General features: G+C 72.5%; 54 protein-coding genes, 1 tRNA gene, 4 pseudogenes and 1 riboswitch (1 of these 60 cut by a window edge). Of the genes and pseudogenes, 31 read left to right on the top strand and 28 right to left on the bottom strand.

From position 1 onward, the window contains the following. Positions 1-215, top strand: the 3' portion of a protein-coding gene (locus B1L11_RS16645; RefSeq protein ID WP_079315317.1) for a PLP-dependent cysteine synthase family protein. 733 nt of this gene lie to the left of the window's left edge; 215 of the gene's 948 nt are visible here — the last part of the coding sequence; its start codon lies off the left edge, out of view; it ends in the stop codon at positions 213-215. Between the two features lie 104 nt (positions 216-319). On the opposite strand, the gene B1L11_RS16640 is transcribed toward B1L11_RS16645, so the two are convergent. Continuing rightward, entirely contained in the window at positions 320-1,777 is a 1,458-nt protein-coding gene (locus B1L11_RS16640; protein ID WP_218671166.1) for a DUF3352 domain-containing protein, read from the bottom strand. A 330-nt stretch (positions 1,778-2,107) separates the two neighbouring features. Here B1L11_RS16640 and B1L11_RS16635 point away from each other — a divergent pair, with 330 nt between their 5' ends. From B1L11_RS16635 to B1L11_RS51010, 8 genes are all read left to right on the top strand, one after another. Further along, the gene (locus B1L11_RS16635; RefSeq protein ID WP_079315315.1) at positions 2,108-2,902 is read left to right on the top strand and encodes a thioesterase family protein; all 795 of its coding nucleotides are present in this window, start codon (positions 2,108-2,110) and stop codon (positions 2,900-2,902) included. An 80-nt stretch (positions 2,903-2,982) separates the two neighbouring features. Continuing rightward, positions 2,983-3,819, top strand: coding sequence for a glutamate racemase (murI, locus tag B1L11_RS16630; protein WP_372974684.1), 837 nt, complete (start codon positions 2,983-2,985; stop codon positions 3,817-3,819). After that, positions 3,816-4,568 carry an MBL fold metallo-hydrolase gene (locus B1L11_RS16625; RefSeq protein WP_079315313.1) on the top strand — a complete coding sequence of 251 codons (753 nt, stop codon included), beginning with the start codon at positions 3,816-3,818 and terminating at the stop codon, positions 4,566-4,568. The genes murI and B1L11_RS16625 overlap by 4 nt, the downstream gene beginning before the upstream one ends. Positions 4,569-4,573: 5 nt before the next feature. After that, a complete protein-coding gene (gene rph / locus B1L11_RS16620; protein ID WP_079315312.1) occupies positions 4,574-5,290 on the top strand; it encodes a ribonuclease PH in 717 nt (238 codons plus the stop codon). Between the two features lie 29 nt (positions 5,291-5,319). Next, positions 5,320-5,922 carry an RdgB/HAM1 family non-canonical purine NTP pyrophosphatase gene (gene rdgB / locus B1L11_RS16615; RefSeq protein ID WP_079315351.1) on the top strand — a complete coding sequence of 201 codons (603 nt, stop codon included), beginning with the start codon at positions 5,320-5,322 and terminating at the stop codon, positions 5,920-5,922. A 47-nt stretch (positions 5,923-5,969) separates the two neighbouring features. Next, entirely contained in the window at positions 5,970-6,464 is a 495-nt protein-coding gene (locus B1L11_RS54040) for a hypothetical protein (protein ID WP_306291667.1), read from the top strand. Between the two features lie 146 nt (positions 6,465-6,610). Further along, entirely contained in the window at positions 6,611-7,708 is a 1,098-nt protein-coding gene (locus tag B1L11_RS54035; protein WP_306291666.1) for a molybdopterin-dependent oxidoreductase, read from the top strand. 510 nt (positions 7,709-8,218) lie between these two features. Further along, on the top strand, positions 8,219-9,517 hold the full coding sequence (locus tag B1L11_RS51010) for a toxin glutamine deamidase domain-containing protein (protein WP_256862610.1): 1,299 nt from the start codon (positions 8,219-8,221) through the stop codon (positions 9,515-9,517). 153 nt (positions 9,518-9,670) lie between these two features. Here B1L11_RS51010 and B1L11_RS16595 read toward each other — a convergent pair whose 3' ends face one another. From B1L11_RS16595 to B1L11_RS16580, 4 genes are all read right to left on the bottom strand, one after another. Then, complete coding sequence (locus tag B1L11_RS16595) at positions 9,671-12,160, bottom strand: ABC transporter permease (protein WP_079315309.1); 2,490 nt, start codon at positions 12,158-12,160, stop codon at positions 9,671-9,673. Positions 12,161-12,163: 3 nt separating this feature from the next. Then, positions 12,164-12,907 (bottom strand): ABC transporter ATP-binding protein, encoded by a 744-nt coding sequence (locus tag B1L11_RS16590; protein WP_079315308.1) that lies wholly within the window; start codon positions 12,905-12,907, stop codon positions 12,164-12,166. Positions 12,908-13,020: 113 nt separating this feature from the next. Continuing rightward, entirely contained in the window at positions 13,021-13,686 is a 666-nt protein-coding gene (locus B1L11_RS16585; protein WP_218671165.1) for a response regulator transcription factor, read from the bottom strand. 95 nt (positions 13,687-13,781) lie between these two features. After that, positions 13,782-14,963: a sensor histidine kinase gene (locus B1L11_RS16580; RefSeq protein WP_256862609.1), complete on the bottom strand. Its 1,182-nt coding sequence runs from the start codon at positions 14,961-14,963 to the stop codon at positions 13,782-13,784. Between the two features lie 166 nt (positions 14,964-15,129). Between B1L11_RS16580 and B1L11_RS46880 the strand changes: the two genes are divergently transcribed. Together B1L11_RS46880 and B1L11_RS16575 are read left to right on the top strand one after the other, a co-directional pair. After that, positions 15,130-15,282 carry a hypothetical protein gene (locus B1L11_RS46880; protein WP_179155184.1) on the top strand — a complete coding sequence of 51 codons (153 nt, stop codon included), beginning with the start codon at positions 15,130-15,132 and terminating at the stop codon, positions 15,280-15,282. A 269-nt stretch (positions 15,283-15,551) separates the two neighbouring features. Next, positions 15,552-16,022 carry a hypothetical protein gene (locus tag B1L11_RS16575; RefSeq protein ID WP_079315305.1) on the top strand — a complete coding sequence of 157 codons (471 nt, stop codon included), beginning with the start codon at positions 15,552-15,554 and terminating at the stop codon, positions 16,020-16,022. Positions 16,023-16,146: 124 nt separating this feature from the next. On the opposite strand, the gene B1L11_RS16570 is transcribed toward B1L11_RS16575, so the two are convergent. The 4 genes from B1L11_RS16570 to bcp form a co-directional block, all read right to left on the bottom strand. After that, a complete protein-coding gene (locus B1L11_RS16570; protein WP_079315349.1) occupies positions 16,147-17,355 on the bottom strand; it encodes an esterase-like activity of phytase family protein in 1,209 nt (402 codons plus the stop codon). A gap of 101 nt (positions 17,356-17,456) precedes the next feature. Continuing rightward, a complete protein-coding gene (locus B1L11_RS48365) occupies positions 17,457-17,579 on the bottom strand; it encodes a ribbon-helix-helix domain-containing protein (RefSeq protein ID WP_218671171.1) in 123 nt (40 codons plus the stop codon). Positions 17,580-17,673: 94 nt separating this feature from the next. Beyond that, positions 17,674-17,747: transfer RNA gene (locus B1L11_RS16565), tRNA-Leu, on the bottom strand. Between the two features lie 528 nt (positions 17,748-18,275). After that, a complete protein-coding gene (gene bcp, locus B1L11_RS16555; RefSeq protein WP_079315304.1) occupies positions 18,276-18,743 on the bottom strand; it encodes a thioredoxin-dependent thiol peroxidase in 468 nt (155 codons plus the stop codon). Positions 18,744-18,877: 134 nt separating this feature from the next. Between bcp and B1L11_RS16550 the strand changes: the two genes are divergently transcribed. Further along, a complete protein-coding gene (locus B1L11_RS16550) occupies positions 18,878-19,204 on the top strand; it encodes a DUF3618 domain-containing protein (RefSeq protein WP_079315303.1) in 327 nt (108 codons plus the stop codon). Positions 19,205-19,288: 84 nt separating this feature from the next. On the opposite strand, the gene B1L11_RS16545 is transcribed toward B1L11_RS16550, so the two are convergent. Then, positions 19,289-20,464, bottom strand: a complete 1,176-nt coding sequence (locus tag B1L11_RS16545) for an amino acid deaminase/aldolase (protein WP_079315302.1) — start codon at positions 20,462-20,464, stop codon at positions 19,289-19,291. 413 nt (positions 20,465-20,877) lie between these two features. Here B1L11_RS16545 and B1L11_RS46875 point away from each other — a divergent pair, with 413 nt between their 5' ends. Together B1L11_RS46875 and B1L11_RS16535 are read left to right on the top strand one after the other, a co-directional pair. Then, positions 20,878-21,402, top strand: coding sequence for a DUF6286 domain-containing protein (locus tag B1L11_RS46875; protein WP_079315301.1), 525 nt, complete (start codon positions 20,878-20,880; stop codon positions 21,400-21,402). Position 21,403: 1 nt separating this feature from the next. Next, on the top strand, positions 21,404-21,880 hold the full coding sequence (locus B1L11_RS16535; RefSeq protein WP_079315300.1) for a hypothetical protein: 477 nt from the start codon (positions 21,404-21,406) through the stop codon (positions 21,878-21,880). Here the strand turns inward: B1L11_RS16535 and B1L11_RS16530 are convergent. From B1L11_RS16530 to B1L11_RS16510, 5 genes are all read right to left on the bottom strand, one after another. Further along, a complete protein-coding gene (locus tag B1L11_RS16530) occupies positions 21,809-23,236 on the bottom strand; it encodes a hypothetical protein (RefSeq protein ID WP_079315299.1) in 1,428 nt (475 codons plus the stop codon). The two genes, B1L11_RS16535 and B1L11_RS16530, sit on opposite strands and share 72 nt — an antisense overlap. Before the next feature lie 92 nt (positions 23,237-23,328). Then, positions 23,329-24,702, bottom strand: a complete 1,374-nt coding sequence (locus tag B1L11_RS16525; RefSeq protein ID WP_079315298.1) for an L-serine ammonia-lyase — start codon at positions 24,700-24,702, stop codon at positions 23,329-23,331. Between the two features lie 33 nt (positions 24,703-24,735). Next, complete coding sequence (gcvH, locus tag B1L11_RS16520; protein ID WP_079315297.1) at positions 24,736-25,128, bottom strand: glycine cleavage system protein GcvH; 393 nt, start codon at positions 25,126-25,128, stop codon at positions 24,736-24,738. Continuing rightward, positions 25,125-26,216, bottom strand: coding sequence for a glycine cleavage system aminomethyltransferase GcvT (gene gcvT, locus B1L11_RS16515; RefSeq protein ID WP_079315348.1), 1,092 nt, complete (start codon positions 26,214-26,216; stop codon positions 25,125-25,127). Before gcvT ends, gcvH begins: the two co-directional genes overlap by 4 nt. Before the next feature lie 138 nt (positions 26,217-26,354). Further along, positions 26,355-26,452, bottom strand: a riboswitch (glycine riboswitch). 176 nt (positions 26,453-26,628) lie between these two features. Next, positions 26,629-27,399, bottom strand: coding sequence for an AfsR/SARP family transcriptional regulator (locus B1L11_RS16510; protein WP_256862619.1), 771 nt, complete (start codon positions 27,397-27,399; stop codon positions 26,629-26,631). Between the two features lie 298 nt (positions 27,400-27,697). Here B1L11_RS16510 and B1L11_RS16505 point away from each other — a divergent pair, with 298 nt between their 5' ends. After that, positions 27,698-28,504, top strand: a complete 807-nt coding sequence (locus B1L11_RS16505; protein ID WP_179155183.1) for a DUF4240 domain-containing protein — start codon at positions 27,698-27,700, stop codon at positions 28,502-28,504. A gap of 36 nt (positions 28,505-28,540) precedes the next feature. Here B1L11_RS16505 and B1L11_RS16500 read toward each other — a convergent pair whose 3' ends face one another. The 9 genes from B1L11_RS16500 to B1L11_RS16470 all read right to left on the bottom strand — a co-directional run bounded on the left by B1L11_RS16500 (position 28,541) and on the right by B1L11_RS16470 (position 37,656). Continuing rightward, on the bottom strand, positions 28,541-29,638 hold the full coding sequence (locus tag B1L11_RS16500; protein ID WP_079315294.1) for a TIGR04500 family putative peptide maturation system protein: 1,098 nt from the start codon (positions 29,636-29,638) through the stop codon (positions 28,541-28,543). Positions 29,639-29,687: 49 nt separating this feature from the next. Continuing rightward, positions 29,688-30,674, bottom strand: a complete 987-nt coding sequence (locus B1L11_RS16495) for an MvdC/MvdD family ATP grasp protein (protein WP_079315293.1) — start codon at positions 30,672-30,674, stop codon at positions 29,688-29,690. A 141-nt stretch (positions 30,675-30,815) separates the two neighbouring features. Further along, complete coding sequence (locus B1L11_RS46870) at positions 30,816-30,971, bottom strand: hypothetical protein (protein WP_179155182.1); 156 nt, start codon at positions 30,969-30,971, stop codon at positions 30,816-30,818. Between the two features lie 10 nt (positions 30,972-30,981). Beyond that, positions 30,982-31,131 carry a hypothetical protein gene (locus B1L11_RS46865; RefSeq protein ID WP_179155181.1) on the bottom strand — a complete coding sequence of 50 codons (150 nt, stop codon included), beginning with the start codon at positions 31,129-31,131 and terminating at the stop codon, positions 30,982-30,984. Between the two features lie 134 nt (positions 31,132-31,265). Further along, a complete protein-coding gene (locus B1L11_RS16490; protein WP_079315292.1) occupies positions 31,266-33,431 on the bottom strand; it encodes a peptidase domain-containing ABC transporter in 2,166 nt (721 codons plus the stop codon). Between the two features lie 64 nt (positions 33,432-33,495). Next, positions 33,496-34,185, bottom strand: a complete 690-nt coding sequence (locus tag B1L11_RS16485; protein WP_079315347.1) for a gamma-glutamyl-gamma-aminobutyrate hydrolase family protein — start codon at positions 34,183-34,185, stop codon at positions 33,496-33,498. A gap of 12 nt (positions 34,186-34,197) precedes the next feature. Beyond that, positions 34,198-34,962 carry a 3-oxoacyl-ACP reductase gene (locus tag B1L11_RS16480; RefSeq protein WP_079315291.1) on the bottom strand — a complete coding sequence of 255 codons (765 nt, stop codon included), beginning with the start codon at positions 34,960-34,962 and terminating at the stop codon, positions 34,198-34,200. Positions 34,963-34,966: 4 nt separating this feature from the next. Beyond that, entirely contained in the window at positions 34,967-36,274 is a 1,308-nt protein-coding gene (locus B1L11_RS16475) for an aldehyde dehydrogenase (protein ID WP_256862618.1), read from the bottom strand. 44 nt (positions 36,275-36,318) lie between these two features. Continuing rightward, a complete protein-coding gene (locus B1L11_RS16470; protein ID WP_306291665.1) occupies positions 36,319-37,656 on the bottom strand; it encodes a glutamine synthetase family protein in 1,338 nt (445 codons plus the stop codon). A 146-nt stretch (positions 37,657-37,802) separates the two neighbouring features. Between B1L11_RS16470 and B1L11_RS16465 the strand changes: the two genes are divergently transcribed. From B1L11_RS16465 to B1L11_RS50995, 8 genes are all read left to right on the top strand, one after another. After that, the gene (locus B1L11_RS16465) at positions 37,803-38,606 is read left to right on the top strand and encodes a FadR/GntR family transcriptional regulator (protein ID WP_239108237.1); all 804 of its coding nucleotides are present in this window, start codon (positions 37,803-37,805) and stop codon (positions 38,604-38,606) included. A gap of 44 nt (positions 38,607-38,650) precedes the next feature. Further along, entirely contained in the window at positions 38,651-39,511 is an 861-nt protein-coding gene (locus B1L11_RS16460; RefSeq protein ID WP_079315289.1) for a hypothetical protein, read from the top strand. Positions 39,512-39,587: 76 nt separating this feature from the next. Continuing rightward, positions 39,588-42,179, top strand: coding sequence for a WD40 repeat domain-containing serine/threonine protein kinase (locus B1L11_RS54030; RefSeq protein WP_079315288.1), 2,592 nt, complete (start codon positions 39,588-39,590; stop codon positions 42,177-42,179). A gap of 17 nt (positions 42,180-42,196) precedes the next feature. Beyond that, positions 42,197-43,120 (top strand): WD40 repeat domain-containing protein, encoded by a 924-nt coding sequence (locus tag B1L11_RS16450; RefSeq protein WP_079315287.1) that lies wholly within the window; start codon positions 42,197-42,199, stop codon positions 43,118-43,120. 79 nt (positions 43,121-43,199) lie between these two features. Then, positions 43,200-43,394, top strand: a complete 195-nt coding sequence (locus B1L11_RS16445; protein WP_079315286.1) for a hypothetical protein — start codon at positions 43,200-43,202, stop codon at positions 43,392-43,394. 38 nt (positions 43,395-43,432) lie between these two features. Then, positions 43,433-44,134, top strand: a complete 702-nt coding sequence (locus B1L11_RS16440) for a hypothetical protein (RefSeq protein ID WP_079315344.1) — start codon at positions 43,433-43,435, stop codon at positions 44,132-44,134. Between the two features lie 91 nt (positions 44,135-44,225). After that, positions 44,226-45,860 carry an ABC transporter ATP-binding protein gene (locus tag B1L11_RS16435; RefSeq protein WP_256862608.1) on the top strand — a complete coding sequence of 545 codons (1,635 nt, stop codon included), beginning with the start codon at positions 44,226-44,228 and terminating at the stop codon, positions 45,858-45,860. Beyond that, the gene (locus B1L11_RS50995; RefSeq protein WP_256862607.1) at positions 45,833-46,012 is read left to right on the top strand and encodes a hypothetical protein; all 180 of its coding nucleotides are present in this window, start codon (positions 45,833-45,835) and stop codon (positions 46,010-46,012) included. Before B1L11_RS16435 ends, B1L11_RS50995 begins: the two co-directional genes overlap by 28 nt. Before the next feature lie 251 nt (positions 46,013-46,263). Here the strand turns inward: B1L11_RS50995 and B1L11_RS16430 are convergent, their stop codons facing one another. The 3 genes and pseudogenes from B1L11_RS16430 to B1L11_RS16420 all read right to left on the bottom strand — a co-directional run bounded on the left by B1L11_RS16430 (position 46,264) and on the right by B1L11_RS16420 (position 47,690). After that, the gene (locus tag B1L11_RS16430) at positions 46,264-46,641 is read right to left on the bottom strand and encodes an ABC transporter permease (protein ID WP_079315285.1); all 378 of its coding nucleotides are present in this window, start codon (positions 46,639-46,641) and stop codon (positions 46,264-46,266) included. Further along, positions 46,605-46,865, bottom strand: coding sequence for a hypothetical protein (locus B1L11_RS16425; protein ID WP_079315284.1), 261 nt, complete (start codon positions 46,863-46,865; stop codon positions 46,605-46,607). Before B1L11_RS16425 ends, B1L11_RS16430 begins: the two co-directional genes overlap by 37 nt. 23 nt (positions 46,866-46,888) lie before the next feature. Further along, a pseudogene (locus B1L11_RS16420) lies at positions 46,889-47,690 on the bottom strand (ABC transporter ATP-binding protein). Between the two features lie 322 nt (positions 47,691-48,012). On the opposite strand from B1L11_RS16420, the pseudogene B1L11_RS16415 reads away from it, so the two are divergent. Then, a pseudogene (locus B1L11_RS16415) lies at positions 48,013-48,621 on the top strand (SDR family oxidoreductase); the annotation flags it as partial. Between the two features lie 120 nt (positions 48,622-48,741). On the opposite strand, the gene B1L11_RS54885 reads toward B1L11_RS16415, so the two are convergent. Further along, positions 48,742-48,945 carry a hypothetical protein gene (locus tag B1L11_RS54885; protein ID WP_372974683.1) on the bottom strand — a complete coding sequence of 68 codons (204 nt, stop codon included), beginning with the start codon at positions 48,943-48,945 and terminating at the stop codon, positions 48,742-48,744. Here B1L11_RS54885 and B1L11_RS54880 point away from each other — a divergent pair. The 7 genes and pseudogenes from B1L11_RS54880 to B1L11_RS16385 all read left to right on the top strand — a co-directional run. Further along, positions 48,862-49,188, top strand: a pseudogene (locus B1L11_RS54880) (amidohydrolase family protein); the annotation flags it as partial. The gene B1L11_RS54885 and the pseudogene B1L11_RS54880 sit on opposite strands and share 84 nt — an antisense overlap. A 214-nt stretch (positions 49,189-49,402) precedes the next feature. After that, on the top strand, positions 49,403-50,116 hold the full coding sequence (locus B1L11_RS54875) for an amidohydrolase family protein (protein ID WP_372974682.1): 714 nt from the start codon (positions 49,403-49,405) through the stop codon (positions 50,114-50,116). Between the two features lie 53 nt (positions 50,117-50,169). Next, positions 50,170-51,318 carry an imidazolonepropionase gene (hutI, locus tag B1L11_RS16405; protein WP_079315283.1) on the top strand — a complete coding sequence of 383 codons (1,149 nt, stop codon included), beginning with the start codon at positions 50,170-50,172 and terminating at the stop codon, positions 51,316-51,318. Positions 51,319-51,542: 224 nt separating this feature from the next. Beyond that, positions 51,543-52,412 carry an RNA polymerase sigma factor RpoD/SigA gene (locus B1L11_RS16400; RefSeq protein WP_256862606.1) on the top strand — a complete coding sequence of 290 codons (870 nt, stop codon included), beginning with the start codon at positions 51,543-51,545 and terminating at the stop codon, positions 52,410-52,412. A 335-nt stretch (positions 52,413-52,747) separates the two neighbouring features. Then, on the top strand, positions 52,748-54,064 hold the full coding sequence (locus B1L11_RS16395; protein WP_079315282.1) for an ammonium transporter: 1,317 nt from the start codon (positions 52,748-52,750) through the stop codon (positions 54,062-54,064). Next, positions 54,061-54,399 (top strand): P-II family nitrogen regulator, encoded by a 339-nt coding sequence (locus tag B1L11_RS16390; RefSeq protein ID WP_030510869.1) that lies wholly within the window; start codon positions 54,061-54,063, stop codon positions 54,397-54,399. Before B1L11_RS16395 ends, B1L11_RS16390 begins: the two co-directional genes overlap by 4 nt. Positions 54,400-54,403: 4 nt before the next feature. Then, a pseudogene (locus B1L11_RS16385) lies at positions 54,404-55,471 on the top strand (hypothetical protein); the annotation flags it as partial.

Below are 55,471 nucleotides of genomic sequence, written 5' to 3'. Positions count from 1 at the left end.
AGCTGCTGGCCGCCGAAGGCATCTTCGCGGGCATCTCGACGGGCTGCGCCCTGCACGCGGCCCTCGGCATGGCCCGCAAGGCCGTCCAGGCGGGCGAGCGGGCCGACATCGTGTTCATCGTGGCCGACGGCGGCTGGAAGTACCTGTCCACCGGCGCGTACGAGGGCACCCTCGACGAGGCGGAGGACCGGCTCGAAGGCCAGCTCTGGGCCTGATCGCCGATAAGGATCGCCGATGAAGGCCGACCGGCTCACCCCGCCCGCTCCGGCATGGGTGGGCCGGAGATCCGGTTCGGGCGGGATGAGCCGGAGTATGGGAATCAGTTGAACACGACCCGGAGGGTGAAGGTCGAGCCGTCGTCGCCGTGGGTGCCGCTCAGGCCGATCGCCCGCAGCTTCTCGGCGTCGGCGCGCTCCTGGCCGCTGAGACCGTCCAGGTAGAGCTTCTCCAGCCGGTCGAGGTCGGCGTACAGGGCGTAGGTGGCGTTCGCGGCGTCCGGGACGGCGATCTTGAATGTCTCGCTCTCGCCGAGCGTGCCGCCGCCGTTCAGCGCGTCGGCGTACTCCTGGGTGCTCGCGATCACGAACCGCCCGTCGCCTTCGGCGGTGGCGATGTCGGCGGACCTCTCCATGCCGTTCCGATGAATCTTCACCCGGTCCACCATGTCGCGCGCCTTGGCGGTGTCCGTCGTGAGCACGGCGCCGACCCGGGGCTGCGCGCCGTCGAGGTCCTGCTCGTCCAGGGCGAGCGTGAGGGTGCGGCCCAGCAGCGTCGCGAGGTCGTCCGGCAGGGACAGGCCGTACTGCGTCCGCGCCTCGTCGAGGGCCTGCCTGACCGTCTCGCCGCCCGGGCCGCCCGCCGCTCGCTCGATGGACGGCCACTGCTCGCGCAGCAGGTCGCCCAGGCCGGAGATCGATGCCGCCGCGACCGTGGAGGCGGGCAGTTCGCCGATCTTCACCGGCTCGGGCCGGATCGACGTGGCCGTCCCGCCGCGGGTGATCCCGGTCAGTTCGGCGTAGTCGCCCGAGAACCGGAGGGCGCCGGCGAACCGCATGCCCTTGATCTGCTGCAGCACGGGCGTGTCCGCGATCTCGCTCCAGCCGGCGTCGGCGACCTTCTCCACGTCCATCCAGAACGACAGCACGCCCTGCTCGCCCAGCGCGCCGAGGTCCCCGGCGAAGCGCGGCTCGCCGGACAGCGGCGCCGCCTTGACGTACTCGTCGGCCAGCTTCTGGCTGGTGGCGATGATCGCGTATCCGTCGCGGAACGCCAGGCCGCCCTTGCCGTCGCCGAGGCCCATCTTGGCGATGCCGGTCCGGGCCGCCGCCTCGTCCTTCACCTGTACGGCGAGCGCGCCGACGGGGTCGCCGCCGCCGTCCGCGGGCAGCACGGCGAGGCCGACGCGGTCGCCGAGCCAGGGTTCGACGTCCCTGGCGAAGTCGACCTTCGAGAGGTCCGGGTCGTCCTTCTGCAGCGCGGTGACGAGCGCCTTGCGCGGATCGTCCCCGCCGAAGGAGTCGCGGGTGGCCGAGAACTTGCGGGCGATGCCGAACAGCGCGAGCTTCTGCCCGGCCGACGGGTCGAGGTCGAGCCGGACGTAGGCCAGCGCGTTCGCGGGCAGCACGTCCTGCGGTTGCGCGCCGCCGCCGCTGAGCTTCGAGGCGGCCCACACGCCGCCGCCGCCGACCACGCCGACGAGCACGGCGGCCACCAGCGCCAGGATCCAGCCGCGCCCCCGCCGGCCCCTGCCCTCAGGCGGCGCCGGCGGGCCGGGCACGGTGGCGGAGCCGATCTCCTCAGGCTCCGTCCACGACGGCAGCCGGACGGTGTGCGCCTCGTTCGCGGCGGGGCGGGGAACGCGATAGGCGACGGTTCGGTCGAAGTCGGATTCGTCACCAGGCCGCCAGGGGCTCGGATTGCGAGGGGAGGTGTCGGGGGGACATGGGGCTCACTCACATACGTCGTCGTCTGGTACGCCGCGACGCTAGGCCCGGCCGGTAGCGGCGCGCTTGCAACCCGCTTGACCTGGAGACCCCGGGGGCGCTCCGCCGGAGTGCCACGCTAGAGTAATGAGCAGAACAATATTCGGTAGAGCGGCGAGGGGCGCATGACCAAGTTCGACGAGGCGACGCAGGCCATCCGGGTCGACGACACCACCTACGACGTGTGTCTCGACGACGGGTACTCCATCGGAGGGCCGCTGAACGGCGGCTACCTCATGGCCACGATGCTGCGCGCCGTGGTGGACGCCTCGCCGCACGCGCACCCGGTTTCCACGAGCGCCCAGTTCCTGCGGGTGGCGCGGCCGGGCCCGGCCAGGGTGCTGCTCGAACCGCTCAAGACGGGCCGTACGGCGGCGATGACCCGGGCGCGGCTCGTCCAGGACGGCGAGTCGTTCATCGAGATGCTCGTCACGACCGCGACGCTCGACGGGGAGGCGGCCCCGGACTGGGCGGACGGCCCGTCGGCCGTCATGCCGGACCTGGCGGACTGCGTGCGCCTGCCCGAACCCAAGCCCGAGTCGAACATGAACTTCAGCGCCCAGATGGAGCTCGCGTTCGACCCGCCCACGATCGGCTGGCTCACCGGCGCGCCGACCGGACGGCCCGAGTCGCGGGCGTACTTCCGGCTGGCCGAGCCGCAGGACCCCGACCCGTACGTGCTGGCGCTGGCGGTGGACGCGCTGCCGCCGGTCGTGTTCTCGGCGGGGGCGCGGGGATGGGCCCCGACGGTGGAGCTGACCTGGCACCTGCGGGCCCTGCCCGCGCCGGGGTGGCTGACCCTGATCGGCGGCGGACGGCTGATCAGCGACGGCTGGTTCGACGAGGAGGTCGAGGTGTGGGACTCGGCGGGCCGGCTGGTCGCCCAGTCGCGCCAGATCGCGCGGCTGGGGCGGGGCTAGACCGCGCCCCTCGTGCCCGGCGCGCGATGTGAGCATTCTTACCGTCGGCGGCGGGGATCAGTCCCCTAACCTTGGGAAGCGTGCCGGAGGACAACACCAGGGCGATCGGGATCTTTGACAGCGGCGTGGGCGGCCTTACGGTCGCCCGGGCGATCATCGACCAGCTGCCCCACGAATCGATCTTCTACGTGGCCGACACGGCCCACCAGCCGTACGGGCCCAAGAGCATCGCCGAACTCCGCGCGTACGCGCTGGAGGTCATGGACCACCTGGTCGAGCACGACGTGAAGATGCTGGTCATCGCGTGCAACAGCGCGAGCTCGGCCGTGCTCAGGGATGCCAGGGAGCGCTACGACGTCCCGGTCGTCGAGGTGATCCAGCCCGCCACCCGGCGGGCCGTGCGGGCCACGAGGAACGGCAGGGTCGGCGTGATCGCCACGCGGGCCACCATCGAGTCGATGGCCTACCACGACGCCTTCGCCGCCGCCCCCGACGTCGAGCTGGTCGCGGTGGCCGCCCCCCTGCTCGTGGAGTTCGTCGAGCGGGGCGAGACGATGAGCGAGGAGCTCATCGAGGTGGTCAGGGGCTACCTCAAGCCGATCCAGGACGCGGGCTGCGACACGCTCATCCTCGGCTGCACGCACTACCCGCTGCTGACCGGCGCCCTCTCGTACGTCGCCGGGGACGGGGTCACGCTGGTGTCCAGCGCCGAGGAGACGGCCAAGGACGTCTATCGCATCCTGCACGACCGCGGGCTGTCCAACGGCGCGGGCGAGCCGAGGCACCGCTTCCGGGCGACCGGCGACACCGAACTGTTCGAACGTCTCGGGCAGCGCTTCCTCGGTCCCGAGCTCCAGTCGGTGGAGCGGACCGCCTCCGGCATCGGCGACGTCAGCGGCGTAGGGAGTTCGCGATGAAGTTGACGATCATCGGGTGCTCGGGCAGCTTCCCCGGCCCCGACAGCCCGTCCTCCTGCTACCTGCTGGAGGCCGAGGGCTTCCGGCTGCTGCTCGACTTCGGTAACGGGTCGCTGGGCGCGCTGCAGCGGCACGCCGGGCTCTACGACGTCGACGCCATCCTCCTGTCCCACCTGCACGCCGACCACTGCCTCGACCTGTGCGCCTACCACGTGGTGCGCACCTACACCCCGGACGGCCCGCTGCCGAAGGTGCCCGTCCACGCCCCCGGCGGCGCCTCCAAGCGGCTCAACGCGGCGTACGCGATGCCGGACGAGCCCGTGCTGGAGAACTCCTTCGACTTCGTACGGCTGTCGCCCGGCACCCGGCACGTCGGCCCGTTCGAGGTGACGGCCGCCCCGATGAACCACCCCGTGGAGACCTACGGCTTCCGCGTCACCCACCAGGGCCGTTCCGTCGCGTACTCCGCGGACACCGGCGAGTCGGCCGAACTGGTCAAGCTGGCCCACGAGGCCGACGTCCTGCTGTGCGAGGCGTCCTTCCTCGACCAGCCGGGCCTGACCCCCGGCCTGCATCTGAGCGGCAGGCAGGCGGCCGAGCACGCCGCCCGTGCCGAGGCCGGCGCGCTCGTCCTGACCCATCTCGTCCCGTGGTACGACAAGTCCCGCATCTTGGAGGACGCCTCGCGCGGCGGCTTCGCCGGCCCGATGGAGTTGGCGCGGAGCGGGGCCGTGTATGACCTAGGGTGACCCGTATGGCTCGTTCACACGGTCGTCGTTCCGACCAGCTTCGCCCCGTGACCATCACCCGGAACTGGCTCGCCCACGCGGAGGGTTCCGTACTGGTGGAGTTCGGGGGCACCAGGGTGTTGTGCGCCGCGACGGTGGAGAGCGGCGTGCCCCGCTGGCGCAAGGGCAGCGGTCTCGGCTGGGTGACGGCCGAGTACGCCATGCTGCCCCGGGCGACCAACACGCGCAACGACCGCGAGTCGGTCCGCGGCAAGATCGGCGGGCGCACCCACGAGATCTCCCGGCTGATCGGCAGGTCCCTGCGGGCCTGCGTCGACTACAAGGCCCTGGGGGAGAACTCCGTCCTGCTCGACTGCGACGTGCTGCAGGCCGACGGTGGCACCCGCACCGCCGCCATCACCGGCGCGTACGTCGCCCTCGCCGACGCGATCGCCTGGATGCGGCAGCGCCGGATGTGCCCCGGCGACCCCCTGGTGAACTCGGTCGCCGCCGTCTCGGTCGGCGTCGTCGGCACCGAGCCGATGCTCGACCTCGACTACAGCGAGGACGTCAAGGCCGAGACCGACATGAACGTGGTGATGACCGGCAGGGGCGACTACGTCGAGGTGCAGGGCACCGCCGAGGGCACGCCGTTCGACCGGACGGCGCTCAACGGCCTGCTCGACCTGGCCGCGACCGGCTGTGCCGAACTCACCCGCCTCCAGATGGAAGCCCTCTCCTGAACACCGTGGACACCAGCGAGGACGTCAGCATGAACAAGGTGGTCCTGGCCACCCGCAACGCCGGGAAGATCGTCGAACTGCGCCGGATTCTCGCCGACGCCGGTGTGCCGGTCGAACTCGTCGGCCTCGAGGCGTTCCCGCACATCGGCGACGTGGCCGAAACCGGCCTCACGTTCGCGGAGAACGCGCTGCTCAAGGCGCACGCGGTCGCCTCGCAGAGCGGCCTGCCCGCCATCGCCGACGACTCCGGCCTGTGCGTCGAGGCCTTGAACGGCATGCCGGGCATCTTCTCCGCCCGCTGGTCGGGCCGCCACGGCGACGACGACGCCAACCTCGACCTGCTGCTCGCGCAGATCGCCGACGTGCCGGACGGCCGCCGCCAGGCCCACTTCGCCTGCACGGCCGCGCTCGCGCTGCCGACGGGGGAGGAGCACGTGGTGGAGGGGGCCGTGCACGGCCACCTCATCCGCGAACGGCGCGGCACGGGCGGCTTCGGCTACGACCCGATCTTCGTGCCGGACGGCGACACCCGCACGACGTCCGAGATGTCGGCCGAGGAGAAGGACGCGATCAGCCACCGGGGCAAGGCGTTCCGGGCCATCGCCCCGGTGATCGCCGAGGTCGTCTCGTAATACCGCCGTAAGACCCCGGGAGGACGGGCGGGCGTAGCGTTCGGAACGTGAACGCAGCAGGCACCCGCATGCCCGCCTGGGCGGCCGCGCTGACCGGCCTCGTCGCCGGCGCGGTGGCGCTCGGGGCGGCCCAGATCGTCGCCGGTCTGATCGACCCCGGCGCCGCGCCGGTCGTCGCCGTGGGCGGCGCGATCGTCGACGCCACGCCCGCCGGCGTCAAGGAATGGGCGATCCGCACCTTCGGCTCCAACGACAAGCCGGTCCTGCTCGGCGGCATCGTCGTCGTGCTCGCCCTCGTCGCCGCCGGTCTCGGCCTGCTCGCCCGCCGCCGGACGGCGTACGGCACGCTGGGACTGGCCCTGTTCGGCCTCGTCGGGGCCGCCGCCGCGCTGTCCCGGCCGGACGCGGGGGCGGCGCACGTCCTGCCCTCGCTCGCGGGCGCGGCGGCCGGCGCCTGGACCCTGTCGCGCCTGACGCGCCGTGCCACGGCAGCGGCGAGGAGGACTACGTGGCCGCCAGCCGGGCCGCCGACCGGGGCATGAGCGAAACGCCCCTGACAGCGGCCGTGCCGGCCGAGAGCACGAGGGCCGGGAGTGTTGGGGAGGAGGGCGTTCGGGGAGGAGGGCGCTCGGGAGGAGATCCGTGCGGCGGAGCCCAGCCCCGCCGTGCCGCCCACCCCGCGCCCGTCATGCGGGCGGGAGCGGGGCCCTATGCCTTCGACCGGCGCAGGCTCCTGACCGGGGCGGCCGCGGGCGTCGCGGTGGCGGGTGTCGCCGGTCTCGGCGGATGGCTGCTGTCGGGCAGCAAGGACGCCGAACTGGCCCGGCGCGGCGTCGCCAGGATGCTGCCGCGCGCGGCGCGCCCGGCCGCGCCGATCCCCGCCGGGGCGGACCTGCGGATTTCCGGCCTCACGCCGTTCGTCACGCCCAACGCGGAGTTCTACCGCGTGGACACCGCCCTCGTCGTGCCGTCGGTGGACCCGGCCCGCTGGACCCTGAAGATCCATGGGCTGGTGGACAGGCCGGTCGAACTGACCTTCGCCGACCTGCTCAAACGCCCCCTGACGGAGGCGGACGTCACGCTGACGTGCGTGTCCAACGAGGTCGGCGGGCCGTACGCGGGCAACGCCCGCTGGCTCGGCGCCCGGCTCGCCGACGTGCTGCGCGAGGCAGGGATCCGCCGCGAGGCCGACATGCTGCTCAGCGTCTCCGAGGACGGCTGGACCTGCGGCACGCCGGTCGACGTGGTCATGGACGGCCGCGACGCGCTGCTCGCCGTCGCCATGAACGGCGAGGTGCTTCCGGAGGCTCATGGCTTCCCGGTCCGCCAGGTCGTGCCCGGACTGTACGGATACGTGTCGGCGACGAAATGGGTCACCGAGATCAGAGTCACCCGGTTCGACCGGGACGAGGCCTACTGGACGCCGCGCGGCTGGGCCCCCCGGGGCCCGATCAAGACCCAGTCCAGGATCGACCTGCCCCGTGACGGGGACGAGGTCACGGCGGGCCGTACGACCGTGGCGGGCGTCGCGTGGGCCCAGCACCGCGGCGTCGACGCGGTCGAGGTGCGGGTGGACGGCGGCGCGTGGCGGCAGGCGAGGCTCGCCGACGTCCCCGGCCCGGACACCTGGCGGCAGTGGTCGCTCGACCTGGACCTGACGCCGGGGCGGCACACGATCTCCGTGCGGGCCACCGACGCGACCGGCTACACCCAGACCGCGGACGAGGTCCCGCCCGCCCCCGACGGCGCCACCGGCCTCCACACCGTCACCGTCACGGCCCGCTGACCGGCCCCCGCACGGTCCCCGTGGAGAGCCGGGTCTGGAGTTGGGAAAACCCGCCGTGCCTCGGACGGCTCGCCTCTACCATCGGCACCCTGATGGGCGCGAGGAGGGGGGCCAAGCGCGTGAACCAGGAAAGGGCGCGCCGGCATGCGAGGTGGCGGTTGCCGTCCGGTGTGTACAACCCGGTCGTGACGGCCGACGGCCGGCGATGGCGGGACTACGAGCAGGCCGCCGAGGCGCCTGCTCCCTCGCTGGAGGATCGCCGCCTGGAAGTGCGGCTCGCGGCGCTGCCGCTGGGCGTGGACACCGTGACCATGCCGGTGGTGCCGGCCGCCAGGAACGGCGAGAGCGGGGGACGTGGGGGCCACGGCCTGGCGGCGCCCATCGGGCGCCGCGCAGGCTCGCCGGACGCCCGGGAAGCCGTCCCCGCCGTGGCACCCGCCGACGCCGGGAACGCCGGGGACATTGGGGACAGGGAGGACGGGGGGGGACCTCAAAGACGCCGAAGACGCCGTGGGCTCCGAGGGTTCGGAGGAGTTCGGACACTTCGAGGACGCCGGGGAGGCCCGGGGGACGGCGGAAGAGGCGGCGGCCGGGGAGATCGCTGAGGAAGCTATCGCAGCGGCCGCCACCGAGGCGGCACCCGACTGCTCGCCGTTGCCCCTGCAAGAGTCCGGCGCGGAGAAGTCCGGCACGGAGAAGTCCGGTGCGGAAGAGTCCTGCTCGGGGGAGCCCCGCTCGCACGACTCCGGGGACCTCGCGCCCGTGGAGGAGTGCCGGGACGCCGGGATGGAGCCGGACGACGCCGACACCGCATCCGACGCCGGGATCGACGACGCGGAGCACGAGGACGACGTCGAGGACCCGGCCGAGCCCGGGAATCGCCTGGGAGTCGCTGATCACCTGGAAAGCGCTGATCATCTGGAGATCGCTCCCGTCGGGACGCAGGACGGCGCCGCGGACGAGGAGACCATGACGGCCGTGCCGGCCGTCGAAGGCGAGCCGCTACCCGAGCCGCCACCCCAGGCGGGACACGAGGTCGTGGCTCAGACCGGACCGGACGAGTGGCTCACCGAGACCGCGCCCGCGCCGAGATTTCCCGCGCAGCCGGGCATGGCCGTGGACGACGGTCCCGAGGCGGGCGAACTCGCGGACGCCGACGACTTCTGGTCCGCCGTGCTGCACGACGAGACCGAGCGCGACTGGCTGGACGGCCCGGGCCGCCCGCGACGGCTGGAGGAGACCCGCCCGTACGGCAGGCCCGGCGGCCTGGCCGAGGCGGATCCGGACGGCCAGGTGAGCCTCGCGCAGGCGGTGAGCGGGCGCTTCCCGGACCCGCGCGGCACCTGGATCCGTCTGATCAACGCCGAAGGCCCGACGGAGGACGCGTTCAGGTCCAACAACGCCGTGGACTGCGCGCTGTCGGTGATGTCCACCTGGCACGGCGAGCCCGTCGTGGCGGCACGCAGGCAGCCGGAGTACGACGGGTCGGGACGCCCGCTGCTCACCGGGGAGACCGGGGGCGTCGCCCGCGCCGAGGAGTGGCTCGGGCACCGCTTCGAATACGTGGGCCACGGCCGCCGGGCGTACGTGGCCATCGCGCAGCGGCTGATCTTCGGCGGTCACGGTGCCGCCGCGGTCCTCATCACCCGCTGGGCCGGGGGAGGCAGCCACGCGTGGAACGCCGTCAACTGCCGGGGCGAGGTCCTGTGGATCGACGCCCAACGGGGTCACATGGCAGTGGAACCGCCGTACGAGGACGTCACGGGGGTCTTCGCGGTGGTGATCGACCGCCAGGGCCGCCGCCTGTAACGGCCCGCGCGGCGAGCACGGGCCCGACGGCGACGACCCCGGCCCGCTCCGGCTCTGTCTGTGCCCCGGCCCGCCGCCCGGGTCACCCGCTCGCGCGGGCGGCCCGGGCGGTCGCCGTACCGGCCCGGCCGAGGCCGGGGGCGGGGGCGGCGGTCAGGAGGCGGCCAGCGCCCCGACGACCGAGGCTCGGGCCGCACGGCGGGCGGGCAGCACCGCGGCGAGCACTCCGGCCAGGCCCGAGGCGGCGATGAAGATCAGGATCTGCCCGATCGGAAGCTGGAACGCGACCTTCTCCGTGAGCGTCGCCGTCGCCGCCCAGCCGTACACGGTGCCGAGGATCACGCCGACGATCGCGCCCACCAGGCCGAGGACCAGCGCCTCGACCGAGAGCATGCCCCGCAGCTGCGGCCGGGTCAGGCCCAGGGCGCGCAGCAGCGCGGACTCGCGGGTGCGCTCGTGGACCGACAGCGACAGCGTGTTCGCGATGCCGAGCAGGGAGATCACGATCGCGAGGGCCAGCAGCCCGGTGACGATCATGAGGATCGAGTCGATCGCCTCGTCGAACTGGCCGCGGATCTCGGTGGTGCTGCCGACCTTGACCGCCGGATAGGCCGCAGTGGCGTCGTCCACGACCTTGCGCGCCCGCTCGGGGGCCACGCCGTCGGCGGCGTCCACCAGGACCTGCGTGTCGTCCACCCTGCCGAAGTGCCGTTCGAACGCCTGCTCCGCCATGGTGAACGGCGGCAGCAGGGACACGTCGGCCTTCAGCACCGCCGCGACCTTGAGCGGAGTGCTCCGGCCGCCTGACGCGACGGTCACGGTGTCGCCCACCTTGACGCCGAGGTCCTGCGCGACGTAGTCGGCCACCGCGACCTCGCCCGCGCCGAAGCCGTCCATGGTGCCGGACGACGCCTCCGGCTTGATGGCGGTGCCGATGGCCGACTGGGTGACCGTGCCCACCTCGAACTCGCGGCCGTTCACCTTGGCCTTCTTCCCGCGGAACTCGGTCACCGCGGCCAGGTCGCGGCTCGCGCGCAGCGTGTGGGCGACCGAGCGGGGGATCGTGCCCGTCTGCGCGGACAGGATGTAGTCGGCGGGGAACTGCTGGTCGAGCTGGCCGTTCACGGTGGTCCGCACCGTGGAGGTCAGGACCGCCATGAACGTCATCAGCGTCACGCCGACGGTCAGGGCCACCGTCGTGGTCGCCGCCCGCTTGGGGTTGCGCCGCGAGTTGTCCACGGCGAGCCGTCCCGGCACGCCGAACAGCCGCGCCGGCACCCAGCCGGCCAGCCCGCTCAGCGGCCGTACGATCACCGGGCCGAGGATGAGCACCGCGAAGAACACGAGTACGCCGCCCGCCATGACCGTCAGCAGTGCCGCCTGGCCCGGCTTCTGCAGCATGCCCGCCGCGGTGAGGCCGGCCCCCGCAAGCACGAACAGGGCGGCGATGACCACCCGTACGACCCCGGTGCGGAACGCGTGCTCCTCGACCTGCGTGCGCAGCGCCGCGACGGGCGGCACGCGGGTGGCCTGCCGCGCCGGGAGCAGGGCGGCGGCCATCGTCACGACGACGCCCGTGCACATGCCGATGGCGATCGTCTGCGGGGACAGGCTCACGGTGCCCGTGGGGATGTCCGTTCCGATGGCCCTCAGCACGGCGACCGCGGCGGCCCCGAGGCCGAGGCCCGTCAGCAGGCCGAGCACCGACGACAGCAGGCCGACCACGGCGGACTCCAGCACGATCGAGCCGAAGACCTGCCGTTTGGTGGCGCCGATGCAGCGCAGCAGCGCCATCTCGCGCATCCGCTGGGCGACCAGGATGTTGAAGGTGTTGTAGATCACGAGCGCGGCGACGAGCAGCGCGACCGCGCCGAACAGCAGCAGGCCCAGCCGGATGAAGGACGTGTCCATGTGGTTGCGCTTGGCCACCTCGTCGGCGCGTTCCCGCCCGGTCACGACCTTCGCGTCGCCCACGGCCGCCGCGACGGCCGTACGCAGGCTCTCCGGCGAGGGGCCTGAGGAGACGACGTCGATCTCGGTGAAGCCCTTGGCCCCGGTGACGCGCCGCGCCGAGTCGGGGGTGAAGGCGACGGCTCCCCGGTAGGCGAGGTTCTGGTCGATCCCCACATCGAAGATCCCGACGAGGCGGAACTCCTGCCGCTTGCCCGCCCGGTCGAGCACGGTGACGGTGGCTCCGGGCGCGAGGCCCTGGGCCTTGGCGGTGTTCTTGTCGAGCACCGCCTCTCCGGCGGCGGAGGGGGCCCTCCCCGAAGTGATCTTGATGCGGCTCGCCGGGATGGACACCCCGGCGGTGGGGAAGTCCCCCACGACCTTGCCGTCCTTGCCGATCAGCGGCGCGTCCCCGGACACCATCGGCTGGGCGTCCTTGACGCCGTGCACCGCCCTGATCGCGGCGAGCGCGCCCTCCGGCAGGTTCCCGTCGCGCTCGGCGTCGTCCTTGGGCGTCACCACCACGTCCACCTTGTCGGCGTCCGCGGCGAACGACTGGGAGAACCCGGCGTCGATGGTGTCGGTGAGCACGAACGTGCCCGCGATGAAGCCGACCCCGAGCACGATCGCCAGGGAGGTGAGCACCAGGCGCAGGCGGTGCGCCAGGAGCCCGGCGAGTGTGGTCCTGAACACGGCTCAGGCCTCCAGCGCCATCAGCGTGTCGAGCACGGCCTGCGGCGTCGGCCGTTGGACCTCGCTCACCAGCAGCCCGTCCCTGAGGAAGACCACCCGGTCGGCGTACGACGCCGCCACGGGGTCGTGGGTCACCATCACGATCGTCTGCCCGAGTTCGCGTACGGACCTGCGCAGGAACGCCAGCACCTCGGCGCCGCTGCGCGAGTCGAGGTTGCCGGTCGGCTCGTCGGCGAAGATCACCTCGGGCTTGCTGATGAGCGCCCGCGCCACGGCGACGCGCTGCTGCTGGCCGCCCGACAGCTCGCTCGGCCTGTGCCTGAGCCGGTCACGCAGGCCGACCGTCTCGATCACACGGTCGAACAACGCCTGGTCGGCCTGGCGGCCCGCGATCTCCAACGGCAGCCGGATGTTCTGCTCGGCCGTCAGCGTCGGCAGCAGGTTGAACGCCTGGAAGATGAACCCGACGCGCTCGCGCCGCAGGAGCGTGAGCTGCTTGTCGTTCAAACCGGTGATCTCGACGCCGCCGATGCTCACCTGACCGTCCGTCACGGTGTCCAATCCGGCCAGACAGTGCATCAGTGTGGACTTGCCGGAGCCGGACGGCCCCATGATCGCGGTGAACTCCTCCGCGGCGAAACCCACGTCGATGCCGCGCAGCGCGTGCACCGCCGCGTCGCCCTGCCCGTACACCTTCGTCAGTCCCCGCGCGACGACCGCGGTGCGAACCTGAGTTTTTGTGGTCATGACGCCACGCTATGGCCGTGATCAGGGCGTTTCCTCGGCCTCGCGGACGTTCTCCGCGTGCGGCCCCGGGACGGTCCCGCCGGGGCGTGTGCGACTTCCGAGGTATCCGGGACTCAGCCCCGCGGATGATCGGGGGAGACCAGGCCCGTCTCGTACGCGTAGACGACCACCTGGGCTCGGTCGCGCAGCCCCAGCTTGGCCAGGATGCGACCGAGGTGGGTCTTCACGGTCGCCTCGGCGAGATGCAGCCGCGTCGCGATCTCGGAGTTCGACAGGCCGCGGGCCACGTGGACCAGCACCTCCCGCTCCCGCGCCGTCAGCACGCCGGCGTCCTGCCGCCGCTCGTCGCCCTCCGGCAGGAGCACGGCGAAGCGGTCGAGCAGGCGGCGGGTCGTGCTCGGCGCGACCACCGCGTCCCCCGAGTGGACCGACCGGATCGCGCTGATCAGCTCGGCCGGCGGCACGTCCTTCAGCAGGAACCCCGCCGCGCCCGCCTTGATCGCGGCGAACGCGTACTCGTCGAGGTCGAACGTCGTCAGGATCAGCACCTTGGGGCTCTCCGGCGTCGCGCAGATGACGCGGGCCGCCTCCACGCCGTCCATCCGCGGCATGCGGACGTCCATGAGGACCACGTCCGCCTCGACCGTGCGCAGCGCCTCGACGGCCGCAAGTCCGTCGGCCGCCTCGCCCACGACCTCGATGTCCGGCTGCGCCCCGAGGACCATCCGGAACCCGGTCCGCACCAGTTCCTGGTCGTCGACCAGCATGACGCGTATCACTGCCGCTCCGCTCCGCTCGTCATCGCCGTGATCCCCGTAACCGTACGCGGTCGGGGGACAGCCGGGTCACCGCGGACGGCCGGGGGACGGCGGCGTCACGCTGCCACTCCGATGGGAATCCGGACGACCACCCGGAACCCGCCGCCCGGCCGAGGGGCCGCATCGACGCTCCCGCCGTACATCGCCGCCCTCTCCCGCATGCCGATCAGGCCGTGGCCGCCGACCAGGCGCGGCGCCGCGGCGCCCCTGCCGTCGTCGCTGATCCTCAGCTCGATCTCGCCCCTGCCGTACGTCATCTCCACCCAGGCCCGTGTGCCGGGACCGCCGTGCTTGAGCGCGTTCGTCAACGCCTCCTGCACGATCCGGTAGACGGCGAGCTGCTCGCCCTCGGGCAGCGTCTGCGCGGTGCCGGACACGGTGAACTCGGTCGGCAGCCCCGAGTCCCTGACCTGCCTGACCAGGTCGCCGAGCTGGGCCACGCCGGGCTGCGGAGCGTACTCCTCCGCGGGGCTGCCGGCGTCCTGCCGCAGCACGCCCACCAGCCTGCGCATCTCGGCCAGCGCCTGCCGCCCGGTCGCCGAGATCGCCTGCAGCGCGCGCCGCGCCTGCTCGGGGTCGCCGTCGATGGCGTATCCCGCGCCGTCGGCCTGGACGACCATCACGCTGACGTTGTGCGCCACCACGTCGTGCAGCTCGCGGGCGATGCGGGCGCGCTCTGCCGCCGCCGCGATGCGCGCCTGCTGGTCGAGTTCCCGCTCGGCCCGCTCGGCGCGTTCGACCAGGCCCTCCACGTAGCGGCGGCGGGTGTTGGCGTAGATCCCGGCGATCCAGACGGCGACGATGAAGGCCGAGGACGACGGCCATGCCCGCCCGGTGTCGTTAGACCAGCGCAGCATCGCCAGCAGCAGCCCGAACTCGGCGACCGCCCCGGCGGCCAGCGCCCACCGAAGCGTGCAGCGCGAGGCGACGCCGTACACCGCGACGAGCACCGCGATGTTGGCGGGCAGGACGATGACGTCGAGCAGCCACTGGACGAAGCTGACGGCGGCGACCACCGCGAACACCTCACGGGGGTGGTCGCGGCGCCAGATCAGCGGAACGATGAGCACGGCCGACAGCAGCAGCAGGCCGGGCACGCCGACCTGCCGCGCTCCGAACGAGCCGGCCCGGCTGAACGCCTCGACGGTGATCAGGCTCAACAGCGCCAGCGGGGAGACCGTGAGCGCGTCCACGAGCTTGCTGTGGCGCCGGGTCCAGGCGCGCAGTCTGCCGAACACGTACCCAACCATATGTATCGGCTGCTCAGGAAGGTCTCACCCTTGCGGTGGATACGGCGGTACGACTCAGGTCGCAGCCGCCCGCCGGGCTTACGCCGTTCTTACGGATCACGGCGCATCCTTGTCCCCGGGAACGCTTCTGTGAAGCGGGTAAAGGGAGAGTTGGATGGCGGATCAGGACGCGGGGTCGCGCGGCGGCAGGGGACGAGCCGCGCGGCCCGCGCCCGGAGCCGGAGACCGGGCCGGCCGGGTCGAGCGAGCCGACCGCGACCAGCGGATCGGCCGAGCCCGCCGCGCCGGGCGCGCCGAGCGGGTCTAGCGGGCCGGCCGGGACTGAGCCAGTCGGGATTGAGCCGGTCGGGACTGGGCTGGTCGCGGTCGCCTGCGCCGGCCGGATCCACCTCGTCAACCGGAGCTGCTGGGCCGAACGGGCCGACCGCGCCGCTGCCTCCTCGGAACACTCCCACATCACCGTGGACCAGCCCGGCTAACACACCCGGGGCGGCGGGGCCGGGTTCGGCCTGGACCGGCCCCGGGAACACGCCGGGCGCGGCAGGGCCGGGTTCGCCGTGGAGCAGCCCCGGGAACATGCCGGGCGCGGCAGGGCCGTATTCGACGTGGACAGGCCCCGCGGGCCCGGGCCGGTTCGGGCCGGGACCCGCCAGCAGGCCCCCGATCGGCAGCGGGTACGCCTTCGGCCCCGGCGGCGCGGGATGGAAGGCCCCGGGCTGGCAGGACCCGCGGCCACGGTTCGCGTCCGCCCCGAGGCCCGGCTTCCCCACGCGCCTGGCGGCTCGGCTGCCTCGTGGACACGCCGGGCAACTCGTCGCCGTCGGCGTCGCGTCCGCGATCGTCGGAGCGCTCCTCGGCGGTGGCATCGTGGCCGTCACCAGCATGGTCTGGGACCGGGTGGACGCGGGGACGAGCTGGGACGCCGGAGGCGACCGGCAGCGTTTCTTCCCCCGCGGCTACGGTCAGGACGTGCCGCAGTCCCAGGACAACCTGCCGCCCTGGTGCAGGCAGACAGACGCCGGGGTGCGCTGTCAGGCGCCTGGCTGAGGCTTGGCTTGCCGGTAGGCGCGCGCCGGCGGAGGGGCCGGCGCGCGCCTACGGGTTCCCCCCGGTTCGTGGGCTGCGTGCGGTTACCGGATGAACAACGTGCCCGGGGTTGTGGCCCGGCCGATCACTGGAGCGCGCGCCGGTCGGCGTGCAGGTGCCGCGAGAGCCGTACGGTGATGAACTCGTCGTCGTCGGCCTTGCCCGCAGTGCGGCCGGACGAGAACGGGAAGTTGTTGTCGTTCAGCACCGCGAGAGTGCGGTCGTCGAGCAGGGCCACGTCCTCGATCGTCTGGAACGGGAAGCGGAACGTCCGGCCGAAGCCGCCGATGCCCTTCGGGTTGGCCAGGTTCAGCAGGTCGGCGACGAGGGTCTTGTCCATGCGGCCGTCGTGGTCCCGGTCGGCGGCGTCGGCCAGGTAGATGCGCTTGAAAGCGGCCGCGTCTCCCTGCTCGTTGTCCCGCTCGATGACCAGGAAACGGTGGTCGTCGACCGCGATCGCGTCTCCGATGGCGTTCGAGGGGGACTCCAGCCGGTAGGTCCACCAGGTCGGGGCGTACCTGCCCGTGCGCAGGTCGAAGTCGTACATGCGCAGGTCCCCGGGCGTGTCGCCGTCCACCGTCCCCTCCAGCAGCGGGTGGAGGCGGCGGCCGTCGACCGAGCGGGCCATGCCCTCGAACCCCTTGCTGCTGCGGGTGTTGGGCTGCCCGCCGTTCAGGTTCGGGTTCTCCGGAGCCATCACGCCGGGCAGCGGGATCGGGGCCTGGAGGAGTCGCCCGGAGGACGAGAAGTGCAGCAGGAACGGGCCGAACTCGTCGCCGATCCAGTAGGTGCCGTCGGACGACCGCACGATCGACTCCACGTCGAAATCGGCGCCGGTGAGCACCCGGTCCGCCCGGGTCAGGGCGAACGGCACGCGCCTGTCCGGGTCGCTCAGGTTGAACCCGCCGAGCACCTCCAGCTTCCCGGTCCTGAGATCGGGCTTGACGCGGTGGACGCGCAGCAGGAAGTCGGCGCTGTTGGCCTTGTTCCCATAGCCGTTGTCGGACAGCACGTCATAGGTGCCGTCGCCTCTTTTGACGACTCCGCTGAAGCCCTGGACGGGCTGCCCCGGGAAGGGCGCGCCAATGCCGTTGAACGGCCCGGCCCCGATGGCCGAACCCGAGGGCTCGCTGCGGGGCACGAAGGTCTGGGCGGGCAGGACGGCGAAACCCGTGAGCGTCGCCTGGCCGAAGTCGGCGGGCCGTGGAGCGGCCAGCGCGGGGGACGACAGCGCGGATGAGGCCAACCCGACGGCCAGGGCCGCGGCGCTCAGGGTGATCGAAAAACGTCTCATGCCGGGCACCATAGGGACATCGAGTGACAAACGCCCCAACACCAGGCGGCTACGGACGGACAACTGACCTGCTCCGGGCGGGCGGGATCTCCCCACGACGGTCACCCTCGCTCGCTCTGCGTGCGCAGCAGAGCGATGGCCGTGCGGATGGCGGAGGACCGCGACGCGGCGCCCTGTGTCGCCACGAGACGCTCGAGGAAGGCGAGGTCGTCCGCCGCGACCATCACGGCCATCCTCGCGGGCGCCGCCCTCTTTTCGCCGGAAGAATCGCCTTCTTCGGCGGAATTCGATGCGCCGTTATTTTCACTTGAATTTCTGTGGGGCCGGCGGGATTCGAACCCGCACTGTACGGCACCTAAAGCCGCGGTCTCCTGCCGTTGGACTACGGCCCCTTTTCCTCTTCCCCTTCCCGCGAAATTCTCGGTCTGAGAATGGCAGTTCGGGCAGAGAAATCTCAGATTCTCTCTTCTGTTGTCCAGCCAGTTTCCGTTGATGTGGTCGATGTGCAATGTCAACGGCCGGCCGTGCCAAGTGCCGCCTATCTTACAGTCTGCGCAGCGGTAGGGGACTCCCACTTCGCGCAGCGCCCGCCGAAGCTTGGTGGGCTTCTCGCGGGCGGAGCCCGGGGCGTTCAGGACCAGCACGTCCGCCGGAAGTCTCCGCCGCGGCGACGTCTGGCCCCTCATGTGGGCCTGGCCGAGGAAGTGGGATGTGTCGATGCCGAAGTGCTTGAGGCGGCGGCTGATGTGGGCGTGGGCGCCACCCGACCACGGGATGCCGAGATAGCGCAACACGTCGGCGATGCTGCTCGCCGCGGCCGCCGCGTCCGCGAGCAACTCCGGGGTGTACTTGTACTTCGCCATGCCCCGGAATTTATCGGCAGCCGCCGACAATTCCGGGAGCCTGGCGAAAGGGGTATTTCAGGAAATCCCCAGCTCTTTCGTGAGTCGGGCGACGTGACCGGTGGCCTTCACGTTGTAGAGGGCCTTCTCCACCTTTCCGTCGGGGTCGATGACGAACGTGGAGCGGATGACGCCCATCACGGTCTTGCCGTAGTTCGTCTTCTCGCCGTACGCGCCGTACGCCTTGTGCACGTCCAGGCCGGTGTCGGACAGCAGCGGGAAGGTGAGCGCGTCGCGCTCGCGGAACTGCCGCAGCTTGGCGGGCTTGTCCTTGGACACGCCCAGCACCACGAAGCCCTGTTCGGTCAGCGCGCCGAGGTTGTCGCGGAAGTCGCACGCCTGCTTCGTGCACCCGGGGGTCATGGCCGCCGGGTAGAAGTACAGGATGACCCGCTTGCCGCGGAACGACTCCAGCGAGACCTCGTTGTCGTCGGCGTCGGTCAGGGTGAAGTCCGGCGCGGCGTCGCCGGGCTGGAGCTTGCTCATCACGTCCTCCGGAAAAGGTGACCCGCGGCGATAGGCGGGCAAGCGTCAACCAAACTACCGGCTCAGCCGCTGTGCGGGGTGGCCGCCGGACCTGGCAGACTGATCACACACGAATACCACAGGAGGGGGATCGCATGGCGGACACCGATCCCGATGCGCTGGAACGGAAGATCGAGCGCACGCGGGCGGAGCTCGCTCGCACGGTCGACGCCATCGCGGACCGGGTGAGCCCGAAGCGGGTCGCGGAGCGCGGCGTCGAGAAGGCGAAGGCCAACGCGCGCGACTTCGTCGCGTCCATGGAGGACATGGTCCTGGGCCCGCGCACGTACGCTCCGGCCGACGGCGAAGGCGAGCAGCCCGCGGAACATCCGGCGCCCAACATCGCTCCGGTGCTGATCGGGATCGGCGTGGTCGTCGTCGTGGGCGCGGCCATCGTGCTGCTGCGCCGCCGCTCCCGCTGACCCGCCGCGTGACGACGCCGCCGTGACACGGTCCACGGCGGCGTCCGCGTTCCCACGAGGACGATCACAAGGCCGAGCCGGCGGTCACAGGAAGGTCCTGCCCTCGCCGCGGTAGGTCGGGACCTCCTCGGCCACCCGGTCGCCCTCGACCAGGTGCAGAGTGGCGAAGCGCTCGCACAGCTCCCCGGCCTTCGCGTGGCGGAACCAGACGCGGTCGCCGAGGCGGAGGTCGGCCGCGGCCTCGCCCAGGAGGGGCGTCTGCACCTCACCCGCACCCTCGTCCGGGTGGTATCTGAGCCCCGCCGGCAGGTACGGCTGGGGCAGCCGGGTGGGCCCGGGGGCCCCGGAGGCGGGGTAGCCCCCTCCGAGCACGGTCACGACGTCCGGAGCCGGCTTGCGCACGACCGGCAGGGCGAACAGCGCCGCCGGACGGCCGGTGAAGCCCCGGTAGTAGTCGAACAGCCGGGGATGGAAGAACCCCGAGCCCGCCGCGACCTCGGTGATCGCCCGCTCGGCGGCGGTCTTCTCGATGCTTCCCGTGCCGCCGCCGTTGACGAACTCCAGGTCGGCGACCTGACGTACGGCCTGCACGATCCGGCCGCGCCGCACGATCAGCTCGCGGCGCGACCGCTCCTGCATCCAGCGCACCGCGCGGCCGTACGGCCCGGGGACGTCGTCGCCCACCCCGGCGATCTGGGCCTCGTACGCCATGAGCCCCGTCAGCCGCAGCCCGGGGCGCTTGGCGATGTGCGCGGCGATCTCGGCGGCCTGCTCGGGCTCGCGGATCGGCGACCGCAGCGCGCCCGCCCGGAACGCGCCGCCGAAGGCCACGAACCCCGCGTCGATGTCCAGGCACACCCGGATGCGGTGGGGGAGCCGCAGGCTCTCGATCAGGTCGAGGTGCTCGGGCGAGTCCACCATGACGGTGATCTCCCGTGCCGCGACGTCGTCCGATCCCAGGGCGCGCAGCGCGGTCCTGTCGGTCGTGGGGTAGGCCACGAGCACGTCCCGCAGGCCGGTGGAGACCAGCCACAGCGCCTCGGGCAGCGTGAAGGCCATGATGCCCGAGACGCCGTCCATGGCCAGGACCCGTTCGAGCACGGACCGGCAGCGGATCGACTTGCTGGCGACCCGGATCGGCTTGCCCCGGGCCCGGCGCACCATGGCGGCCGCGTTCGACCGGAGCGCGTCCATGTCGAGGACGGCGAAGGGCGGCTCCAGCTGGGCCGTCGCCTGGTCGAGGCGCTGTCGGTCGTCCATGGGCGCAGCCTAGTACGGCTCCGCCGGAAATACATGAGCGCTGTTCACATTAATTGCGCCCCGGCAAAATCTGCGCCGTGGAGCCGTCATGATCGCGCAAGGCGGCGGGTGACCCACCCGTCCCGTCACCGCTCCGTGTACCCATGGTGAGGTGACTACCGAGCGGACCCGGCGCGGTGAGCGGGAAGGGTGAGCGGCTGATGAGCGTCGTGCAGGGAATCCTGGCGGGTTCGTCGGCAAGGAGCGCCAAGGGCGCCGGAAGCGGATCAGACGCCAAGGGCGCCGGAAGTGGATCAGACTCCGAAGGCGCCGGACGCGGCAGGGGCGCCAGGAGCGCGGGCAGCGGCGAAGGCGCTGACGGCGCCGGAACCGACACGTGCGGCGGAGGGACCGCGGCGGCCCGCCGGACCGCCATGCGCGTCCTGCGGCCGAGCCGGACCCCGGCCGCCGTCGTGGTCGCCGCCGTGCTCGCCCTGCTCGGCTGGGCGCTCACCGCCGTGGTCGTCGCCGTCATGCTCGGCGTCTCCCCTCCCTGGCGGCTGCCGTCCCGGCTGCTCAACCTCACCCCGGCCGACCCGGCCGTCCCCGCCGCCGCGGTCGGCATGATCGTCTGCGGCGCGGCGCTGGTGGCGCTCGCGCTCGTCCCGGGCCGTCCCCGGCTCGTGCCCCTGGAGTGCCGGGACCCGCTGCTCGCGATGGGCCTGACCCGCGCCGGTCTGCGCCGGACGCTCGCCGCCTCGGCCCGCGAGGTCGAGCACGTCCGGCGGGCCGACGTCCACATCCTCCGCAGGCGGATCGAGGTGGCCGTGGTGGCCGACGCGGACACGACCGGCGCCCTGCTGCGCGAGGTCGGCGCGGCGGTCGGCGACCGGCTGTCGGGCCTCGGCGTCCAGTCCCGCCAGGAGGTGGTCGTACGGCTGCGCAGGAGAGGGGGCTGACGTGCGTCCGCGTTGGGGAAACCGCCTCGGGCTCTTGCTGGTGGGCCTGGCGCTGGTCGCGGGAGGCTTCGGCCTGCTGGCCGCCGCGCGCGGGCGGCCCGGCGCGGCCCTGATCGACAGAAGCGTGGCCGACGGGAAGCCGTGGGCGCTGCCTCTGCTGGCCGGGGCGGCCATTGTGCTCGCCCTGGTCGCGACCCGGTGGCTCTTCATGGCACTCGGCTGGGGCCGGGTCGGCAGCCGTACCGGCGCCGGCATCGCCATGCTCGGCGTGGCGCTGAAGGGAATCGACGGGATCGGCCACATCTCGGTCAGGCTGGTGCGCGACGGCAGGCTGCGGGTGTCGGTGTCGCTCCGGCGGTCGGCCGACCTGCGACAGGTGATCAGGCGGCTGGACGAGTCGGCGATCTCACGCGTTCGCCGCGCGGTCGGCCGTGACGACGCGCTTGCGGTCGTCCGCCTGCACGTCCGCCGCCGCTGACCGGCCTTCCCGGCGCCAGGGCGCGGGCGTCGCGCCCGTGCCGAGGGCGAGCCCGGCGGCCAGGCAGGCGAGCGGCACGACGGGCACCACGTAGCGGTGGTCGAAGGCGGCGATCAGGGGCGGCAGCAGGAGCAGGACCGCCGCCGCGGCCCAGGGCAGCAGCGCCGTCCAGCGCCGGGCCACCAGCCCGGCGAGCCCGGCCAGCAGGACCGCCGCCAGCAGCGGCCCGCGCAGGAAGCCCTGCTCCTGGTAGGCGCGCAGCCACCCCGCGAACGGCTCGACCACCTTCGTGTCCCCGGAGCTTCCCTGGTAGGCGGTGGTTAGCTCGCTCGCCGTACGGCCGCCGGAGGCGACCTTGGAGGTGAACGGCTTGATTGAGGCGGGGAACACGTACGCGCTCTGCGTGCCCGGGGCGGGGTAGACCTTCCGGTCCCATTCGAACGCCCACATCGCGTCGTGCAGCCCGGTCGACAGGAAGTCGAGGGGCTGGCTGCGGATCGCCAGCGAGGCGAACTCGCTCGCCAGCCGGTCCTTGTCCTTCTTCACCCGCTGGATGGGCGAGCCGGCGGCCCAGATGTAGGCGGGCGCGGCGAGCCGCGGCTCCGACGGGCACAGTACCGCCAGGTCCTTCGGCGGCTTCATGACCGAGCAGTCGGCGAAGGTCATCGTGCGCGACCACAACCACGTGCTGCTGCCGCCCATCCCGTACGACCCGTGGGCGTCGTGGAACCAGACGGCGTATCCGCCGAGCACGGCGGACGCGGCGGCGAGCCCGGCGAGCGCGGTCCGCCAGCGTCCGGCCAGCAGCACCGGCAGCAGCGCCAGCGCGATCAGGGGCAGCCCGAGGGTGCGGGTGACCGTGGCGCAGGCGAGCAGCAGCAGCGCCGCGACGACGGACCACGCGCCCGGCCTGGGCCGCCACAGCAGGATCGTCACGGCGGCCACGACCAGTGCGGTGAACAGCAGGTCCGCCATGACGAGGTGTTCGAGCTGGATCTGGTGGACGTCGAGCAGCACCGGCGCCGCCGCCAGCGCCGCCCCCCAGCCCGGCAGCCGCGTCCGGCGGCGCAGCAGCGCGTACACGCAGACGGCTATGCCGAGGCCGAGCAGGTGCTGGACGATCACGACGGCGGTGATGCTCCCCAGCGGACTCAGCGCCGCCAGGAACAGCGAGTAGCCGGACGGCCGCGAGGGCAGGGGCCGCAGGTCGAGCGCCGAGCTGAGGTAGGCGAAGGAGTCGGCCCAGAACCACAGCGCGGGCCGGTAGCCGAGCACGGCGAGCGCGCGCAGTGCGACGCCCGCCGCCAGCACCACCAGGAACGCCCGATGCGGGCGTAGCGCCTCGCGCCACCTCACGTGACGGCCCTCCTCGTCGCCGGGAAGTCACCACGATATTGGTGAGCCGCGCATTGGTCACATTCGAGACGCCACTCCTCACGAATGCCGGGTCAGCACTCGATGACGTTGACGGCGAGGCCGCCGCGCGAGGTCTCCTTGTACTTGTCGAGCATGTCCCTGCCGGTGTCGCGCATCGTCTTGATCGCCTTGTCCAGCGACACGAAGTGGCGGCCGTCGCCGCGCAGCGCGATGCGGGCGGCGGCGATCGCCTTGATCGAGGCGACGGCGTTGCGCTCGATGCACGGGATCTGGACGAGCCCGCCGATCGGGTCGCAGGTCAGGCCGAGGTTGTGCTCGATGCCGATCTCGGCGGCGTTCTCGACCTGCTCCGGCGTGCCGCCGAGCGCCTCGGTGAGACCCGCCGCCGCCATCGAGCAGGCCGAGCCGACCTCGCCCTGGCAGCCCACCTCCGCGCCGGAGATGGAGGCGTTCTCCTTGAACAGCACGCCGATCGCGCCCGCAGTGAGCAGGAAGCGGACGACGCCGTCCTCGCCGGCCCCCGGAAGGAAGCGCATGTAGTAGGACAGAACGGCCGGGACGATGCCGGCGGCGCCGTTGGTCGGCGCGGTGACGATCCGGCCGCCCGCGGCGTTCTCCTCGTTGACGGCCAGCGCGAACAGCGTGACCCAGTCCATCGCCCGCAGCGGGTCGGTCCCGTCGGGCTCGCCCTGCAGCCGCCGGTACAGCTGGTGGGCCCGGCGGCGCACCTTGAGGCCGCCCGGCAGGACCCCCTCGCGGCTGGTGCCGCGCCGTACGCACTCGGCCATGACCGTCCACAGGTGCAGCAGGCCGGCCCGGATCTCCTCCTCCGTACGGCCGAAGGCCTTCTCGTTCTCCATCATCACACCGGAGATCGACAGGCCGGTCTCGGCGCAGTGCGCGAGCAGTTCGTGCGCGGTCGTGAAGGCGTACGGCAGCACCGTGTCGTCGGGCTTGATCCGGTCGGCGCCGGTGGCGTTCTCGTCCACCACGAAGCCGCCGCCGACCGAGTAGTACACCTTCTCGCGCAGCACCGTGTCGTCGGCGTACGCCGTGAACCGCATGCCGTTCGGGTGGTGGGGGAGCGACAGCTTGCGCTCGAAGACGAGGTGCTCGCCGACCACGAACGGGATCTCGCGCACGCCGTACAACGTGACCGTGCCGCTCGCCCGCATCGCCGCCAGCCGTTCGTCGACGGTGTCGACGTCGACCAGTTCGGGCTTGTCGCCGGACAGGCCCAGCAGGACCGCCTTGTCGCTGCCGTGGCCCTTGCCGGTCAGCCCGAGCGAGCCGTACAGGATGGCCTCGACCCGGGTGACCTTCTCCAGCAGCCCGTCCTGGTGCAGCCCGCGGACGAACTTGTGCGCCGCCGCCATCGGGCCGCCCGTGTGCGAGCTGGACGGCCCGATCCCCACCTTGAACAGGTCGAAGACGCTGATCGCCATTGACCGTCGCCTCTCACGCGTCTCGGGTGGCCGTCAGGACTCGCCGGAGGTCAGCGCGGTGTACTCCGCGGCCGACAGCAGGTCCTCGGGCTCCTCCTCCACGCGCACGCGGAACAGCCAGCCCTCGCCGTACGGGTCGGAGCTGACCAGAGAGGGGTTGTCCACGACGGCGGCGTTGATCTCGACGATCTCGCCGCCGACCGGGGCGAAGATGTCGCTCACGGACTTGGTGGACTCCACCTCGCCGACCGCGTCGCCGGCCGCGACCGTCGAGCCGACCTCCGGGTGCACCTCCACGTAAACCACGTCGCCGAGCTGCTCGGCCGCGTACGCCGTGATGCCCACCGTCACGGTGAGGCCGTCCTCGAGCCCGGCCACCCACTCGTGTTCCTTGGTGTAGCTCAGGTCGTCCGGAATGGTGCTCACTTGCTCCTCCTGTAGAAAGGCAGATCGACGACGTCGACCGGTTCTTGGCTGCCCCGGATGTCCACGGCCAGGCCACCCTTCTCCAAGGCGCCCTCGTCGACGTACGCCATGGCGATCGGGCGGCCGAGGGACTGCGACGGGGCGCCGCTGGTCACCTCGCCGACGACGGCGCCCTCCCGGGTGACGGAGTAGCCGTGGCGGGGCACGCGGCGGCCGCGCGCCACCAGCCCGACCAGGCGCCGCCTGGTGCCGTTCTCCGCCGCCCGCTCGAGGGCGGCCTTACCCACGAAGTCGCCGGGCTTGTCGAAGCGGACGACCCGGCCGAGGCCGGCGTCGAACGGCGTGATCGCCGCGCTCAGCTCGTTGCCGTACAACGGCATGCCGGCTTCCAGGCGCAGCGTGTCGCGGGCCGACAGCCCGGCGGGGACGAGCCCGGCGTCCCTGCCCGCCTCGGCGAGGGCGTTCCACAGGGGCACGGCGTGCTCGTTCAGCACGAAGAGCTCGAAGCCGTCCTCGCCGGTGTATCCGGTGCGTGCGATCAGGGCGGGCGTGCCCGCGATGACGCCGGGGACGATGGCGTAGTACTTCAGGTCGTCGAGGTCGGCGTCGGTCAGCGCGGCCAGGATCTCGGCGCTGCGGGGGCCCTGCACCGCGACCAGCGCGTACTCGTCCGACCGGTCGGTCACCCGCGCGTCGTATCCCCGGACCCGGTCGGCGAGCTCGCGGGCGACGAGGGCGTAGTTGGAGGCGTTGGCGACGACCATGTACTGGTCCTCGTCGAGGCGGTAGACGATGAGGTCGTCGAGGATGCCGCCGGTCTCGTTCACGATCATCGTGTAGCGGGCGCGGCCGGGTGCGAGGACGCTGAGGTGCCCCACGAGCGCGCGGTCGAGCGCCTCGCCCGCCTGAGCGCCGACGACGAAGATCTCCCCCATGTGGGACAGGTCGAACAGCCCCGCGGCCGTGCGCACCGCGTTGTGCTCGGCGGACTCGCTGCCGTAGCGCAGGGGCATCTGCCAGCCCGCGAAGTCGGTCAGGGTCGCACCCAGACTTTCGTGGACCCCGCGGAGCGGGGTGGATCGGGACATGCGCACCTCGGAAGGACGGATGCTGCGTTTGACTATCGGGCATCCTCCCCCTCTGTCATCGGCGCCTGAGAGCTTCGTCCGATCTTTGCCGGACTTTCACCTTCGGCGAGGCCTTCCGGCCTTCTTTCCAGAGGTCACCTGACCCGCACGGTCCTTTGCCTTGAGAGGTTCGCGGGGAGGGCTTGCTCCTTCAGGGGCCCTGACCGGATGCCAGGACGCTCTCCCGCACGGGGTCACCGGTGTGGTGCAAGCCTAGTGGTTCGCCGCCATCCCCGTAACCGGCAGGATCGCCCCGATTTCCTCGATCGGGGTAGCCGCGTTTCCGTGAAGTCAAGAGGGCCGATAGGCCTGGTGGTATCGGACGCGAGCCGGACGAGCACCGGCTCGCCGGATTCCCCGCTTGCGCTGTACGTCAGGTACGTTCAGCGCGCTGTGTGGCCGCGCGGAGACGCATCAGAGCGGACGGCAGGTCGTCGCCCGTGAGGATCCGCTGGTGGAGGGCCTGGGTGTCGGGGGACGGCTCGGTGCCGAGGCGGTCGACCAGGGTCCGGCGCAGCCGCTGGTAGGACGCCGAGGCGTCGTGGGTGCGGCCCGACCGGTGCAGCGCCAGCATGAGCTGCCGATGCGGCCGTTCGCGCAGCGGGTGGCGCCTCGCCCACTGGGCCAGGCCGCCGACGATCTCGTGGTGGTGCCCGAGTGCCAGCCGTACGTCGAAGAGGTCCTCGGTCACCGCCCGACGGTCCTCGTCGAGCCGTTCGGCCCACGAGGAAAGCTCGTCCACGTGCCTCATGCCGAGCAGGGCGTCGCCCCGCCACAGGCTCAGCGCGTTCTCCAACATCCTCGCCGCATTGTGGTAATCGCCATTTTCTCGAGCGATTCTGCCCTGTGCCGCGAAATGGTTGAATACTGCAGCATCCACGGATCCCGGCGGTACGGAAAGAAGGTACCCGCCCTCCACGGTGTGCAGCGGGGAAAGGGCGGGGTCGCGTGGCGAGAGCCGCCGCCGCACCTGTGCGATGTAGGTGGTAAGATTCCGCGGCGCCGATTTAGTGGGACGGCGATTCCACAACAGATCGATGAGCGTGTCCCTGTGAACCGCGACGTTGGGGTTGAGCAGGAACAACGCGAGGAGTTGCCGGTGCCTCGGGGCGAGCCCGGCGATCACGTCCCCCGAGGGTTTCATGGCCAGGAACGGTCCGAGCACGGCGTATAACACGGTCTCCCTCGCATGAAAGCAGCGTGAAACGTGCCGACGATGCGGCGATCATTGGTTAATTGACCATATCCCTCTCTGATCGCATTCGTCAAAGAATGCGTCGTTTCTATGTGTGCGGGCGCCGTTCCTTTATCGCCAATGCGGGGCTGAACGCGCAGGTGCACGGAAGTGAAATCGGTTGCAGAGCCGCCCCTGATGCGCTGTGGCATCCCGTAGCCATATCGGCTCGATTGCGTGCGGGGCCGAGGGCGTGCAGGCTTGGCCGGTGACAGACGAGACCTTCTGGGATTTGATCGGCACGCTCGACGGGGTGATCGACGAAGACGGCGCCGATCTGCTGGGTGAACGCCTGTCGTCGCTGGGCGCGCAGGAGGTGGAGGCCTTCTGCGCGCATCTCGCCGGAAAGGTGCGCGCGCTCACCGGACTCCCTCTTGAGGGGCGCCCGGTTCCCGACGTCAGCGACGAGGGCAGACCGCCGATCCCGCTCGTCGGAGACGCGTACGAGAACCTGCTGTACGCGGTGGTCGCCGCCGGGCGGGGACGGTACGAGGCCGTGCTCGCCGACCCGCCGGCCGTCGAGGACGAGGAGTGGGACGCGGGACAGGCCGAACTGCTCGTCGACGTCGTCGCGACCGTCTTGTGGGACGTCGCGGGGCTGCACTGGGCCAGGGACTTCGACCTACTGCTGTCCGGCCTGCCGGACGGCGGCCGTTGGTACGACACCTACAGGGGATCGGCCTGGAAGGGCGCCCCGGGTGCGTACATGAGGGCCGCGCACACTCTGGACCAGGCCCTGAACGACTCCGCCGAGTGGCGCGCCTGGTGGGGACAGGCCGGGTTGCGGATGATCGAGGTCGGCGTCACCGTCAACGCGGACAGGAACCGCGAACGCGTCGAGCGAGGCAAGGAGATCGCCAAGGCCACGTTCGAGAGGGACCGGTCCTACTTCGCCGATCGCGACCCGGCCGGTCTGGCGAAGCTCGCCGCCGAGGAGGCGGCCCACATCATGGGTGCGATCGCCAGGGCTCTCGGCATGACGCCGCCTCCGCCGCTTCCGTCCGCTTCCCGCTGAGCTGTTCCGAAGACCTGCGGGGTGGGGGTCCGGCGCTCACCGGGCGGCCGTGGTGGTGTCTCCGGTCGCGGGAGCCCGCAGGGCCCGGTTGACGGCGTCGGTACGCCGGGCGTCGCCCCACACCCACTCCACGCGGGCCTCGCGCCGCCGCTCGGCCAGCCAGTCGTCGAAAAGCCGCTGTTCGATCCCTCGCCGGGTGGCGCCGTCGAGAACGGCGGGCCTGACCTCCACCACGTGGGTGACCACGGGGTCGGGTCCGTACGGTCCGAGGACGTCACCGGGTGCCGCGTCCGCCGCCCCTGGGCCGAGTTCGGCGCGGAACAGGCGGTGCAGGCGGGCGTCCGCGCCGTGATCGAGCGTCTCGGCAGCGGCCGAGGCGAGGGGGTCCGCCCCACCGTTCCGCAGCCGGGCGGCGGCGGCCCGGGCGGCCTCCAGCCGGGGATAGCGGAGGGACAGCACGCTCAGCCGCTCGTAGGAGCGGGGGTCGGCGGCGAAAAGGCCGTCGGCGCGGTCGCCGGCGACGCGCCGGCGCAGCCGGGCGATCCCGGCCTCCTGCGCCACGATGTGCTCCAGGCCGGCGTGGTCGAGGCCGCGTTCGGCCATCCACGCCCGGGTGGCCTCGACCGTGAGCAGCCCCCGGGCCCGCCGGAAGGCGTCGAGGGCGTCCTGCAACTCGGCGGGGGACAGGTCCACCGGGTCGTCGGACAGCTCCTGCGCGACCAGGGCCGCGTCGACCAGCCGGCTCGCCACCGAGGCGTCGCTCCACAGCTCGTCCAGCACCGCCATGGCCTGCTCCATCGCGACTTCCATGCCGTCGACCCGGACGACGACCTGCTCGCCCGAGTTGCGGCTGCCCCGCAGCGGCCAGGGCAGGGCGCGGTCGGGGGCGAAGGCGACCGAGACCGTGCCGTCCCCCACCGGGATCAGCATGTCGTAGTGGCAGCCGCCGCCGGGGTGGTCGCGCTGCCACACCAGGCGCATCGGCGTGCCCTCGTGCTCGGCGCGCAGGTCCCCCAGCAGGAGCCTGGCCTCGGCGGGTTCCAGATCGCTGATCCGGCGCAGGTACGCCAGGACGTCGGCCAGCAGGCCGGCAGACGGAAGAACATCACTATGGACGACACTGTGCGGCGGCATGCCGGGCTCCTCTGGGCGGGATCTGTCGGGCTCGTTCGCGGAGGGGAGGTCAGGCCGGTTCGAGCAGGAGGTCGCAGACGGCCTCGCTGATCGGCAGACCGGTCATGTTCTCGACCCACAGCCACTGCGCGTTGGGGTTGACCTCCAGGAAGACGTGACGGTCGTCCGGTGTGACGATCAGGTCGACGGCGCCGTACAGCAGGCCGAGCCGGTCCATCAGCGCCAGGCACCGGTCGGCGATCTCCTCCTGCAGCCGGTGGGGCCGGTGCGGGGTGGTCCGGGTGTCGTAGTACCGCCAGTCGAGGCTCGATCGGTTGGACGCCTGGGAGTGGATCTCGGCGGCGAAGATCCGCCGCCCCACGATCGTGACGCGCAGCTCGACGCGCTTCGGCACCATCTCCTGCACGATCACCGGGCAGAACCGCAGGCCGTCGGCGTACGCGAGGTCGCGCGGCGACACCGGCTCGGTCAGGCGGGTCATCGTGAGGCCGTCGTCCCCCACGCCTTCGACGAACGGGACGTGGAAGGCCTTGGTGATGACGCGGCCGTCGTGCCGGTCGTGGAAGTCGAGGAACGACTCGGCGTCCGTGCTGATCAGCGTCTCCGGGATGGCGAATCCGAGCTCGGCGGCCAGCGCGAGCTGGGAGGACTTCTGGCCGGAGCGGCGGAAGACCGACTCGCGGGCGGGCACCTGGCGGCACGGCAACTGCTCCCACAGGTCGCTGAGCAGGCTCTTGCACTCCTGCACGGTGTGCGCGGCCACCGCCGGATCGACGATCTCGGCGTGCGGGCGCGGGGGAGTCGGCCGGCGCCACCACACGGCTGACACCGTGTCGAGGTCGATCGTCTCCTTCTCGCGCAGGATGCGCCGGGTGCCGGTTCCCGCGCCGTAGCCGAGGTCCACCTTGGCGTGGACCGGGAAGTCGCCGGGATCGAAGACGCTGACGCGCGCGCCGCGCCGGGCGAGCAGGTCGCAGACCCGCTCGGCGTGCGGGTCGTCCTCGCTGGTGAGGACGAGAACGTGAGGAGGGCGCAACGGAGGGCCTTTCGAGGGAACCGAACAGACCTGGGGGACGGGGCCTGGCGGGTGGGGAGCGCCACCGGGGCGGTGCTCCCACCCTGTGCGTCACAGCGTGATCCACCCGATGTGGTCACTCTGTGGTGTCAGCGGCAAGTGTCAGAGCGAGATGTCGTCGTACTTGCACATGTTGTCGGCGTAGCAGCCGCTTCTGTCGAACTCCGGGGCCTGTCCGCCGGTCACGCCGCGCAGGCGCTCCTCGTCCAGTTCCTCGCCCACGGCCTCGATGGCGGCGATGACGGTGCGAACCTTCATGATCGCTCCCTCAGCACAGGTAGTCGTCGTAGCCCGCGCCGGACCTCGTCCGGGCGGCGTTCGGGTTGTAGCCCCCGGTGATGCCCTCCAGCAGGCTCTCGTCCAGCTCGGCGCCCACCTCGGAAAGGTCCCGCAACTCGGTCTTGGGCTGTCCGCTCATGGTCTTCTCCTTTCGGTCGAGTCGGGAGCCGGGCGGCTCCCCCGTGTCCCAGAGCCTGTCTTGATCGTCTTGGAATCGGATTGCGTGACGGAGGTAAGCGACTTGTGGCCCGCTTTATCCGCAGTTCGTGAAGGTCAGGCGCCCAGCCGCTGCGCGGCGACGAGGCGCGCGTAGTGCCCGTCCCGGCCGAGCAGCTCGTCCCGGCCGCCCGCCTCCACGATCCGGCCCCGGTCCAGCACGAGAATGAGGTCGGCGTCCCGTACGGTGCTCAGCCGGTGGGCGATGACGACGCGGGTGCCCGCGAAGCCGCGCAGGCTCTGCTCGATGGCGGCCTCGGTCGCGGTGTCGAGGTGGCTCGTGGCCTCGTCGAGCAGCAGCATCCTCGGCTCCGACAGCAGGGCGCGGGCGAGCGCGAGCCGCTGGCGCTGCCCGCCCGACAGCCCGCCGCCGTCGGTGAGCAGCGTGTGGTAGCCCATCGGCATGGCCGCGATCTCCTCGTGGACGCGGGCCGCCCGGGCCGCCCGTTCCACCTGCTCACGGGTGGCGGAGGGGACGTTGAGCGCGATGTTGTCGAAGATCGTCCCGTTGAAGAGGACGGGCTCCTGCGGCACCACGCCGAACTGCCTGCGCAGGGCGCCGGGATCGAAGGCGGCGGCGGGCACGCCGTCGTAGCGGATCTCGCCCTCCGCGGGCGTGAGCAGCCCGAGGATCAGCCGGGCCAGGGTGGTCTTGCCGGATCCGGAGGCGCCGACCAGCGCGACCTTCTGCCCGGGATGGATGGTGACGGTGACGTCCCGCAGGATCCACGGGCTGTCGGGGCCGTAGCGGAAGCCGACGCCGTCCAGCTCGATCCGCCCCGTGAGCGTACGGGTGACCGGGTCGGCGGGGACGGGCTCCGGCTCGGCATGCCAGACGTCGGCCAGGCGCTCCACGTGCGGCCGGACCACCTGTACGGCCTGCAGCCCGGTGACCAGCGAGTTCAGCGGGGCCAGCGCGGCACCGGCCAGGGCCTGCAGCGCGAGCATCCCGCCGAGCGTCAGCGCGCCGTCCGCGACCTGGCGGGCGCCCACCCATACGAGGACGAGCGGGGCGGCGAACTGCAGGGCCCCGAGCAGGGCGTCCTGGAGGGCCTGCGCCCGGCCGCTGCTCCCCGACCGCTCGGCGACGGCGGCGATGGCCGTCGCCCATCTGCCCGCGATCCGCGGCTCCGAGCCGGAGGCCTTGACCGTCTCGATGCCGCGCAGGCCCTCGATCAGCCTGTTCTGCAGGTCGTTGCGGGCCTCGGTCTCCCGGTGGGTCAGGTCGCCGACGCGGCGGCGGGTGAGGAGCAGCAGGCCCACCTGGGCCAGGGCGAACGCGACCAGGCAGCCGCCGACCAGGGGGCTGCGCACGCCGATCGCGATCACGTATCCCAGGGCCAGCGGTGCCTCCAGGAAGGCGAGCGTCACCTGGTTGGTGAGGACCTCCCGGATCAGGGAGGTCGCCAGCACGCGGTTGACCAGGTCGGCGGAGCCGCGCAGCGCGAAGAACCGGTAGGGCGCCGCGAGGAGCCGTTCGCCCGTGACGCGGACCAGTTCGCCGTCGGCGCTCACCTTCAGCGCGACCACGGCGTATCCGCGCAGCGCCCGGACCAGTCCGTACGCGGCGACCAGGCCCAGCACCCCGAGACCCGCGACGGCCAGCAGGTCGTGGTCGCCGGCCGGCAGCACCCGGTCCACGACCAGCTCGGTCAGCGCGGGGAGGGCGAAGCCGAACGCCTGCATGACGACGCTGAGCGCCACCAGCAGCGCGAGCAGCCGCCGGCGGCCGGCGAAGGCGACGGCGGCCGGCCACCGCCACCAGCGGCCCCGCCGCAGGCGTCCGGTCCGCCGGAACTCGGGGCCGGGGGTGAAGACGAGCAGCACGCCGCTGTAGTCCCGGGCGAGTTCGGCGCCCGTGACGCGACGGCGGCCCGTCGCGGGATCGACGACCGTGACACCGCCGGGCCCGTGACGCTCGACGACGACGTAGTGGTCGCCCTTCCAGTGCGCGATCGCCGGGAGCGGCGCGTGCGCCAGCCCGTCGGGAGGCAGGGAGAAGGCCCGCGCCTCCAGTCCCCGCCGCCTGGCCGCCCTGAGCAGGGTGAGCGCGGAGGTGCCGTCACGGCCGGCGCCCATCTCCTCGCCGAGCTCGCGCACCTCCACGTGGTGCCCGTACGCGCCCAGGACCATGGCGAGGCAGGCGGGGCCGCACTCGGTGGGGGTGCGCTGGTGGACGACGGGCACGCTGCCGCCGAAAACTGTGCCGCGATTGAGCCTCATGGTCCACGGAGTGTCGGCCAGGAGGCTTGTCCATCGCTTGTGACCGGCTTCAATCCCCGGGCGGTCAGCGGCGGGCGGCGGCGACGAGGGCGCGGAACAGCGGCCCGTCCTCGTCGGCCTCCGGGTGCCACTGGACGGCCAGGGCGAAGGCCGCGCCGGTGACCTCGACCGCCTCGATCGTGCCGTCGTCCGAGCGGGCGGTGACCTCCAGCCCGTCCGCCAGGCGGTCGATCGCCTGGTGGTGGTAGTGGGCGGGCGTCAGGTCCTCGCCGTCGTAGATCTTGGCCAACGCGGGCGAGAGCCGTACGGGGAGGCGGCCGAACGTCCCGGGGGCGGGGGAGTGGGCGGTGTGGCCGACCACGTCGGGCAGGTGCTGGTGGAGGGTGCCGCCCAGCGTCACGTTGAGCACCTGCAGGCCCCGGCAGATGCCGAGGAACGGCAGGCCGGTGCGCAGGGCGGCCTCCATCAGCCCGAACTCCGCCTCGTCGCGGAACTCCCGGACGTATCCGGTCTGCTCGGCGGGCGGCGCGCCGTAGCGGGCGGGGTCGATGTCGCCCCCGCCCGCGATGATCAGCCCGTCCAGCCGCCCGGCCAGAGCGGCGGGCTCCCCGGCGGGCGGCAGGATGACCGGCTGGCCGCCCGCCCGCGCGATGTGGTCGACGTACATGTACGGCAGCAGCGCCGCCGGCATGTCCCACACGGTGAACTTCGCCGGCTCGACGTAGCACGTCACGCCGATCACGGGACGGGTCATCGGCATGCCCCTTTACAGCGGAGTGACGTACGCGCCGGAGATGCCGCCGTCGACCAGGAACTCCGAGGCGGTGATGAACGACGCGTCGTCGGAGGCGAGGAACGCGACCGCCGCGGCGATCTCCTCGGCCCGGGCGAAACGGCCGATCGGTACGTGGACGAGACGGCGCTGGGCGCGCTCGGGGTCCTTGGCGAACAGCTCACGCAGCAGCGGGGTGTCCACCGGTCCGGGGCACAGCGCGTTGACCCGGATGCCCTCGCGGGCGAACTGGACGCCCAGCTCGCGGCTCATCGCGAGCACGCCGCCCTTCGAGGCGGTGTAGGAGATCTGCGAGGTGGCCGAGCCCATGACCGCGACGAACGACGCGGTGTTGATGATCGAGCCCTTGCCCTGCCGCTGCATGTACGGGATCACGTGCTTGCAGCACAGGTAGACGCTGGTGAGGTTGACCTCCTGCACCCGGCGCCAGGCGTCGATGCCGGTCTCCAGGATGGAGTCGTCGTCCGGCGGCGAGATGCCCGCGTTGTTGAAGGCGATGTCGACGCTGCCGAACTCCTCGAACGCGGTCCGGTACATCCGGGCCACGTCGTCGTCGTTCGCCACGTCCACCTTGACGAACAGGCCGCCGACCTCCCCGGCCGCCTTCGCGCCGGCCTCCTCGTCGAGGTCGGCCACCACGACCTTGGCGCCCTCCTGGGCGAACCGGTGGGCCGTGGCCAGTCCGATGCCGCTGCCCGCCCCGGTGATGACGGCGACGCGGTCCTGCAAACGCTGCATTGATCTACTCCGTGGAGATGAAGACGTTCTTGGTCTCGGTGAAGGCCGACAGGGCGTCCGGGCCGAGCTCCCGGCCGAGGCCCGACTGCTTGAAGCCGCCGAGCGGGGTCCAGTAGCGGACGCTGGAGTGCGAGTTGACCGACAGGTTGCCCGCCTCGACGGCCCGCGCCACGCGCAGCGCCCGGCCCACGTCGCGGGTCCAGATCGACCCCGACAGGCCGTACGCCGTGTCGTTGGCGATCCGCACGGCGTCGGCCTCGTCCTCGAACGGCACGACGGACACCACGGGCCCGAAGATCTCCTCGGTGAACGCCCTGCGGAAGGACTCCGAGGACGACCCGGCCAGCACCGTGGGCGGGAACCAGTAGCCGGGGCCGGTCGGGCACGACCCGGCGGCGTACACGTCGGCCTGCGTGACGAACGACGCGACGCGCTCCCGGTGCTCGGCGCTGACCAGCGGGCCCATCTGGCTCGCCGGGTCGTTCGGGTCGCCGACCTTGACCTCGCGGACGGCCTGCGACAGGCGCGCGAGGAAGTCGTCGTAGACGGAACGCTCCACCAGGATGCGCGAGCGGGCGCAGCAGTCCTGGCCGGAGTTGTCGAAGACCGCCATGGGCGCCGAGGCCGCGGCCTTGTCGAGGTCGGAGTCGGCGAAGACGATGTTGGCGCTCTTGCCGCCCAGCTCCAGCGTCACCCGCTTGACCTGCTCGGCCGCCTTGGCGCCGATCAGCTTCCCGACCTCGGTCGAGCCGGTGAACACGATCTTCCGTACGTCCGGGTGCTCGACGAGCCGGGCGCCGGCGACCTCACCCTCGCCGGGGACGACCTGGAGCACGCCCTCGGGCAGCCCGGCCTCCAGGGCGAGCTCGGCCAGCCGCAGCGCGGTCAGCGGGGTCCACTCGGCGGGCTTCACGATCACCGTGTTGCCGGCGGCGAGGGCCGGGGCGACTCCCCAGGTCATGATGACCATCGGGAAGTTCCACGGCACGATGATCCCGACCACGCCCAGCGGCTCGGCGAACGTGACGTCCACCCCGCCCGGCACCGGGATCTGCTTGCCGTGGTTGCGCTCGGGCGCGCCCGCGTAGAAGTTCAGCACGTCGCGGACGTTGCCCGCCTCCCAGCGGGCGTTGCCGACGGTGTGCCCGGCGTTGGCGATCTCCAGCCGCGCCAGCTCCTCCGCGTGGTCCTCCACGACCTGCGCGAAGCGGCGCAGCAGCCGGGCCCGCTCGCCCGGGGCGACCGCCCGCCAGGCGGGGAAGGCCCGGGCGGCCCGCTCGACCGCGCGGTCCACCTCGGCGGCGTCCGCCATCTCGACCTCGGCGATCACTTCCTCGGTCGCCGGATTGACTATCTTCACAGCCGTTCGAACCCCCGATAGAGCTCCCAGTCGGTGACCGCCGCGTCGAAGGCGGCCAGCTCGACCCTCGCGTTGTTGGCGTAGTGCTCGACCACGTCCTTGCCGAACGCCTCCTCGGCGATCGGCGAGCCTTCCCACAGCGCCAGGGCGTCGCGGAGCGTGGCGGGCACCCGCTCGGCCCCGGAGTCGTACGCGTTGCCGCCGAACGGCTCCTCCAGCTCCAGCCCGGCGTCGATGCCGCGCAACCCCGCCGCGATCATGGCCGCGACCGCGAGGTACGGATTGACGTCGCCGCCCGGCACCCGGTTCTCGATCCGCAGGGACGGGCCGTGGCCCACCAGCCGCAGCGAGCAGGTGCGGTTGTCCACACCCCACTTCACAGCGGTGGGGGCGAAGCTGCCGGGCACGTACCGCTTGTAGGAGTTGACGTTGGGCGCGTAGAGCAGGGTCAGCTCCCGCATCGCCGCGAGCTGCCCGGCGACGAAACGGCGCCCGGTCTCCGACAGCCCGTACGGCTCGCCGCCCGCCATCACGGGGGTGCCGTCGGCGTCGCGCAGCGAGATGTGGATGTGGCAGGAGTTGCCCTCGCGCTGGTTCGGCTTGGCCATGAACGTGATCGACTTGCCCTCCTGGGCGGCGATCTCCTTGGCGCCGTTCTTGTAGAACACGTGGTTGTCGCAGGTGGTCAGCGCGTCGGCGTACCGGAAGGCGATCTCGTGCTGGCCGAGGTTGCACTCGCCCTTGGCGGACTCGACGTACAACCCGGCGCCCTCCATGCCGAGCCTGATCTTTCGCAGCAGCGGCTCGATGCGGGAGGTGCCGAGCAGCGAGTAGTCGACGTTGTAGAGGTTGACCGGGGTCATGTCGCGGTAGCCCCGCTGCCAGGCCTGCTCGTAGCTGTCGTCGTAGACGACGAACTCCAGCTCGGTGCCGACGTACGCGGTCCAGCCGCGGTCGGCGAGCCGGGCGAGCTGGCGGCGCAGGATCTGCCGGGGGGAGGCCACGACGTCCGCGCCGTCCTCCCACACCAGGTCGGCCAGCAGCAGCACGGTGCCCTCGTGCCAGGGCACCCGGCGCAGCGTCGACAGGTCGGGCCGCATGACGAAGTCGCCGTAGCCGCGCTCCCAGGACGACATGGCGTAGCCGCCCACGGTGTTCATGTCGACGTCCACCGCGAGCAGGTAGTTGCAGCCCTCGGCGGCGTGGTCCAGCACCTCCTCGAGGAAGTACCGCGCCGACAGCCGCTTGCCCTGCAACCGTCCCTGCATGTCGGTGACCGCGAGCAGGACCGTGTCCACGCGGCCCGCTTCGACGTCATCGCGGAGTCGCTCCACGCTGAGCACGGTGCCTCCCGTCCAAAAGTCTGGAATCAGACCATTGAGGGCATGCAAGCACCATGTTCCCCTCGTCGTCAACAATGTCCGGGGGGTTTAACCTCGATCACAGGGACGGGGGGCCCGCGGTGACGGGTGGAGGGACGATGCGCATGGAGATCACGCCGGCGGAGGCGTCCGTCTCCGGCCCCCGGACTCCGGCCGCGCCCGCGTCGCGGGACGCGGCCGTGGGGATCACCGGCGCGGTGTCGCTGCTGCGGCCGGTGCGGGCGGGCAACGCGTTCGAGGAGACCGTCGAGCGCCTGCTCCAGGCCATCAAGCTCGGCGTCGTCCCGCACGGCGAGAAGCTGCCGCCGGAGCGCGAGCTGGCCACCCGGCTCGGGATCAGCAGGGTCACGCTGCGCGAGGCGATCCGCGCCCTGCAGGAGGCCGGCTACCTCGACGTACGGCGCGGCCGGTACGGCGGCGCCTTCGTCGTCTACCGTCCGCCGAGCCCGCGCAAGGGCGACCTGCGCAGGGCCGTCACCCGCATGGGCGAAGACGATCTCGAGGACGCGCTGACGTTCCGGATGGCCGTCGAGTGCGGGGCGGCCCGGGTGCTCGCGACCACCGAGCTGACCCCGCGGCAGCGGGAGACGCTGGCCGCCCGGCTGGCCGGGGTGAACGACGCGGCGCCGGCCGACTACCGCCGGATGGACATCGCGTTCCACCTCGCGATCGCGGAGCTGAGCGGCTCGCCGCTGCTGGCCGCCGCCTGCGCCGACGCCCGGCTGCGGGTCACCGACCTGCTCAACGCGATCCCCGTGCTGCGGCCCAACATCGAGCACGCGGCCGTCCAGCACGCCGCCATCGCCGCCGCGATCCTGGACGGCGACCCCGAGGCGGCCGAACGGGCGGTGGCCGAGCACCTGGAGGGCACGGCGGCCCTGCTGCGCGGCTTTCTCGCCTGACCACTCCCGCCGCGCCGTAGCATCGGAGGCCGGGGGATCGCTTGATGACCGACTGGTTTCACGAACGCATCATCGAGGCGCACCGTCTGCCGCTGTTCTGCTTCTTCGTCGCGCTGATCACGGCGTTCGTCTTCACGCGGATGAACGTACGGCTGATCAGGGCGCGGGTGCGGTGGCTCGGCAACGTGAGCATGGGCGAGATGCACATCCATCACGTGGTGTTCGGCGTGGTGCTCACGCTGCTCGGCGGGGTCGCCGGGCTGGTCCTGTCGGACGTGTCCGCGGGGTGGTATTCCTTCTCCTCCGCCGTGTTCGGCGTGGGCGCCGCCCTCGTGCTCGACGAGTTCGCGCTGATCCTGCACCTGCGCGACGTCTACTGGCAGGAGGAGGGCCGCACCTCCGTGGACGCGGTCTTCGTGGCGATCGCGGCCACCGGCCTGCTGCTGCTCGGGCTGCGCCCGCTCACCTGGAACGGCGCGGACGGCGGAGGCCACTGGACGGCTCCCGCGTTCCTCTTCGTCAACCTCGTCTTCGCCATGATCACCCTGCTCAAGGGGAAGATCTGGAGCGGTCTGCTGGGGCTGTTCGTTCCGCCGCTGCTGTACGTGGGGGCGGTGCGGGTGGCCCGTCCCGGCTCGCCCTGGGCCCGCTGGTGCTACTCGGAGCGGGCGAGGCGGCCCCGGCCGCGCCTGATGGCCAAGGCGATCCACCGGGAGGAGCGCTGGCGCCGCCCGGTCATCCGGGCGAAGATCGCGGTGCAGGAGTTCGTCTCCGGCCGCCACGACCTGCCCGCGCCCGCGCTGCCCGCCCGGCACCACCGGCGGCGGGTCGTGTCCCCCCGTCCCCGGCCGGGGGCGGACCACACCGGACGCCGCTGGCGGTCGGGCCGGCCCCGTGCTCGCTGAGAACCAAAGCCCGCCGAGAACCCACCCTGAACCTGATCGTCCCCGCCCGCGTCCAATCCCGGCGGAGGGGTGATCGATGGCGGGGACGCTGCTGCCCGAGGATCCGGAGCGGCTGGGGGACTACTGGCTGTCGGGGCGGCTCGGCTCCGGCGGTCAGGGTGTGGTGTACGAGGCGTACGACGGCCGGGGCCGCCGGGTGGCGGTCAAGGTGCTGCACGGCGACGCCGCGGCGGATCCCGAGCTGCGGGAGCGGTTCGGCCGGGAGGCCGCCGCCGCGCGGCGGGTGGCGTCGTTCTGCACGGCGCCGGTCATCGCCGCCGAGCTGGACGGGCCCAGGCCGTACATCGTCAGCGAGTACGTCGAGGGGCGGAGCCTGCGCCGGGCCGTGCAGGAGGGTCAGGTCTTCGCCGGGGACGGCTTGCACCGGCTGGCGACCGCGATCGCCACGGCGCTGACCGCCATCCACGACGCGGGCGTCGTTCACCGCGACCTCAAGCCCGACAACGTGCTGCTCGGCCCGGACGGTCCCCGTGTGATCGATTTCGGTGTGGCCAGGACCCTGGAGATGTCGCTGACCAGCACCGGCCTGGTGGCCGGAACGCCGACGTACATGGCGCCGGAGGTGTTCACCGGGCAGCGGGCGGGCCCTGCGGCGGATGTGTTCGCCTGGGGCGGGATCGTGCTGTTCGCCGCGACGGGGGAGGATCCGTTCCGGGCGGAGAGCCTGGGCGGGGTGATGCATCGCGTGCTGTCGGCCGACCCGGACCTGTCGGTGCTGCCGGCGTCGCTGCGGCCGCTGGTCGGGGCGGCCCTGGTGAAGGACCCGGCGGCCCGGCCGTCCGCCCGGGACCTGCTGATGGCGCTGATCAGCGGAGGTTCCCCGGTGGACACGGGGCGGCTGCTGGCGGAGGGCAGCCGGGCGGCGCGGGCGGTGCATGCGGAGGGCGAGCCCGATCCCGCGCTGGGGGTGCTCGCCGAGGACGCCTACGACGCGCTCGGCCCGGCCGGGCGGGACCTGGTGCCGCAGGTGTTCCTGCGGCTGGTCGCGGTGGGCCCGGAGGGCGAGCTGACCACCCGCAGGGCCGGTGAGGACGAGTTGCCGCCCGGGTCGGGTGAGGTGCTGCGGATGTTCGCCTATGTGCTGTCGCGCACCGACGGTGAGGTGGGCCTGGCCCGCCCGGCGCTGCTGCGTGCCTGGCCGAGGCTGCGGGCCTGGCTGAGCGACGAGTGGGACGGCCTGCCCGTCCATGCGGAGATCCGCCTGCGGGCGCGGCAGTGGGCGGCGGGCGGCCGCCGCCAGGCCGACCTGCTGCAGGGCGGCCGCCTGGACGCGGCCGTGGGCTGGGCGGCCACCGGCCGCCGGCGTCTCGCCCTCAACGCGCTGGAACGCGAGTTCCTCGACGCGTCCGCCGCGCTGACCCGCCGGCGGGCCCACCGCCGCCGCCTGCTCACCGCGGCCCTGGCCGTACTGCTCGCGCTCTCCCTGGCGGGCGGCGGTCTCGCGGCCTACCAGGGCAGCCGGATCGCCGAGCAGCGCGACCAGATCTCCGCCCAGCGCGACCGGGCCAACGGCCGGGAGGCGGCGCTGCGCGCCGGGACCCTGCGGACCACCGACCCCACCGCCGCCATGCTGCTGAGCGTCGCCGCCTGGCGCCTCGACGGCGGCTCCGAGGCCCGCTCCAGCCTGATGGCCGCGTACGAGCAGCCGGAGGTCGCCGCCTTCCGCCCACCGGGCGGCGGGCTGCGGGCGCTGAGCCGGGACGGGCGTACAGTCGTCACGGTCTCGGACGACGAGATCCGCCTGTACGACGTGCGGAACCGGCGTCTGGTGCGGCGGATCCCGCTGCCCGGCCCGCGCTCGGAGCCTCTGCTCGGCGTGGCGCTCAGCCCGAGCGGCCGGTCCGTCGCGGTGATCACCACGGCCAGGGCGATGGTGTGGGATCTGGGAACCGGCAGGATTCGCGCTCAACTCGCCGTGCCCGGCGCGAGGTCCGACGGGGAGATCGAGTTCGCGGACGACGAGTCGAAGGTCGTCGTGCTGGAGGACCTGAACGGCTTCGTCTGGGACCTCGCGAACGGCCGGACGTACGGCCGGACGCAGGGCCGGGAGGAGGGGAGCGGCTGGCCCGGCGACCTGCCGGCAGTGCCGCGCTCGGGACGGTTCGCCGCGCTGCTGGACCCGCTGACCGGCACGCTGGACGTGCGGCGGATGCCCGGGCAGGAGCGCGACCCGAGATTCCGGGGAGTCTGCCCCGGGAAGCTGGGGGCCGTCGCCTTCAGCCGGGACGGCGCGCTGATGGCCTGCGGGGGCCGGCAGATCACCCTCGTCTCGGCCACGACGGGGCGGCGGGTCACCGAGGCGGGGGACGACTGGCCCTGGGCCGAGAGCGGGGCCAACGAGCCCGCCAACGCCATCGACGCCGGCCTGAGGTTCAGCGCGGACGGGCGCTACCTTGCGGGGTTCGCCGACCGGTCCATCAGGGTCTGGCGGGTGCGCGACCACCGGCAGGTGTTCGGCTACCGGGCCGAGGACGACGTGGTGGACGTCCGCCTCGACCCCGACGGGCACACCCTGCGCTACCTCCTGGAGGAGGCCGTGGTCAGCGTGGACATCCGGCCGCGGGCCGGGTCGCCCGTCTGCCGGGCCGGTTCTTCCGCTCGTGGCTGAGCCCCGACGGCCGCTGGATGGCGACGGAACCGGAGGAGTCCGGCCCCCTGCGGCTGTGGGACGTGTCCCGCCGGAGACCGGCCGGGTCGCTGCCGGGAACGGCCGACTGGGGCGACCCGGTCTTCGACCGTACGAGCCGGACCATGGTGATCAGCGACGTCACCCTCGACCGGCTGCGCGCCTGGGACGTCGCCGGGCGCAGACCGCTGTGGGACTACCGGGTGCCGCGCGGCCTGATGGTGGACGGCCACGCCTTCAGCCCGGACGGCGCGCTCTTCGCGGCCACGCTCACGCGGGCGGGCAACGGCTCCAGGACGCGGGGAGACCGCCTGCTCGAGTGGGACGCGCGCAGCGGCCGCCTGGTCAGGGACGTCCCGCTCGACCGGCAGACCGGCAGCATCGCCTTCGGGGCCGGCGGCCGGACGATCGTCTGCGGCGACGGGCGGATCCTGGACGCGGTCACCGGGCGGCAGCGGGGAGGCGCGTTCATGCCCTCGCAGTCCTTCGCGGTCAGCCCCGACGGCGACAGGATCGCCGTCGGCGGCATGACGGGCCGGATCTTTCTCTGGGACGCCAAGGGCCCGTCCCCGGTGCCGCCGGCGCTGCACGGGACGATGGAGCAGATCGACGCGCTGGCCTTCTCCCCCCGGGGAGACGTCCTCGCCACGGTGAGCGAGGGCGGGACCGTGCAGTTGTGGGACGTGCGCGCCGGGCGGCGGCTGGGCGGGGCCGTCCCGCTGCTCGCCGACCTCGGCCTGAGCTTGGCGTTCAGTGCCGACGGCACCCGCCTGTACGTCGCCGACCAGAGCGGGGAGCTGTTCGAGCTGCCCGTGGACGGGGAGCTCGTGGCGCGGCAGGTGTGCGCGCGGGCCGGACGGACCCTGACCAGGCAGGAATGGGCCCGCTATCTGCCCGGGACGCTCTACCGGGACGTGTGCTGATCGCCCGGTGAGCATTTCGGCCGGTTCTGTGGGTATTTCAGGCTATGTAAGAGCTGTTGGGGGGGCGGGAGGGGCGGCAATGGAGTCTCGCGAGCGGTTCGTGTTCCAGCGGATGGCGGCACAACTCAAACGGGAGGCGGCGCTGCTGACAGGGGATCGGCTGATGGCGGCGGAGGCACGCGGTGAGGAGGCCGAGGCCGACCTGTGCCTCACCTGGTACGCGATCATGGACACCACCCGCGAGATCCGCCTGCTCTACGGAGTGCCGGGATGAGGGATCATCACGGTGGGTGCGCGGGCGATACTGAGGTGGTGACCGCGTCTTCCGCCTTCCCGGCGCCGCCGTTCCACCTGCGCCTCATCGAGGACGCGCGGCCCGTCCTCGACCAGTACGGCCTGCTGCTCGCCGGCGGCTACGCGCTGCTGGCGCACGGCTGTACCTCGCGTCCCGTCGACGACCTCACCTTCGCCACCGGCGGCGAGGCCCCGCTGGCGGAGATCGGCGCGGCGCTGGTGGAGGCGTTCGGGAGCACCGGCCTGTCGGCCGAGGTGTGCGAGGCCGGGCCCCGCATCGGCCGCGTCGTCGTCGGCGACGAGATCACCGGCCAGTCGTGCGAGGTCGCCCTGCTCCGCGAGCCGCTGCGCGACCACCCCGCCGACATCGGCCCCTGCCGGGTGCTCGGCCTGGACGACGCCGTGGGCCTCAAGGTCCGCGCCCTGCAGGACCGGGGCCTGCCGCGCGACTTCGCCGACGTGGCCTCGGTGTCCGGTCTGTACTCCTTCCGCCTGCTCGAACAGCTCGGCGCGCGCTACGACGACGAGTGGCGGGTGGAGGACCTGGTCGAGCGGCTGGAGACCGTCGACCTGCTGGCCGACGAGGCGTTCGGCGGCCTGGACGAGGAGGGCGTCGCCGCGGTGCGCCGCTTCGCGTACGCCTGGGCGGAGGACATCAAGCTGCGCCGCGTCGACGACGGCGACGCCGAGTTCGACCTCGACGTCCCCGACGTGGACTGATCCAGGACGCGGATTCCCCGCGCGCACCGGCGTTTCCGGTGATTTAGGGTCTCCGGAAGATCGCACGCCGGGTGCGCGTGAAGGGGGCTCCATGGGGACGGACGGCGACGGCCCTGACGGAGGGCGGCCCGCGCCGCGGCCGAAGGCGTCCCTGGGGGAGCGCGCCTCCTGGCGGCTGCTGCTCGACCAGGTGCGCCCCCACCGGCGGGTGCTCCTGGCGGGCGGCCTGCTCAGCCTCGTCGGCAGCCTCGCCGGGCTCGCCATGCCGGTCATGGCCAAGCGGGTGATCGACGCGTTCGGCGCGGGCGGCGCGCTGGCGGGCCCGGTCATCGGGCTGTCGGCCGCGGTCCTGGCCGGTGCGCTGATCTCGGCGGCCGGGCGGTTCCTGCTGGAGCGGATGGGCGAGACGATCGTGCTCGACTCGCGCCGTGGCCTGGTGGATCGCATCCTGCGGCTCACGGTCTCCGACGTGGACCGGCTCAAGCCCGGCGACCTGCTGTCGCGGGTCAGCTCCGACACCACCCTGCTGCGGGCCGTGTGCACGGACGCGCTCGCGTCCCTGGTCGGGGCGGTCTTCATGTTCCTCGGCGCCGCGGTGATGATGGCGATCATGGACGGCCTGCTGCTCGGGGTGACGCTCGCCGTCGTGGGCCTGGTCGCCCTCATGGGCGTGGCCATCGCGCCGCGCATCCGGCGGGCCTCGCTCCAGGCGCAGGTGGCGCTCGGCGAGATGAGCTCGGTGCTCGACCGCGCCCTCCAGGCGTTCCGTACGGTCAAGGCCAGCGGTGCGGAGGCGCGGGAGACCGCGGTGGTGGGCGCGGCGGCCGTCGAGGCGCGCGACCGTGGCGTGGCCGCCGCCGCGTGGACCTCGCTGGCCGGGATCGGCGCCTGGATGTCGGTCCAGCTCGCGTTCCTCGCGGTGCTGGGGGTGGGCGGCGCGCGGGTCGCGTCGGGGGAGATGGAGATCTCCGCCCTGATCGCCTTCCTGCTGTACCTGTTCTATCTGGTCTCCCCGATCGGCCAGATCATCCAGAGCCTCACCCAGATCCAGAACGGCCTGGCCGCGGTGACCCGGATCCAGGAGATCACCACGCTGCGCAATGAGCCCGCCGCCGAACCCGTCGTACGGGCGGGCGGCGAGCCCGTCGGGGTGACCTTCTCCGGGGTCGTCTTCCGCTACGGCGACGACCGGCCGGTGGTCCACCACGACGTGACGTTCGAGGTGCCGGCCGGCGGCATGACCGCGCTGGTCGGCCCCTCGGGGGCGGGCAAGTCGACGGTGTTCGGCCTCATCGAGCGGTTCTACGAGCCGCAGGAGGGGACGATCACGGTCGGCGGGCGGGACATCCGCGACTGGCCGCTCGGCGAGCTGCGGGCCATGCTCGGGTACGTCGAGCAGGACGCGCCCGTACTCGCGGGCACGTTGCGGGAGAACCTCGTCTTCGGCGCGCCCGGGACGACCGACGAGGAGATCACCCGGGCCCTCGCCCGTACGCGGCTCGACGACCTGGTCGAGCGGCTGCCGGAGGGACTGGAGACGCCCGTGGGCCATCGCGGCATCCTGCTGTCGGGCGGCGAGCGGCAGCGGGTGGCCATCGCCAGGGCGTGCTGCGCAGGCCCAGGCTGCTGCTGCTCGACGAGGCGACCTCCCAGCTCGACGCGGTCAACGAGATGCGGCTGCGGGAGGTGGTGGCGGAGGTGGCGCGCGAGACGACGGTCCTGGTGATCGCCCACCGCCTGTCCACCGTGACCGGGGCCGACCGGATCGTGGTGATGGAGGCCGGCCGTGTGCGGGCCTGGGGCACCCACGACGAGCTGGTCGCGGCCGACGAGCTCTACCGCGAGCTCGCCGCCACGCAGTTCCTCGTCTCGTCCTGACCGGCGGGCCCGCGATCTCCGCAGACGCCGATGGCGAAGCCGTGAGCAGCCCTTACACCGGGCCACAGCTTCTTTCGACCGGGAACCGGGAACGTCGCTGGTGCGTAACCTCTCCTTCACCACCGCCCGGTTGCCGGAGCCAACGCGCGTGCGGGCGCGTCCGGTGACCCGGGCCGGAGGCGGGGCGCCCGGCCGGTCAGGCCGGGCGCCCCGCCGCTTACCTCTCATGTAATCGATCTTGCTGATGGCAGTCAGTCGGCGAGGTGGCGCATGGAGCGGACCGACCAGGCCAGAGCGGGCACCGCCAGCACCGCCACCAGGACGAAGGCGAGCGCCACGTGGCCACCTGCGAGGTGGCCGGCGAACAGCGCCCGCCCGGCCTCGACCGCGTGGTAGAGCGGGTTGACCTGGGCCACGGTCCGCATCCACTGCGGGGCGAGTGACATCGGCAGCAGGATGCCGGTGAACAGGATCAGCGGCAGTGCGAAGAACTGCAGGATCTGCGACATGCCGTTCTCGTCCCGTACGGCCAGGGCCAGGCCGTACGAAAGGCCGGAGGCGAACAGGCCGGTCAGGGCCATGAGCAGGAGCATCAGGGCGACACCCGGCAGGCTGGGCCGCATGCCCATGAGCAGCGCCACAGCGAGCCGAACAGCGCGATCATCACCATCACGCCGGGGGTGAACATGGCGAGCGTCCGCTCGTCCGGCACGCCGGGCATGGTGTTGGCCAGCAGCGGGGCGAACAGCAGCAGGTAGAGGACGGGCTGGAGAAGGCCGAACAGCGGCCAGACCGGGTTGCGTGCGGTGTTGCGCAACTCGTAGGCCAGGAACAGGCCGGTGTGTTTCAGCATGGTTCCGCCTTTCTGAGGAGGGCTCAGGCGGCGTCGCGGAGTGAGCGGCCGGTCTTGCGCAGGAAGACGTCGTCGAGCGTGGCCCGGTCGAGCGCGACCGACTCCAGGGCCAGGCCGTGCTCGGTGAGCGTGGACAGCAGGTGCGGCAGCGCCCGCTCGCCGTCGTCCAGGTAGACGCGCAGCAGGTCGCCGTCGGCCCTGACCTCCCGCGCGTACGGCAGGCCGTCCAGGTAGTGGGTGCTGAGCAGGACGCTCGTCCCGCCGTCGCGCAGCGCCCTGATCTGGTCCCACAGGTTGGCCCGGTTCTGCGGGTCGAGGCCGGTCGTCGGCTCGTCGAGGAACAGCAGCGGCGGCCGGTGGACCAGGCCGAGCGCGATCGCGACACGCCGCTTCTGGCCGCCCGACAACGTGCGGGCCGGGCGGTCGGCCAGGCCCGCCAGGTCGAACGCGCGAGCACCTCGCCGGCGCGGGCGGCGGCCGCGGCCGCCGTCAGGCCGTTGACCCGCGCGGCGAGCAGGAGGCCGGCCCTGGCCGTGTTGTTCTCGTCCACGCCACCGGCCTGGCCGACGTACCCGATGCGGCGCGCACCTGCTCGGGGGAGGCCGGCAGGTCGTGCCCGGCCACCGTCGCGGTGCCGCCCGTGGGCGCGACCAGCGTCGCAAGCATGCGGATCGTCGTGGTCTTCCCGGCGCCGTTGGGGCCGAGCACGCCGAAGATCTCGCCCTCGGCGACGTTGAGGTCGATCCCCCGCACGGCCTCCACCGGCTCGGCCGCCCGCCTGCCACGCGGGCGGTAGGTCTTGCGTAATCCTCGCGCTTCAATGATCATTTCGGCTCCTCGCAGCGCGACCTGGAACGGGTCGACGATCGGCATGATCTCCGACCAGTGCTCGCGCAGCCGCCGGTCGAACTCGGCCCGTCCCTCGGGCGTGATGGCGTAGACCGTGCGCCCGCGCGCGCCGCCACCGGGGGATCCGCTGTCGCCGACCACCTCCAGCAGGCCTTCCTGGGCCATCTTCCCCAGCGCGTGGTAGATCGAGCCGAAGGCGTGTTGGCCCAGTGGTCAACCGTGAACGACGATCACGAGACACCGCGCCCGCGGCGGTGAGGTGCGCGCAAGATCCACCGGACGGCCTATCGTGAGGTCCATGCGACCCACGGCTCTGATCACCGGCGCCTCGCGGGGCGTGGGGGCGGCGATCGCCCGTGCCCTCGCTCCCACCTACGAACTCTTCCTGGGCGGCCGGGACGGCACCGCGCTCGACGCGTTGTGCGCCGAGCTGCCGGCGGCCCGCCCCTGGGCGGTGGAGCTCACCGAGCTCACCCCCGCCGACGTGGAGGGGATCGACCGGCTCGACCTGCTGGTCCACAGCGCGGGCGTCGCCAGTGTCGGGCCACTCGCCGACACCCCCGCCGGCGAGTGGCGGCGGCTGATGGAGGTCAACGTCATCGCGGTCGCCGAGCTGACCCGGCTGCTGCTGCCCGCGCTGCGGGCGGCCCGCGGGCACGTCGTGCTGATCAACTCAGGCTCCGGGCAGCGGGCCAACGCCAATTGGGGCGCCTACGCCGCCAGCAAGTTCGCCCTGCGCGCGTTCGGCGACACGCTGCGCGAGGAGGAGCACCCGAACGGCGTCCGGGTCACCGCGATCTTCCCCGGACGGGTGGGCACCGACATGCAAAGAGGCATCCGCATCCAGGAGGGAGGGCCGTACGAGCCGGGAAGATACCTGGAGCCGGAATCGGTGGCGCGGGCCGTGGTGGCCGCGCTGACGGCCACGCCCGACGCCCACGTCACCGAGATCACCGTACGGCCGCCGCGGGACCGACCCGCTGACGGCCGGACGAGGCACGGGGGACGGACGTTCACTACAGTGGCATCACCGCCACGCCGCCCACCTGGAGGACCGGTGCACGTGACTTACTGGTGCGAGGTGGCGTGGCTGCCGCCCGGCGAGGTCGTCGAGAGCGTGGTCGTCGGCGTCGAGGGCCGCCGCATCGTGGAGATCAGGCCCGAGGCGCCGCCTCCCCCGGGAGCCGTACGGCTGGCCGGGCTCACCCTGCCCGGCCTGGCCAACTGCCATTCGCACGCCTTCCACCGCGCGCTGCGCGGCCACACCCAGACCGGGCGCGGCAGCTTCTGGACCTGGCGCGAGCGGATGTACGCGGTCGCCCAGGCGCTCGACCCCGACCGCTACCTCGCCCTGGCCACGGCGACCTACGCTGAGATGGCGCTCGCCGGGATCACCACCGTGGCCGAGTTCCACTACCTGCACCACGGCCCCGGGGGCAGGCCGTACGCGGACCCGAACGCGATGGGCCACGTGCTGGTCGAGGCGGCCAGGCGGGCCGGGCTGCGCATCACCCTGCTCGACACCTGCTATCTGACCGGCGGCATCGGCGACGCCCTCGCCGGCACCCAACTGCGCTTCGGCGACGGAGACGCCGAGCGCTGGGCGGCCAGGACCGACGACCTCGCCCGGGCGCACGAGGGCGAGGAGGACGTGGAGATCGGCGCGGCCATCCACTCCCGTGCGCGCGGTGCCCCCCGAGCAGATGCACGTCGTCGTCGACTTCGCCCACCGGCACACCGGGCCGCTGCACGTTCACGTGTCGGAACAGCGGGCCGAGAACGAGGCGTGCGTCGAGGCCTACTCGGCCACGCCCGTGCAGGTGCTGCACGACCACGGCGCGCTGGGGCCGCGCTCGACCGCGGTCCACGCCACCCACCTGTCCGACGTGGACGTGGCGCTGCTCGGCGGCTCCACCACCCACGTGTGCATGTGTCCCACCACCGAACGCGACCTCGCCGACGGCGTCGGCCCGGCCCGCAGGCTCCTGGAGGCCGGATCGCCCGTCACGCTCGGCACCGACAGCCAGGCCGTGATCGACCTGTTCGAGGAGGCCAGGGCGGTGGAGCTGGACGAGCGGCTGGTCACGGGCGAGCGCGGGCACTGGCCCGCCGCGCAGCTCCTGCACGCCGCGACCGCCGCCGGGCAGGCGTCGCTTGGCTTCCCCGACGCGGGGTGCCTGGTGCCCGGGGCCTGGGCCGACCTCGTCTCCGTCCGGCTCGATTCGGTCCGTACGGCAGGCGCGACCAAGGCGTCGGCGGTGGAGTCCGTGGTGTTCGCCGCCACCGCCGCGGACGTGTACTCGGTGGTCGCCGGCGGGCGGCGGATCGTGGAGGACGGGCGGCACGTGCTCGGCGACATCGGCGCGTTGCTGCGCGAGGCGCTCGCCCCGCTGCAGCGGTGAGGTTTGCGCCGTTCACGGGGTGGCGAGGATCAGGAGACGTGGGGCCCAGCGGCATGACATCAGTCGTTTTCACGGGGATCGGACTGCTTTACACGGCGGACCCCGAGCGGGAGGAGATCGAGGACGCGGCGCTGGTCGCGGAGAACGGCGTGGTCCGGTGGATCGGCCGCTCAGCCGACGCCCCGCCCGCCGACGAGCGGGTCGACGTGGAGGGGCGCGCCGTCATCCCGGGATTCGTGGACAGTCACGCGCACCTGGTGTTCGCCGGCGACCGCACCGAGGAGTTCGCCGCGCGGATGGCCGGACGGCCCTACACCGCGGGCGGCATCCGCTCGACCGTCGCCGCCACCCGCCGGGCCACCATCCCCGAGCTGGTGACCACGACCGCGCTGCTGGTCTCGGAGATGACCATGCAGGGCACGACGACGTTCGAGATCAAGAGCGGCTATGGCCTCACCGTGGAGGACGAGCGCCGCAGCCTGGAGATCGCCTGCCAGTTCACCGAGGAGACCACGTTCCTCGGGGCGCACGTCGTCCCGCCGGACACGACCGCCGACGACTACGTCCGGCTCGTGACCGGCCCCATGCTGGAGGCGTGCGCGCCGTACGCCAAGTGGGCGGACGTGTTCTGCGAGCGCGGCGCGTTCGGCGAGGAGCACAGCAGGGAGGTGCTCGCGGCGGGCCGCAAGGCCGGGTTGCAGCTCAGGGTCCACGCCAACCAGCTGGGACCGGGGCCGGGCGTGCGGCTGGCCTGCGAGATGGGGGCGGCCTCGGCCGACCACTGCACGCATCTCACCGACGCCGACGTGGACGCGCTCGCCGCCGGCGGGGTCGTCGCCACCCTGCTGCCGGGCGCGGAGTTCTCCACCAGGTCGCCCTATCCGGACGCGCGGCGGCTGCTCGACGCGGGCGTCGCGGTGGCCCTGGCGACCGACTGCAACCCGGGCTCCTCGTTCACCACCTCGATGCCGTTCTGCGTCGCGCTGGCCGTACGCGAGATGGGCATGACGCCGCTGGAGGCCGTGCGGGCGGCCACCCGCGGCGGCGCGCGGGCGCTGCGGCGCACCGACGTGGGCACGCTGTCCGCGGGCTCCCACGCGGACCTCGTCATCCTGGAGGCGCCGTCGTACGTCCACCTCGCGTACCGGCCGGGAGTGCCGCTCGTGGCGCAGGTGTGGCGGAGGGGGCGCCGCCTCGTTTAGGCCCCCGCAACCTGGGTAATCGGCTTTTTTCCTGGCCTCGCATCCTCCTTGGGGAGGAAAACGAAACCATTCCAGGGTCGTATTCATTTGGGGAATCTTTGCCATGGACCGGCCGTTGACCGGGTCAGGAGCAGGAAGCCGGGGGCCGTGCCGACGGGGCGGACACGTCCGGCTCACCGGCTCACATATTGCTATATCGCGGCGGCGGAACGAGGTGCCATCGGATGGCGACGGGGAATCGGACGCAGGAACAGCACGTCTCTGACCGGGATCTGCTGGGGACGTATCTGGCCGAGATCGGCCGTGTCCCGTTGCTGACCGCGGAGCAGGAGGTCGAGCTGGCCAAGCGCATCGAGGCGGGGCTGTTCGCCGAGCAGTTGCTCGACGGCGGGCGGCCCGAGCCGAAGATCGCGGACGCGACCGACGAGGAGCTGGAGCGCATCGCGATCTCCGGGCGGCGGGCGAAGGACGAGTTCATCCAGGCCAACCTGCGTCTCGTGGTCGCGGTCGCGAGGAAGTACTCCGGACGGGGGATGCCGCTGATCGACCTGGTGCAGGAGGGCAACCTCGGGCTGGTCCGGGCCGTGGAGAAGTTCGACTACCGCCGGGGGTACAAGTTCTCGACCTACGCCACCTGGTGGATCCGGCAGTCGGTGGGCCGCTCGATCCACGAGCAGGCGCGGCCGGTGCGGCTGCCCACCCACGCGGGCGAGCAGATGACGCGGCTCATGCGGGTGCGCAGGGACATGCTGGCGGAGTTCGACGCCGAGCCGACCGACGCCGACCTCGCCGAGGTGCTCGACCTGCCGATCGAGCGGGTGCAGGAGTTGCGCCGCTGGGCCTCCGACCCGGTCTCCCTCCAGCTCGGCGTGGGCGACGAGGACGAGACCGAGCTCGGTGACATGATCGCCGACGAGACCTGGGCGGACCCCGAGCAGCAGGCCATGGCCACGCTGGAGAAGGAGCGCCTGGAGCAGTGGCTGACCGGCCTTGAGGGTCAGATCCGCGAGATGCTGCGCTGGCGGTACGGCCTGGTGGACGGCCGCGAGCACACCCTCACCGAGGTGGGGGGAGCGCTACGGCATCGGCCGTGACCGCGCCCGGCGCATCGAGCGCGACGCGCTGGTGCGGCTGCGCAAGATGGCCAGCGCCGCGTAACCGGCGCTCCCAGCGGTGGCCGGTGACCCCGGCCGTGACGACGCGCACTCCTTTGGGGTGCGCGTTTTGTCGTTCCAAGCACGTCCGAAACCGGCCCGAAACACGGTGGTGGCGAGTTTCACACATGTGAAACACACATGGTCGTGGGCTGAAACGGCGGAAGAACACGCTGTCGCCAACGTCAGTGCGCCAGCCGGCCGATGGTGACCCCGAGCGAAGCACTGAGGGAGTGATAACCGGCCACACGCCAAATGTAAGGAGGGCCGCGTCGGTGAAGATCGATACCGGCACCACCGCCTGGATGATCACAGCCACCGCTCTGGTGCTGCTGATGACCCCCGGGCTCGCGTTCTTCTACGGGGGCATGACCAGGGCGAAGAGCGTCCTGAACATGATGATGATGTCGTTCGTCAGCATCATCACCGTCACCATCGCCTGGGTGCTGTACGGCCACTCGCTGGCCTTTGACGCCTTCGGCGACGGGGACAACTTCATCAACAAGCTCATCGGCGGCGGGGACGCCCTGGGTCTGCAGAGCCTCATCGACACGGCCACCAAGGACGACGGCACCGGTATGCCGAGCCTGGTGTTCTCGGCCTTCCAGCTCACCTTCGCCATCATCACCGTGGCCCTCATCAGCGGCGCCATCGCCGACCGGGCGAAGTTCGGCGCGTGGGTCGTCTTCGGCCTCGCCTGGGCGACGCTCGTCTACTTCCCCGTGGCCCACTGGGTCTGGGGCGGCGGCTGGCTGGCCGGCCTCGGCATCGAGGACTTCGCCGGAGGCACGGTCGTCCACGTGAACGCGGGCGCCGCCGGTCTCGCGCTCGCGCTGGTGCTCGGCAAGCGGACCGGGTGGCGCAAGGACCCGATGCGGCCGCACAACCTGACCCTGGTGCTGCTCGGCGTGGGCCTCCTGTGGTTCGGCTGGTTCGGCTTCAACGCGGGCTCCGAGCTCGCCGTCGACGGCACGGCCGGTCTCGCGTTCATGAACACCCAGGTCGCCACGGCCGCCGCCGCCGGTGCCTGGATTCTCGTGGAGAAGCTGCGCGACGGCCACTCCACCACCCTCGGCGTCGCCTCGGGCGCGGTCGCCGGCCTCGTCGCCATCACCCCCGCCTGTGGTTTCGTCGACCCGTGGGCGGCGCTCGTGCTCGGCCTCATCGCCGGCGCGGTCTGCGCGTACGCGGTGGGCCTGAAGTACCGCCTCGGCTTCGACGACTCGCTCGACGTGGTCGGCGTGCACCTGGTGGGCGGCGCGATCGGCGCGGTCTCGCTCGGCATCATCGCCCGCTACCCCTTCGCGGACGGCCAGAACGAGGGCCTCATCTACGGCGGCCCGATCTCCCAGCTCGGCGTGCAGGCCCTCGGCCCTGTCGCGGTCGGCCTCTACTCCTTCATCATGGCGTACGTGATCGGGAAGGTCATCGACAAGACGATGGGCTTCCGGATCGACCAGGAGAACGAGGTCACCGGCATCGACATCACCACCCACGCCGAGACCGGGTACGACCTCGGCACCGTCCACTCCTCGGGAGTGGCCTCCCTCAACGGGCCCGTGCCCGCGCCTGCGAAGAAGGTCGACGCATGAAACTCATCACCGCAGTCATCAAGCCGTTCAAGCTGGACGACGTGAAGGCCGCCCTGGAGCAGTTCGGCATCAAGGGCATGACGGTCTCGGAGGCCAGCGGCTACGGCCGCCAGCGCGGCCACACCGAGGTCTACCGCGGCGCCGAGTACCAGGTCGACCTGGTGCCCAAGGTCCGGGTCGAGGTCCTCGCTGAGGAGGACGACGCCGAGGACGTCATCGACGTCATCGTCAAGGCGGCCCAGACCGGCAAGATCGGCGACGGCAAGGTCTGGTCGGTCCCCGTGGACACGGTCGTCCGGGTCCGCACCGGGGAGCGCGGGCCGGAGGCGCTGTAACCGGATGATGAGAGGGGAAGCGCGCTCGTTCGCCGGGGCCCGCAAGGACCGGGCCGCGGACATCGACAGATGGCTCACCGATCTGTTCCGCACGGCGGCCACCCGGCCGTACGCGCGGGAGGGGGGATCGGGAGGGAAGGGCGGCTTCCCCGACGAGAGCGGCCCCGCCGCCTCTCCGGGGACCGGCCCCACTGGAATCGGGCACAGCGGAATCGGCCCCAGCGGGATCAGCGGGGTCGCCCTGGTCGCGGTCGGCAGCCTGGGGCGGAGCGAGCTCGCCCCGGGCAGCGACCTCGACCTGGTCCTGCTGCACAACGGCCGCGACGACGTGGCGAGGATCGCCGACCGCATCTGGTACCCCATCTGGGACTCCGGGATCGGCCTCGACCACTCGGTTCGTACGGTGGACGAGGCGGTGAAGGTCGCCAGGGAGGACCTCAAGGCCGTGCTGGGCCTGATCCAGGCGCGGCACGTGGTGGGGGACCCCGAGCTGACCAGGGCCGTGCGGGAGGCCGTGCTCGCCGAGTGGCGGGCGGACTCCCGGCGCAGGCTGGCCGAGCTGCGCGCGTCGGCGGACAAGCGCGCCGAGTCCGGCGGCGAGCTGGCCTTCCTGCTCGAACCCGACCTCAAGGACGCCAGGGGCGGGCTGCGCGACGTGCAGGCGATGCAGGCCGTGGCCGCCGCCTGGGTCGCCTCGGCCCCCGGCCCGCGGGTGCGCGAGGCGTACGAGCTGCTGCTGGACATCAGGCACGGGCTGCACCTCGTCACGGCGCGCGGCACCGACCGCCTGGTGCTCCAGGAGCAGGACGCGGTCGCCGGAACGCTGGGCCTGCTGGACGCCGAGGCGCTGATGCGCCGCCTGGCCGAGGCGGGCCGGACCATCTCCCACGCCTTCGACGCCACCTGGCGGACGGTGGACCGGCTGCTCACCGGCCCCGCCCCCCGGGGCCGCAGCCGCTCGCCGACGGTGTCGTGGAGCACGGCGGCGAGGTCGTGCTGGCCCGCGGCGCCAACCCGCGCCACCGCCCCACGCTCGTGCTGCGCGCGGCCGCGGCCGCCGCCGAGCCGGGCT

Origin of the sequence: Microbispora sp. GKU 823, assembly GCF_002027145.1 — a bacterium.
In the GTDB taxonomy this organism is placed as follows: domain Bacteria; phylum Actinomycetota; class Actinomycetes; order Streptosporangiales; family Streptosporangiaceae; genus Microbispora; species Microbispora siamensis.
The sequence above is the reverse complement of the archived record's forward strand: the minus strand, read 5'-3'. Positions and strand labels throughout refer to the sequence as shown.

Excerpts from the sequence above, each read along its gene's own strand:
- B1L11_RS16550 (WP_079315303.1), top strand. The coding sequence starts at position 18,878 with ATGGCGGACACCGATCCCGATGCGCTGGAACGGAAGATCGAGCGCACG.
- B1L11_RS16570 (WP_079315349.1), bottom strand. The coding sequence starts at position 17,355 with ATGAGACGTTTTTCGATCACCCTGAGCGCCGCGGCCCTGGCCGTCGGG.
- B1L11_RS16545 (WP_079315302.1), bottom strand. The coding sequence starts at position 20,464 with ATGGACGACCGACAGCGCCTCGACCAGGCGACGGCCCAGCTGGAGCCG.
- B1L11_RS46875 (WP_079315301.1), top strand. The coding sequence starts at position 20,878 with ATGCGCGTCCTGCGGCCGAGCCGGACCCCGGCCGCCGTCGTGGTCGCC.
- B1L11_RS16435 (WP_256862608.1), top strand. The coding sequence starts at position 44,226 with ATGGGGACGGACGGCGACGGCCCTGACGGAGGGCGGCCCGCGCCGCGG.
- B1L11_RS46870 (WP_179155182.1), bottom strand. The coding sequence starts at position 30,971 with ATGAAGGTTCGCACCGTCATCGCCGCCATCGAGGCCGTGGGCGAGGAA.
- rdgB (WP_079315351.1), top strand. The coding sequence starts at position 5,320 with ATGAACAAGGTGGTCCTGGCCACCCGCAACGCCGGGAAGATCGTCGAA.
- B1L11_RS54885 (WP_372974683.1), bottom strand. The coding sequence starts at position 48,945 with ATGGCAGTTGGCCAGGCCGGGCAGGGTGAGCCCGGCCAGCCGTACGGC.
- B1L11_RS16525 (WP_079315298.1), bottom strand. The coding sequence starts at position 24,702 with ATGGCGATCAGCGTCTTCGACCTGTTCAAGGTGGGGATCGGGCCGTCC.
- B1L11_RS16490 (WP_079315292.1), bottom strand. The coding sequence starts at position 33,431 with ATGAGGCTCAATCGCGGCACAGTTTTCGGCGGCAGCGTGCCCGTCGTC.
- B1L11_RS16430 (WP_079315285.1), bottom strand. The coding sequence starts at position 46,641 with ATGGGCATGCGGCCCAGCCTGCCGGGTGTCGCCCTGATGCTCCTGCTC.
- B1L11_RS16485 (WP_079315347.1), bottom strand. The coding sequence starts at position 34,185 with ATGACCCGTCCCGTGATCGGCGTGACGTGCTACGTCGAGCCGGCGAAG.
- B1L11_RS16460 (WP_079315289.1), top strand. The coding sequence starts at position 38,651 with ATGACCGACTGGTTTCACGAACGCATCATCGAGGCGCACCGTCTGCCG.
- B1L11_RS16425 (WP_079315284.1), bottom strand. The coding sequence starts at position 46,865 with ATGCTGAAACACACCGGCCTGTTCCTGGCCTACGAGTTGCGCAACACC.
- rph (WP_079315312.1), top strand. The coding sequence starts at position 4,574 with ATGGCTCGTTCACACGGTCGTCGTTCCGACCAGCTTCGCCCCGTGACC.
- B1L11_RS54035 (WP_306291666.1), top strand. The coding sequence starts at position 6,611 with ATGCGGGCGGGAGCGGGGCCCTATGCCTTCGACCGGCGCAGGCTCCTG.
- B1L11_RS16575 (WP_079315305.1), top strand. The coding sequence starts at position 15,552 with ATGCCGGGCGCGGCAGGGCCGTATTCGACGTGGACAGGCCCCGCGGGC.
- B1L11_RS16400 (WP_256862606.1), top strand. The coding sequence starts at position 51,543 with ATGGCGACGGGGAATCGGACGCAGGAACAGCACGTCTCTGACCGGGAT.
- hutI (WP_079315283.1), top strand. The coding sequence starts at position 50,170 with ATGACATCAGTCGTTTTCACGGGGATCGGACTGCTTTACACGGCGGAC.
- B1L11_RS16465 (WP_239108237.1), top strand. The coding sequence starts at position 37,803 with ATGCGCATGGAGATCACGCCGGCGGAGGCGTCCGTCTCCGGCCCCCGG.
- B1L11_RS16475 (WP_256862618.1), bottom strand. The coding sequence starts at position 36,274 with ATGGCGGACGCCGCCGAGGTGGACCGCGCGGTCGAGCGGGCCGCCCGG.
- B1L11_RS48365 (WP_218671171.1), bottom strand. The coding sequence starts at position 17,579 with ATGGTCGCGGCGGACGACCTCGCCTTCCTCGAGCGTCTCGTGGCGACA.
- B1L11_RS16450 (WP_079315287.1), top strand. The coding sequence starts at position 42,197 with ATGGCGACGGAACCGGAGGAGTCCGGCCCCCTGCGGCTGTGGGACGTG.
- B1L11_RS16390 (WP_030510869.1), top strand. The coding sequence starts at position 54,061 with ATGAAACTCATCACCGCAGTCATCAAGCCGTTCAAGCTGGACGACGTG.
- B1L11_RS16510 (WP_256862619.1), bottom strand. The coding sequence starts at position 27,399 with ATGAAACCCTCGGGGGACGTGATCGCCGGGCTCGCCCCGAGGCACCGG.
- B1L11_RS16445 (WP_079315286.1), top strand. The coding sequence starts at position 43,200 with ATGGAGTCTCGCGAGCGGTTCGTGTTCCAGCGGATGGCGGCACAACTC.
- gcvT (WP_079315348.1), bottom strand. The coding sequence starts at position 26,216 with ATGTCCCGATCCACCCCGCTCCGCGGGGTCCACGAAAGTCTGGGTGCG.
- bcp (WP_079315304.1), bottom strand. The coding sequence starts at position 18,743 with ATGAGCAAGCTCCAGCCCGGCGACGCCGCGCCGGACTTCACCCTGACC.
- B1L11_RS46880 (WP_179155184.1), top strand. The coding sequence starts at position 15,130 with ATGGCGGATCAGGACGCGGGGTCGCGCGGCGGCAGGGGACGAGCCGCG.
- B1L11_RS16500 (WP_079315294.1), bottom strand. The coding sequence starts at position 29,638 with ATGCCGCCGCACAGTGTCGTCCATAGTGATGTTCTTCCGTCTGCCGGC.
- B1L11_RS16590 (WP_079315308.1), bottom strand. The coding sequence starts at position 12,907 with ATGACCACAAAAACTCAGGTTCGCACCGCGGTCGTCGCGCGGGGACTG.
- B1L11_RS16480 (WP_079315291.1), bottom strand. The coding sequence starts at position 34,962 with ATGCAGCGTTTGCAGGACCGCGTCGCCGTCATCACCGGGGCGGGCAGC.
- B1L11_RS16635 (WP_079315315.1), top strand. The coding sequence starts at position 2,108 with ATGACCAAGTTCGACGAGGCGACGCAGGCCATCCGGGTCGACGACACC.
- B1L11_RS16625 (WP_079315313.1), top strand. The coding sequence starts at position 3,816 with ATGAAGTTGACGATCATCGGGTGCTCGGGCAGCTTCCCCGGCCCCGAC.
- B1L11_RS54030 (WP_079315288.1), top strand. The coding sequence starts at position 39,588 with ATGGCGGGGACGCTGCTGCCCGAGGATCCGGAGCGGCTGGGGGACTAC.
- B1L11_RS46865 (WP_179155181.1), bottom strand. The coding sequence starts at position 31,131 with ATGAGCGGACAGCCCAAGACCGAGTTGCGGGACCTTTCCGAGGTGGGC.